Here is a 47,175-nt window from a genome sequence, read left to right as displayed (position 1 = left end):
AGCGGTCAAATGCTTGGATGGAAAGATGCAAAATCCTCGTCAAGAACTTTGAGAGAACTTTAGCGAATGCGACTGCCAAGGTTAATCTTTGTTTTATTCGGTTGATGGTTAAGAGGCTTGCTGCACCTTCTTAGATGTCAAATGGGTTCTATAGAGCTTCTCGGTGGAGTCCAATACAGACCTAACAAGAACAGCCCCTTTCCTACCTCTCCCTAACCCTTTCCTACGAGGCTTTATGATTTAGGGGGTGCACAGTTAGCTGTGCACCCTTAGCAAGGTATTTGTATCAACTTGAAAGTACACCCGTAGGGGCACGGCACTGCCGTGCCCCTACACCTCGTGATGTAATGTTGTACCGCATCTGAATGAGAACCGCTATATATCTGTAAACGAGATTTTAGTGTCTCAACCTAGCAAACAATTGTGATTAATTTACGTAGTGTATTCAGCGTTAATCCTCACGTAGTCATAACTCAAATCACAACCCCAAGCTTTACCTGAACCATGACCATTGCCAACGTTAACAGAGATTAATACTGTATCTTCTTGGAGATAAGCACCCGTCGCTGCTTTTTTCAAATAAGCACTCGCTGCTGCACGGTCAAATTGCAGAGGTTGCCCGTTTTCCAACATTAAGAAATTCCCTAGCTTAATTTGCAGGTTTTCTTGCTCAAAAGGCACACCTGCACGTCCGGCGGCGGCGGCGATGCGTCCCCAATTTGGATCTCGCCCAAAGATTGCAGATTTAACTAAGGATGAACCAGCGATGGTTTTGGCTATTTGTCGGGCAGAGATTTCATCATGGACCCCTGTTACTTCCACTTCAATTAGACAGGTTGCGCCTTCACCATCACGAGCGATCGCTTTGGCTAAATGCTGACAAACTGCTGTTAACATGGCCTCTAATTTCTCTGCTTCTGCTCCCCATCCTGTAATTGCTGGGGTACGAGATTGACCGTTTGCCAAGGCGATTAAGCTGTCATTGGTGCTAGTATCACCATCCACAGTAATGGAATTAAAGCTTCTATCTGCTGCCCTTGATAACATCTGCTGCCAAAGGTGAGGCGAAACCACGGCATCACAAGTAACAAATGCCAGCATGGTTGCCATGTTGGGGTGAATCATGCCGGAACCTTTGGCAATGCCGCCAATTCGTACCGGGCGTTCGCTTATAGTTGTCTCTAAGGCAATGGATTTTGTTACCAAGTCTGTAGTGATAATTGCCCCAGCGGCTGCATCTGAGCCTGTTTCTGATAGTGCTGCTACTACTTTGGGAATTCCACTTCGCAAAGCATCCATCTTAATTCTTTGGCCAATCACACCAGTGGAAGCCAGTAATACAGATTCAGATGGGATGTTTAGTGCTTGGCCTATTGCCATAGCAGATTCTAAAGTATCAAGATAGCCTTGAGTCCCTGTAGCAGCGTTTGCTTGTCCAGCGTTACAGAGGATGGCACGAGCACTTTGTTTAGCTTGCAAGCGTTGGCGACAATATTCTACGCAAGCAGCTTTTACTTGACTGGTGGTAAATACACCTGCTGCGATCGCTTCCACCTCTGAGAATATCAAAGCTAAATCTGGCAACCCTGAAGGTTTCAAACCTGCGGTAATTCCCGCCGCCTGATACCCCCTTGGTGCTGTGATGCCACCTGTGATTTTTTGCCAATCTGCCATTATTCTTCCTTACAAATATCAGTTTGGATAGGTCAATTTGTGCTTTGAAAAAGTTCTGTTAGCGCTAGCGGGGTGTTTAGCCCGTGTTGAGTTAGGAGTTGGGAATTAGGAGTTAGGAGCTATTATTCTCCCCTTGATTCCACTGCCCAGTCCCTAGTTTCTTTTATTGTGAGTTTATTTGCTGATGGCAATAATAATGCACCAGTTGGCGATTAGCATAATTGTTTTTACCTTTCTTATGAAGAAACATAAAAGCGAAAAAGGAAAGCCACTTGGGTCGCTCTCCAGATCATTACGGTGCATCTTTTTCTCACACCATATCATTTACGATGTAAGGGTTAATACTTATTGATTAAGATTATTTCTAAAAATCTGATGAAGCTCCCTCGTAAATACCACAGAAATCAAATAAAAAAGAGAGCCACTTAGGCAGCTCTCCAGATCATCAGGGTGCATCTACTTAGCACAGCATAGCATTTTAGGTATGCGGGTTGTCACCAGTTTTTATATGAAGATTTGGTGAAGAATAACCGGGAAAATACTTAGTTGGGAATTGGGCAGGGGAGAAGATGCCCCTCTGCCCCTCACCTAACAAAGTTGACTTCGCAGACTACTAGTACAACGTTGTGTAAATAAGCCAGCCATTTGAAATGTCTAAAACCCTTACCGAACAGTAATTACGAATTACGCAAAGCTGTATTAGGCGTTCAGTTTTTTCTCCACCAATTCGTTAGTCAGCTTAGGATCAGCACGTTTACCTGTCTTTTTCAGAACTTGTCCGACAAAGAAGCCTTTGAGGTTGGTATTACCGTTGCGATACTTTTCTAGTTCTTTGGGATTGGCGGCTATGACTTCATCAACGATGGGTTCCAGTACACTAGGATCGGTGATTAACTCTTGACCGGCAAAGGCTTTTTCAGGAGAAATACCACTGAGCAAATCTGGTAACTTTTCTTTAGCTTGAGCATTGCTAATTTTGCCAGTTTCAATCCGAGTGATGATCTCAGCTAAATTGGTGGGAGTCAAGCCGATTTCACTAATACTGAGTTTTTGCTTATTGAGGTGGGCTGCGATATCTTGAGTAATCCAGTTTGCAGCAGCTTTCGGATTTGCTCCAGCTGCGATCGCAGTTTCAAAATATTCCGCTATTGAACGATCTTCTGTCAACACTCGCGCATCGTAAGCCGAAAGCCCCAACTCACTTTCATAATGATGGCGTTTTTGGGCTGGTAATTCTGGTAGTTCACTGCGCCATTGCTCTAATTCGGCATCTGTTACCTCAATTGGTGCTAAATCTGGTTCGGGGAAGTAGCGGTAATCGCTAGAACCTTCTTTCACTCGCATACTACTTGTACGTTGAGCACCTTCTTCCCATAGACGAGTTTCTTGGATAATGCGATCACCTGCTTCGATGGCGGCGATTTGGCGCTCAATTTCGTAGTCAATCGCCCGTTGGATGGCGCTGAAGGAGTTCATGTTTTTAATTTCTACCTTGGTGCCAAATTCCTCTCGTCCCACAGGACGCACGGAAATATTGACATCGCAGCGCAGAGATCCTTCTTGCATATTGCCATCACTCACGCCGAGATACCGGACAATTCGGCGTAATTCTTCAGCATATTCAGCAGCTTCTAATCCAGAACGCAAATCAGGTTCCGAGACAATTTCTACTAATGGTATACCTGCGCGATTGTAGTCTACCAAAGAATAGGAAGAACCAGAAAGGCGCTCGCTACCTGCGTGTACCAATTTTCCAGCATCTTCCTCCATGTGCAGACGCGTAATACCAATGCGTTTGCGAGTGGGATTACCCTCAGCATCTACCAACTCAATTTCTAACCAACCATGTTCTGCGATCGGTAGATCATATTGAGAAATTTGGTAATTTTTGGGTAAATCTGGATAAAAATACTGTTTACGGTCAAATTTGCTATATCTAGCGATTTGACAATTTAGTGCCAAACCAGCCTTGACGGCGTATTCTAATACTTTTTGATTGAGTACAGGTAAAACCCCAGGTAAACCCATACAAACTGGGTCAATGTTAGTATTGGGGTCAGCACCAAATGCCGTAGAGCTATTAGAGAAAATCTTGGTATTGGTACTCAGCTGACAATGGGTTTCTAGACCAATAATCGCTTCATACTCAGTTTTTACGGTTGTAGCAGTGGTCATAATATCAATATTTGGGCATAATCCTTCTTAGGGTACTATTGTAGCGGTGTATTGAGTTGCCCTGAAGACGGTTATTTGGGTGAGTAATGCTTACCTTCATGAGCTTGAAAAGGGAGATGCAAACCTAAGGTGAAGAAAATCTAGATTATTGGTTCTGGGGTGCTGGTAAATCTACCTTAGCCCGCGAACTGGGAACCATTTTAGGCTTAGAAGTCATTCACTCGGATGCTTGGTACTGGAATCCTAACGGGGTTGAGTGTCAAATTCAGACTGACAGTGGAATCGTGACTTTATCTAAAGGGAAGTATCTTGTACTAACTGATGACCTCAAATTAGCAAGTTATCTTCCGAGCGTAGAAGCTGACATAATTAACTTTAATAATAAATTAAATAATTAAAAAATATTAGCACTCAAGGCTTGTTAGTGCTAATTTATGACTGAAAATTAATGCCTATGATATAGACCAAAACTAGACTTTTTCTAGATGCTTTAGCTACTTGTTAGACATTATGTTAGAACGAAAATAAAGCTTTCCTGCAAAGAATTTAAAACTAGGAGTACTAGGATGAAATACACTTTTGATATTGTAGGAGTATCTCCACTTTTGCAGTTTTTTAATCACCAACAGCAAAATGGGCAAAAACCACTCCACCAAGGCGTGGAATATTTGGGAATGCATACATGTAGATTAGATACGTTTCTAGAATCGGTGGAATCAGTTCCAGCAAAGTGGGGTTGGAATCTAGATCAAGTGGTAGATACCGTGATTCAGTTTTGGTTGAACAACTCAGACAGTATTCGTTATTGGAAATTCCGTTTAAGTGATGCTGGTAAGGATAATTTATTAGTCGCAAGATTGGCGGATATAAGCGCCTTACAAGCTGAATTTGAATCCCTACTAGATAAAGAGTGGTGAAGAGATAGGTAGAATTGAAAAAGAATTCAGGAGCGGAGCACGAGTTGCTCCGCAATGCCCGCAATATATCTTTACTGCTTGCACTATAGAAAAATTAAGAGTGTGTCTGCGCCCATTAATTCTACGCAGGTTATTATTCATTCTCAACTGAGATTTTAATACATTGGCATTTCTTTTAGCACTGATACAGATTTTACTTATGTGTATGCATACAAATCATGCAAACCCAATATTTGCCAAACTTTCTGCTTGAGCATTATTGTGTCCTGGAAACAATTGCAAATTAAGGCTTTGAGATTCATAGGCACCTGAAAATTACAACTTAGGGGGTCTAAAATAGAGCGTTAAGTGTTGACAATTTTTAAATAATCGAATAACAAGGTGGCAGCAGCATTAAAAAAAGTGTTGGTGCATTCCTACTTAGAAACTAATTAACGCCTTTCATTAAACTTCATACGGATAACATAATTATGCCAGATAATACGGATTACAAAGCTTCCAAATCAGACAATCAAGCTATTGCCTATAAAGAACGCCTCAATTCTTGGGCGATCGCTCGTCTACTTCCTAATACGCAACGGGAGATTGTTGCTCGCTTCCGCAGTCGTTCTGATGCCGATGGCTATATGCGGCACCTCCCCCAGGAAATACCAAATGCTTCCTACATGGTTGTTTTTGATTGTCAACGCCAAGAAGAAGCTGTGATTTAAAGTACAAGTATAGGCAATAGACCTATCTTGAAAATAGGGAACAGCTTACAGTGATAGGGAACAGGGAAAGAGATTTTCGTTTGGAATTGTGCTTGCATGGCGGGCGCTTTATGCTCACTCTGTTCATGACATTTTGCACTCTTGATGTGAAAAGGGAAGGGTTAAGGGGAAAAAGAAAATTCAATCCCTTTAACCCTTCTTAATCCCTTTTCTTTAGCTCATGGACGTAGCTTGCTTAGGGACTTCCAAATAAAAAAATATACCATCGCTATAGAGGCAGGGAGCAGGGAGCAGGGAGCAGGGGGAGGGATAGTCGTAGTGAAGTCCAGAAATTGGATAATTTAATTTCTGGAAGTCCCTTAAAATCGGGGTACAGGAAGCTCGCCTCTAAGTATTTATGCACTTGCGATCAAAAAATTAAAAATCCGATACCAAATAGCCCGTCCTTAGACATTGCTTACACTCCAGATTGCAATTCACGCTTCACTTAAAAATTCTGGATATTGCCAACGAGCATATTGACCTTTGTATTCTACCTTTTCAAATCTGAGTTTCCGAGCCACACTTGCCAATTCACCAAACAGTAAGCCTTTACGCGTCTATGTTGGTGAGCCAGTAACTTTAAGTTTGTTTGCGTTAGCTACACATTAGCGATCGCGTCTCGTAGACAAGCCTAGTACAGCACGGCAGAAATCCATCTACCAATCTCAATTAACAAGACTTGGGGCTTAACAAGGGGATTTTGCTTCTTGTAAAAGGTAGGCAAACTCCCGCCACAGTACCTATGCAGGAACCACTATATATGCATATATTTTACTTATAAATAAATTCCGTAATTGCCCCCTTGCTATTGCTATTTTAGATTACTTAAAAGTAAAAGTTAGTGCAATAAGCCCTGAAAGTGCTTGAGGGTTAATCAGTGATCAAACAGCACCGATATGACTGGTTCAACGCTGTGACATTTTTCCGCAAACGAAAATTACTAGCGCTGTTGCTGGGGATTTTCTTCACAATCTCTGTAGTCCTACTCTGGCAGAGACTTTTAATTCAAACTCCGGGGTTATTAACACAAGTAGTATTGATTGCAGGGTCATTGGTTATTGTCACGCTGTATTTTGCCTTGGAGATCAAAGCAAGTAACCAAGAGATAACAGCAATAAATCAGGAGTTAACTCACAGGATTTTTGAACAGAAGCAGGTAGAAATTGCCCTCCGCACCAGCGAAAATCGTTGGCGACAGTTGCTGGAAACTGTCAAAGTCATTCCTTGGGAATTAGACTTGAAGACTTGGCGATTTATTTACGTTGGGCCACAAGCGGTAGACTTGCTAAATTATCCGATCGCAGAGTGGTACGAAGAAAACTTTTGGGTCAATCATCTACATCCACATGACTTGGAAAAGTCTGTTCGTTTTTGCCAAGAAGCAACTGCTAGGTGCGAAAATCACGAATTGGAATACCGGATGTTAGCAGCCGATGGGCGGGTTGTTTGGCTGCGAGACGTTATTAGCGTAGTTAAGCAAGCAGGAACCCCTACTATGCTGAGAGGGTTTATGTTTGACATTACTGATTTGAAGCTGGTTGAAGAAACCTTGAGACTGAGAGAGAGGGCACTGGCTGCTAGCAGTAATGGAGTTATTATTGCCGATGCTAGACTCGCTTACAATCCAGTTATATACGTCAACCGCGCCTTTGAGAAAATAACAGGCTACAGTGCTACTGATGTGATTGGGCAAAACTGTCGATTTTTGCAACGCACAGATACCCAGCAACCAGCGCTCAATGACCTGCGTTCATCTATTCAAGCTGGAACAAGTTGCAAAGTTGTTCTCCGCAACTATCGCAAAGATGGTACCTTGTTCTGGAATGAATTGAGTATTTCTCCTATCCATGACGAAAATGGCAAGTTAAGCCACTTTATTGGAATTCAGACAGATATTAGCGATGTCTACAACGAGCTTTGCTTACGCAAACTTGCCGAAGCCAGTCTGCGTCGTCAAGCCCTCACCTTTGAAAACATGCATGATGGCGTAATTATCACAGATTTAAACGGAAATATTATTGACTGGAATCCTGCTGCCGAAAACATGTTTGGCTATAGCAAAGCAGAGATTTTAGCTAAGACTCTCACTATTTTGTATAAACCGGAAGCAGCCGCCACATTAAGCGCCAAAATTTTTGAAATAATCAACCAGGAAGGACGCTGGTCAGGGGAAATAAACTTTATTCGTAAAGACGGCAGTGAGGGAATTTGCGAAACAACTGTCGTCTGTTTACAGGATGAACAGGGGAAAACTGTTGCCATTGTTGGCATCAATCACGACATTACCGAAAATAAACGAGCCAAAGAAGCGCTACAACGGCAATTGCATCGAACCCTACTACTTGAACAAATTACTCAGGAAATTCGTCAAAGTCTTGATAGCAGAAAAATATTTGAGACGGCTGCTACCCAAATTGGAAAAGCATTTGGAGCTGAACGCTGTCTGATTCATTCTTACATTAGCGACCCCACACCCCGAATTCCCCTAGTAGCTGAGTATAATATACTCCCTGTTTACAGCTCCATGTTGAAATTGGAAGTTCCCATGACCAACAATCCTCATGCCGAGCAGATGATGGCGCAAGAAATAGCGATCGCTTCTTGTGATGTGTACGTTGATCCTTTACTCCAGGCGGCTGAACCTATCTGCCGACAAATTGGGCTGAAATCTATGCTGTCAATCCGCACCTCCTATCAAGGAGAACCCAATGGTGCGATCGGCTTACATCAGTGCAGCTATTTTCGCCAGTGGACACAAGACGAAATTGAATTACTAGAAGCAGTGGCGGCTCAACTGGGTATTGCTCTAGCGCAGGCTCACTTACTGGAACAAGAAACCCGCCAACGAGAAGAACTTACCTTGAAAAACTTTGCCCTGGAACGGGCAAAACGCCAGGCAGAAGCCGCAAATCGGGCAAAAAGTGAGTTTTTAGCGATGATGAGTCACGAAATCCGTACCCCAATGAATGCTGTTATTGGCATGACTGATCTCCTGCTGGATACTGACCTTACCCCTCAACAGCAAGACTTTGTGGAAACAGTTCGCAGTAGCGGAGATGCTTTGCTCACCATCATCAACGACATTCTAGATTTCTCCAAAATTGAGTCGGGCAAACTGGAATTAGAAGAACAGCCTTTTGATTTGAGGGCTTGTGTGGAACAGGCTATTTCTCTATTAGCCCCTAAAGCTGCTCAAAAGGATCTCGAATTAGCTTACCTGATCCAGCCGCAAGTTCCCACTCAGATCATCGGCGATATGACTCGTCTACGCCAAGTTTTGATGAATCTCCTCAACAATGCGATTAAGTTTACTGAAAATGGAGAAGTGGTACTTTCTGTTGAACTAGGGACTCTTGAAAAAGGCAGGATAGAGAGCGCAGCAGTAGCTCATCCTGGAGCGTCGGCAGGAGGCATGAGGTTCCACTCAGATGGGGATTCAACCTTACCAGCAAGTTACTCTACTTGGGAAGATGCCATCGTCCTACAGTCCTTCGGGCATCTTACGGCGGAAGTCTCCCCAACACTTGAAGAGGCTCCTTTGGATTGGGAAAATGAAGAAGTGGGAGATTTAAACCTCAACTCACTCTGGTCGCGGCAGGAGCCAGATCGCGCAGCATGTGCCTGTTCTCTTGATTTGGATAAAGAAAATTCTTTCCATTCCTCGATACCTATTAAGGAGCCACAATTTCTCTACGAAATTCAATTTGCCATCAAAGATACAGGTATTGGCATCGAACCAGAGAAAATAGAACGGTTATTTCAACCCTTCACTCAGGCTGATGTCTCCATGACTCGGCGATATGGCGGCACAGGATTGGGGCTGGCCATCAGCAAGCGACTCAGTAAGTTGATGGGCGGCACTCTTTGGGTGGAAAGCCAAGGGTTTGTCGGTGGCAATCCTAGCCCTAGATGGAACAGTGGAAAATTTTCCCAAGGTTCGACATTCTATTTCACGATTACTACCAAAGTGGCTGCTCAGTCAGAACAAGCTGAATTTAGTAATTCGCCAGTGCAGCTTGCCAAAAAACGCCTGTTGATTGTGGATGATCATCTAATTAACCGCAAAATTATCCGCTTGCAAGCAGAGTCTTGGAAAATGCAAACTTATGCTGCCAAATCTGGTAAAGAAGCTTTAGCTCAACTTGCTAAGGGAATGCAGTTTGATATTGCCATTTTAGATATGCAGATGCCGGAAATGGATGGCATAACCCTAGCTCGTCAAATCCACAAGCAATCTGGTTGTCAAAACCTACCTCTGGTGATTCTGACCCCTTTGGGTAGACTAGAAACTTCCTCTGACTGTAATGATGTCCAGTTTGCTGCCTCTTTGAGTAAACCCATTAAACAGTCTCAACTCTATGATGTTATTACCCGTGTTTTGGGAAATCAGCCAACCCAAGCCAATAATTCTCATTTTTCCTTGGTTGATCGGCATTTGGCCCATCGACTACCACTGCGAATTCTCCTGGCAGAAGACACGGTTGTAAATCAGAAAGTTGCCCTACTGATGCTACAGAAAATGGGTTATGGGGCGGATGTCGTAACCAATGGGGTAGAAGTGCTCAAGGCTTTGCAAAAACAGCCCTATGACCTAGTGTTGATGGATATCCATATGCCCGAAATGGATGGGTTAGAAGCAACTCGGAGAATCTGTCAAGAATGGGAATTGGGTTCCCGTCCCCATATCATTGCGATAACTGCCAATGCAATGCAAGGCGATCGCGAAATCTGTCTTGCTGCTGGTATGGATGACTACATTAGTAAACCGATTCATCTTCATGAGTTAGCTCAAGCCCTCAGCAAATGTCCACTCCAAAGAAATTCTAAATTCACTTCCATAGGAAAACAAGGTAGAGTGATGTGCTTAGAATTGCAACCTTCGCCAAATATCCTCCAGTTAGGGCAAAACCAGACATTAAAAAGCGCCAATATTGATCCCAAAATTCTCCAATCCTTGCGGGATATGGTCAGAGAGGATCATGTGGCATTCGCTGAACTGATTGAGTGTTATCTTACAGAGACACTGAGATTGCTGGAAGATATCAGCACAGCGATCGCAACTCAGGATACCAAGACTGTATGGAATACAGCCCACCGACTCAAGTCAAGCAGTGCTTCTGTTGGAGCGATCGCCTTGGCGCAGCTTTGCAAAGTGTTAGAAGCACAAGGACGCAGCAGTAAATTAGAAAACAGCGTAGAATTACTGTCAAAACTATATCAGGAGTATGAACAAGTTAAAACTGCCTTAGAAATAGAACTTGCGAAGGAAGCAACATGAATGCCACTGCTCAAGGAAGTCAATCTTTAGTTCTAATTGTTGATGATGAACCTTTTATCCGCATGATACTGCGGCATTTCTTGGAGCGGGAAGGCTATCAAATAGCGGAAGCTCAAAATGGCATAGAGGCTGTAACTGCTTTTAACAAACTACACCCTGATATAGTACTTCTTGATGCCCTAATGCCAGATATGGATGGGTTTGAGTGTTGCACTCAGTTACAACGTCTTGATTGTAGCAAGTACACTCCAGTTTTAATGGTTACAGGACTTGAAGATCAAGAATCAGTTGACCGTGCATTTGAAGTGGGGGCAATGGATTATGTTACCAAACCGATCCACTGGGCAGTTTTGCGACAACGGGTAAAACGCTTGATTGAGCAATCTCAGTTACAGCAAAAACTGGAAGCCGTTAATCTGGAATTGCAGCGGTTAGTTACTATCGATGGATTAACTCAAGTAGCTAACCGCCGACGGTTTGAAGAGTATTTTCACCAAGAATGGCAGCGCATGAAACGGGATCAACAGTCTCTTTCTCTGATCCTTTGCGATGTTGATTTCTTCAAATTATATAACGATACCTATGGTCATCGGGTAGGTGATCGCTGTCTGCAAGAAATTGCTAAAGCCATTAAAGATATTATTAAACGTCCCGGAGACTTAGTTGCCCGTTATGGTGGGGAAGAATTTGCTGTGATTTTACCTAACACAGACACCGAAGGCGCAACTCATGTTGCCGATAAAATTTGCCATGCTGTCCGCACATTAGCAATTCCTCATAAAAATTCCCAAGTTAGTCTTTATGTAACCCTGAGTGCCGGCTTTACGACAGAAATTCCTCAGCCAGATTCTGACATAGAAGAAATGATTGCCGCCGCAGATCGGGCGTTGTATCAAGCAAAGGCAGCAGGACGCGATCGCTTTGTGCAAAATATTCTACTACCCAAAAGTAAAAATTCCCGCTAGGGCTTCATCTGTGACAATCATTAGTATCAAAAGTCCATAGCTAATGACTAATGACTATTTTAAAAATCTACGCCTCGTTTAAGTTCTACACCTTGATTTGCATAGTGTTTGTGGCAGTAAACCTCTGAATGGACGCTAGCCAAGTCAAAGTACGCGGGTGGATTTTGGCAGCGACCAGTAATAATGATTTCGGTGTCGCGGGGTTTGCGGAGTAAAGCTTGGACAATGGGTTCAACGGGGAGTAATTCTAAGTCAACGGTGGGATTTAGTTCATCGAGAATAATGGTTTTATACAGACCAGAGGCGATCGCAACTTTCGCAATTTCCCAACCCCGTTCGGCTTCTACATAATCTAATTCTTGCCGAGAATTTCGCCAGACGATCGCATCTCCACCGCAGCGCTGATGATCCACCACTTCTGGATATGACTGCTGCAAAGCAGCGATCGCAGCATCTTCTGTGTAGCCACTACCACCTTTAAGCCACTGCATAATCAACACACGGGTAGACCCTGGATGATTGATTCCCCTACCAATTGCCTGTAAGGCTTTGCCCAAAGCACTAGTAGACTTACCTTTACCAGCACCAGTATAAATTTCAATCCCTTCAAGGAAGAGGGCTTTGGCTGTTGGGTGGTGATGAGGTTTCATTTCTGAGTGCAAATCTGCAATATCAAGCAACTTTTGCGGTGCAGCGCGTCCGGTGGCGATGATTTCTAACTCTTGGGGTTTGGATTTTAATGTCTTTACCACTTCATCCACTGGTAGCAAACCTAAATCCAGAACGGGGTTAATTTCATCCAAAACGACAACTGAATATAAACCACTAGCGATCGCACCTTTGGCTACATCCCAACCCCGCATCGCTTCATCTCGGTCAAAAGTGGTAATTTCTTCTGGCCCAAAAAATTCGGCTCTCCCGGTGCGAACCTGGTCAATTAAATGGGGAAACCCGCGCTGTAAAGCTGCGATCGCGCCATCTTCGTCATAATCACGTTCTGGCCCTTTTAAAAACCGCAGCAGTAAAACCCGGTTAGAATTGCTAGGCGTATTTATCCCCAAGCCAATAGAGCGCAAAACCACTCCCAAAGCCGCTTGAGATTTACCTTTACCCAGACCATCGTAGACGTGAATTTGACCAATGAGCCGTTCCTGACGCACTTGCGCCGTGCGAATACCAATACCGTTCCTTGTCATTTCTCGAAAAGCTATAACTATGGCAGTCTTTAATCTTACCTAACGTCTTGTACTCTTAGGTAGAGAAACTGCCCTACTAGTGCGTCCGTATGATGTATTAATAATATCAATAAGGAAATACTGGCAAACTAGCATAGTCAAGGACAAAAACAATCAGTTAAGCTACTCCCACGCCTAAAAGGGGATTTCACGTTGACTGTTGACTGTTAACTGTTAACCGTCAACGGCATCGGGGTGTCTATCATCCCATCTTTAGAATATTGGGTTTTCCCGATGCCTTTTTATAATTTCCCCCATCACCCTCACTATCCCAGTTATACTCTCTACAGTTAACCCTTACCCTTGACCATTTATGCCTGAAAATTGGATGCTTCCTAGGATTTTTCCTATTGGTGGAATTCTGTTTGACTTTTTATTTGTACTGATTGCCATCCCCATCGAAGCATATGTTTTGCACAAACGACTAAAATTTGACAAAAAAACTAGCACTTTTTATGCGATTTCTATCAATCTATTTTCTAGTGTAATTGGTTGGATCATATTTTTTGTAACAGAACCAATGTTGCCGATCCAGGTGAAATCAGAATTGATTAACTATATGCTTTTTAATAATTTTAAATCAGCAAATACACAAACTTTAATAATTTTAATCGCTTCTATAATTTTTTTTGCTACTTTTATAATGAAATTTTTTATTTTAAGGGTGTTACTACTATCATTGAGTGAACCAGTTGCTAAAAAAGAAGAGGAGACTCAAACATCTCAACGGCGGCGATGGCGTACTTTTAGCAGCGCTAAATTACAAAGTAGTAATTTAGTAATTACTACATTAATAGCGAATTCTCTGAGTTATAGTGCTATAACCATTATTTTATTGTTTCGCTCAAAGTAACAAAATCTTACTTAATTCAAAGGAAGACTAGTGATTAATTAATCATCGGGAGGGAATACAATGAATACGCTACTGAAAGATGTATTTGGAGTTTTTAAATTTGCGGAAGGGCTTTACGCGGGAATTAGAAAGGTATTAGTTCCACCCAAAGCTTATTCTTGGCAAACATTTATTTATCTGAGTGTTTTTTCTTGGGTAACTTCATATTTTGCTACAGGTTATATCAAAGATATAATCGCTTTTTTTGGTTGGTTATTTTTAATTGCCGGCACAGCTTGGTATACAACTGAAGATCCTCTGAGGGTTCCTGGTACTTTTATGCCAGTCGGGGCAGTGATCACTGGATTCTTAGTGAGTGTTTTTGCATTTGGAAGTCAAGAGGATGTAATTACGCCAAGAACAATCATTTTTTGGCCGACAATTTCAGCGCTAATTACGGCAATACCAGAATTTATTGAAGGAAGTGATACTGACGCTAAGGCTCGAATCCCTAAACCACAAGATCGCCAAAGAATCATAGTTTTAGTTGCTAGTAGTATGCTGCTAAGTTGCTGGATTCAGTTTTACTTTGTGATGGATAATTGGTTACGACAATATCCCAGTTTGCAGGCAGATAATTTTAAAAATAGTACCATTGTTGTCAGAACAGAAGAACAAGTAAAAATTCCACGAAACGGCGTTGTAATTTTAGAAAGACTTCAACCAATAGTAGTAGAACAAATAGCTGCAACACCTTGGTCAGAAGTAGAAAAATGGTTACTGGATGCAAGACAGCGGGTAGGAACTCTGGGTAGGGGAGTAATTCAAAAGAACCTGGGGAAATATGAAGAAAAGGAACTATGGCGCGTTGAACCGCGTGTAGCTAATACTAAGTCTGGATATATATTAGATTTATTAAGTATTTGGATAGGGCCAAGTTCTAATCCACGGGGCTATTACTTGAAAAAATCTTGTCGGATTGAACCAGTTGCAGCAACTAGCAATTCAGATAATAAGATTACAGTTGCAGAAATTGAATGCGATCGCGCCAGTAAACTTATTGCAGGATCACCGCCTCCGCAGCAGTAAGGGAGCAGGGTAAAAAACTAATTACCAATACTTCGACTACCCTCAGTACAAGTGACTAATGACAAATGACTAATAACAGAATTTTTGTATTGGCAAAGAATGTGTTTCAGGAAGTGGTACGCGATCGCATCTTATATATTATTGGTTTTTATGCGCTAATACTCGCCACTGCCTTCCGCGTCCTTCCTGAATTTGCAGCAACGGCTGAAGACAAAATGTTTTTAGACTTTGGGATGGCGGCGATGAATGCCATCGGGTTAATTGTAACGATATTTATTGGTACGGGACTAGTTAATAAAGAAATTGAAAAACGCACTATTTTGGTGTTAGTTGCTAAACCTGTAAGCCGCAGCGAAATTATTATCGGCAAATACTTGGGTTTATCCGCAGTACTAGCTGTACTTATCGCCACGATGACAGCAATTTATCTAGTCTTTCTGCAATTTGGTAATATCCCTCATCCAACGGCGAGCATTTTAATTGCGGCAATTTTCTTATTATTACAGTTGTCATTAATCACCGCTATGGCTATTACCTTCGGTGTTTTTACTGGTTCACTGTTAGCGACTGTTTTAACCTTTGCGGTATATCTAATCGGAAATATTACTCAAGATTTAGTACAACTTGGCCGTCTTAGCCGTAACCCTGGTATGGAACGTTTAACCCAAGGTTTGTTTCTCATTTTGCCAGATTTATCTCGATTAGATTTGAAAAATGATGCCGTTTATGGTCTGCAAGCACTACCTGACACAACTGCACTGATTACAAATGCTGGCTATGGCTTAGTTTATAGTGCCATGTTGTTAGCGATCGCTATTTTTATCTTCTCACAACGCGAATTTTAGTAATTAGACATGGGGAAGCCACCACGCTGCTTCATCAAAATTCAAAATCTAAAATTGAATGACTCCTGTTGTATGAATATTTCCTGACTTATGTCAGCATTTTTTGTTTTAAAAACCACTTAAAAAGCGTATTTTCAAGCGATTGGCGATTTTTTGGGAATTTATTGTTGATTATTTACTCAGCTGATATCCATTTGGGGTGTACTCTCAATATACGGTAACTACCACACTCGACCTTTGAGATACATTAAACCCAGAGGTGAATACCATGAAAAATTATGCTGATAAACAAGAATTTGTATTAAGTCAAATCACAAATAAATATTTTCAGCGCCGAGATTTCAGTGGATGTGACTTGAGTGGAATCGACTTAAAAGGAATTGATTTAAGTGGTGTTAACTTCATAGGCGCGGATTTGCGTGATGCAAATCTGTGTGGCTGTGTCCTCACTCGTGCTAATTTAAGTGGCGCAAATTTGATGCAAGCTAGCTTACATGATGCTAATTTGTATGAAGCATCTTTGTGTGAAGCTAATTTGATTAATGCTGATTTAAAAAGAGCAAATTTGTGCGGAACATTTTTATGGCGGGTGAAATTCATAGGTAGTAATCTTTGGGGTGCTTCTTTGTGTGATGTGGATTTGAGAGAAGCAGACCTAAGTAAAGCCAATTTAATTGAAGCATCGCTGATTGAAGCTAACTTAAGTTTTGCAAATCTCACAGGAGCAAAGTTATGTGGAGCAAAATTACTAGAAGCTAATTTGACTGAGGCCAACTTAACTGGTGCAGATTTGACATGGGCAAATTTAACCAAGGCAAACTTGAGTAAGGCAAACCTTTGGGAGACAAAGCTGATTTATGCGAAGTTTCGGGATACTATCATGCCTGATGGCACAATTGAGCAACCTCAGATAGTGATTTATTAGTCAGGAGCTATGCAATTGTTTTGGATTAAAGGAGAAATCTAAAATCTAAAATCCCAAATTGCCAGATTAATATCATCTGAACATGATATTAACTAGTTTGTTGAGCAAACGTGAGTTCGACCACCTTAATATAGCAATTCAATTTGATTTTTGAAAAAATTCTGTATACAAAACCCCTCAAAGTTTCTGGATATTCCAAAAATTTTGAGGGGTTGTATTTGATTTTGGTAACTTTTATTCTTTGTAGGCGAAGCTAACTATTAGTTGCCAATTTGAAAATATTTGCTGTCACTCCCAGGCTTTCTTCAAAAAGTGACTCGCGGCCCCAGCGTTGTACCTGCTGACTCAGCAATGCTTCCGCCTTTTGTTCCGAAAGTGAAGTCACCTGTTGAAACAGACCGGCAGATTGGGCACCACCGTGGGTTTCCATCCGCATACAACCACCAGTCTCCGAGCAAATAACTGTACCACAGTCTGCCTTCGGATTTGTTGAACTGAGGCGTAAGGCAATCAAGTCACCAACAATATCGCCCACATCAGCAACCGGAACTCCTGCTAACTCCGCTTCTACTTGTCGCTGGTCTTGAGCTATAAAACGGATGCGAGTGATGTCATAATCACCGCTTTCCTTTTGATAAGAGACTGGCTGCCATTCCAACCGACTTGCCAGCCAACCCAAAAACAGCAAAGCTTGAGCAGGGTTGCCTTTTTCGTAATCAATCGTAACCCGGTCAATCTCTTTGAGGGCGGCGCGACGCTTAGGTGAGTCGTAAGCTTCAGCTGTCAATTCCTGCCATGATGCGAGGCGACGCCAGTTCAAGTCAGCTAAAGGTACACCCGTTTCTACCAACTCTTGTAGGCGGAGTAAATCACTTTCTGGCTCGTTAAAGTTGCAAGAATCTACAATGACATTATTGCAGACTGCTGCTAGACGCTTGAATAAACTGTTGTTAGGGTCTGGCGTTGCCTTCCACCAGAGAAACTTCGGCAAGCCGCCAATCAACAATGCTGGAATCATGCCACCGATGCGTTCTAAGGCAGCAGCAGTACCACTGAGAGTGATGTATTCGCAGCAGATAAGTGTGCTTGACGATTGCTTTTGGATGGGGCAATAGGCAGAAACTTGAGCTTTAACCCCTTCATCTTCGCCAGCAATAGGAAATAACGCAATGATGCGGCAGGGATTGCGGAGAGCGATTTCATCGGCAATTCTGGGGCTGCCACTATTTAACCCACCAGCAGGATGTTCTCCTACAGAACCACTTCGCTGACCTTTAGCGAATTCTTCTCGTAATACAGTGAGAGTTTCAAGTGTTGGTGTTCCGGTTTCTGGTAGATTATGTTTCTTTTGTACTTCTCGCAATGCTGCTGCCATTTGTGGCCCTAAAATCCCATCAATTGGGCCATTGTAAAATCCCAAAGCAGCCAACAAATACTGAGTTTCTTCTGGTTCGTAGACCACTAAAGTAAATGTTGTTGCCCTAGTAGCACTCGGAAGCCCACCGTCCTCGCCAGTAATACCGTAACTTTGCCAAATTTGGTTCAGTTCCGCATCTATTTCGTTCAGCGAAATATCTTTCGGTGCCTGGAGTGAAAAAATTGTAGAAGCTTGGAGAGCCATAGTAGTTTTGAGTTGTCAGCTTTGTTTGTTGAATAATTTAGAAATTAGAAATTAGGAGTTAGGAGTTAGGAGAGACGCGACGAATCGCGTCTGTACAAGAGTTAAAAGTTAGGAGTTAAAGTTAAGAGTTTGGAGTTAAAAGAACTGAAATTCTTAACTCAAAAACTCATAATTTATAACTTATTACTCATAATTTATCACCGATAACTCATCACTCCTAACTCACCACTCCTAACTTTCTAGAGTCTGCGCCAGCGACGACCATCCTGGTTAATTAAGAATTCTGCTTCTGCTGGTTCCCAAGTACCGGCTTCATACTGAGGAATAGTAGTAGGATCAGCGGGTGCATCCCAAACGGAAAGAGCTGGTGTTACTACCTGCCAGGCTGCTTCTACTTCATCCGCCCGTGTAAACAATGTTTGATCGCCCATCATACAATCAAGGAATAAGCGATCGTAGGCATCAGATGTTGCTTGGATGCCAAAGGAACCATAACTAAAGTCCATGTCAACGGAACGAGTGCGGAATTCGGCCCCAGGCATTTTGACATCAAAACGCAAGGAAATACCTTCATTTGGCTGAATCCGCATCGTCAAAATATTGGCGTTGGTCTGTTGGGCGGCAGATTGGAACATCCGAGACGGAACTTCGCGGAAGTGAATCGAAATCTCACTCACTTTTTTCGGCATCCGCTTTCCGGTACGCAAGTAGAAAGGAACACCTTTCCAGCGCCAGTTATCCACCAAAAACTTCATCGCTACATAGGTCGGTGTGGTGGAGTTCGGGTCAACGCCTGGTTCTGTCCGATACCCTGGCACTGCTTGACCTTTCATCCAGCCAGCACTGTACTGACCACGGACTGCTGACCGCGACAAATTGTGAACATCAGCTAAACGAGTAGCTTGGAGTACCTTCACTTTTTCTGTGCGGATACTATCGGCATCCATTGCGTTGGGTGCTTCCATCGCCGTTAGGCAGTAAAGTTGCATGAGGTGATTTTGCAACATATCCCGTAGTGCGCCAGCGCTTTCATAGTAGCCAGCCCGGTCTTCCACTCCCACGGTTTCTGCCACGGTAATTTGCACGTGGTCAACAAATTGACGATTCCACAAGGGTTCAAAAATCGCATTGGCAAAGCGAAACACCAGCAAATTCTGGACTGTTTCTTTACCTAAGTAGTGGTCAATACGGTATACTTGATGTTCTTTGCAATATTTCTGTACTACTTGGTTAAGACTTTGGGCAGAGGCCAAGTCCCGACCAAAGGGTTTTTCAATTACTAGACGATGTTTGTAAGGATCTTCTAGCATCCCGCCGCTTCCTAGCTGCTTAATAGCTTCGGGAAAGAATGAAGGGGCTACTGAGAGGTAGAACATGCGATTGCCTCGCGTGCCCCGTTTTTCGTCTAATTCACTCAATAAGGTTTTCAGTTTTTGGTAGCTTTCGGGGTTGTCTATATCCCCAGGACTGTAGAACAGTCCTTGAGAGAAGTCTTGCCAAAGTTCCCCTAAATCGACATCAGGATGTGCCTCTTCCATGCCCTTCTGCATTTGTTCACGGAAGTATTCATGGCTCCACTCTCGACGCGCTACGCCGACAATAGTAGTTTCTGGCGGAATACGCCGTTCTCGCCGCAATTTGTAAAGTGCTGGCACTAGTTTGCGCCAGGTGAGATCACCAGAAGCGCCAAAGATAACTATAATCTGAGGTTCGGGCATCCCTTGTTGTTGCAGACCAACGCGCAAGGGATTTTCTAGCAGACTGACCATAGGAATTTTGGATTTTGGATTAGGGGTTTTGAGATTGGGGACTTGGGATTGGGCATCGGGCATGGGGGATTGGGCATGGGACACTGGGCATTGGTTATTCTCCTTGTCCCCTTGTCCCCTTGTCTCCCTCATCTCCCCACTCCCCAATACCCAGTCCCTACACTGGCGACAATACCTTGATCTTGTCTTCTAAAGAGTTCATCAAGGACTGGAAGGGCTGAATGAACTTGTCAATACCTTCAACTAACAGTTCATCCATTACGGCATTGAGATCGATGTTGATGTCCGGATCTTTGAGGTTTTCGATCAGCGTGTAAGCTTTATCTACATCTGTTTCTAAGCGATCGCCTACGTTACAATGATCGGCACAAGCTTTAATCGTCGCTGGTGGTACGGTGTTAACGGTATCAGGGCCTACCAACTCTTCGATATACATCACGTCGTTGTAGTTGGGGTCTTTGGTGCTGGTACTAGCCCAAAGTAACCGCTGTACTGTAGCTCCTTTTGCTGCCAAGGCTTGCCAACGATCGCTCTCAATAATTTTCTTGTATTCCTGGTACGCAATCTTAGCGTTAGCGATCGCTACTTTTCCTTTAACAGCTCTTAGCTTTGCTTCCACAGAAATATCATCAACGCCTTTCTTCAACTTAGCATCAATTTTGGCATCAATGTTGCTATCGATCCGGCTGAGGAAGAAGCTAGCGACTGAAGCAATTCTACTAATGTCTTTACCTTCAGCCAACCGTTTTTCTAAGCCACGAATATAAGCCCAAGCTGTGTTTACGTAGCTTTCTACAGAAAACAGCAACGTGATATTAACATTCATCCCTTCGGCTATTACCTGCTCCACTGCTGGCAAACCAGGTTCTGTGCCGGGAATTTTAATCATCAGATTTTCCCGACCAATCTCTTGGAAATATCGCCGGGCTTCGGTTATTGTTGCTTCAGTATCATGGGCGATAGTTGGTGGGACTTCGATACTCACATAACCATCTAGTCTATTCGAGGCTTCATAAACAGGGCGTAAAATATCACAAGCATTACGGATATCTGCAAAAACTAGCGATTCGTAAATTTTGTATGTCGGTAAATCAGCGCGAACTCCGGCTTCTATATCGGCATCATAAATGACGTTACCTGCGATCGCTTTCTCAAAGATAGCTGGGTTAGAGGTAATCCCAGAGATACCTTGATTTTCAACTAGGTCTTTAAGTTCGCCTGATTGAATAATGTCACGGCTCAAATTATCCATCCAGATACTTTGACCGTATTGGTTAATTTCTAGTAGATGATTGGTAGACATAGCTCTAATTTGTTTCACTCCTGTATAAGTGATGTTTCTAAGTAAAGTTGGCAAAACCCATCAAATGCTGATGGTTACTTTTGAATTGTGGCGTTGCCAATCACTTATCGCATCGGCCAGCTGAGATAATCTTTAATACATCTTTAAGAAGTGCTATTCTGCATTCCCAATCGTAAATCACCATGATTAACTTTTAATTAATGCCATAGGCTAGACGCATCCTTGATCCTTTTATTACCGTCTTCTAGTGCAGCATGGCAAAAATAACTATCCAGTTGAAAAAATTTAAAAAGCTTTATTTACAAGCTTTGTTTTTTCTAAGTCGTGCCTTTTTACACTAGTACAATTCGGCAGAAATAAACTTACCATTTCATTACAGCCAAAAAGCCGAAAATTAAAGCATGAGTGACTTTTGACTTTTGATTTTTGACTTCCGCCTTGCGGTGCTAGTGTCCGTTTTGAATAAAAGACTCTACCTTTGCTACATCCTCTTTGCTACCAATAATTAAGGGGGTGCGTTGATGCAGTTTTTTTGGTACCACATCTAAAATATCCATCAGTCCTGTAGTAGCACGACCGCCTGCTTGCTCAATCAAAAAGGCTAGAGGAGCGGTTTCATAAAGCAAGCGCAATTTACCATCTGGGTTTTGAATTGTGCCTGGGTAGAGAAACACGCCGCCTTGAACCAAAATTCTATGAATATCGCTCACCATTGCGCCGCTATAACGAGCGCTGTAGCCTTCTGTGCGATGAACGTAGCGGATGTATTCTCGAATTGATTCTTCCCACTGCCAGAAGTTCCCTTCGTTCACGCTGTAAACAGAGCCGTGGTTAGGAATCCGAATATTTTCTTCTGTGAGAATAAATTCTCCTAAGCTGGGATCAAGGACAAAGGAATGAACTCCCTTACCTATAGTATAAACCAGCATCGTGCAGGGCCCATACAGGATGTATCCGGCAGCGAGTTGCTTACGGCCGTTGGTGAGAAGGTCAGTTGCCTTACCATCGCTATCAGTCCCTTCTTGTTGGCGAATGGCGAAAATAGAACCCAAGCTGAGATTGTTATCAGTGTTAGATGAGCCATCAATTGGGTCATACAGTAGGGTATAGCGACCAATGGGGCAATTTTCCGGAATATAGTAGGGTTTTTCCATTTCCTCAGAAGCTAGGCGACAGACTAAGCCGCTTTGCTTAAAAACTGAGATAAATACATCATTGGCATAGACATCCATCTTTTTGACGGATTCTCCTTGCACATTAACTTCCCCAGTAAATCCGAGAACGCCTTCCATTAAACCAGCGCGACTCATGCGGCGAGCAACTAATTTGCCGGCCAGGGCAATGCGATTCATCAGCGCACTTAAATCTTGTGCATCTGGCGAAAAACTCTGAAGTTGCTGTAAGACGTGACGGGATAAGGTTGTACAATCACGATCTAGAGCTCTGTCTGTAACTTCATTGATAGACGAATCTAAAGAATCTGGCGCTTTAGCCATTTTTATATTCTCCGCAGCCACTAGCTGTTAATTGGGTTTTAGTCGTGTATGGCAACTTATGGTTGCTGCTTCTATCTTAGAAAGGTAATTTGATAACTTAGATGTGACTTTAGATAAACTAAAGAAATGAATTTTCAGTGACTCCTGCACTTAGAGCCTAAATACGTAGTAGTTTGTCTAAGAAATCACTTAATTTTAATCAGTAATTTACCTGGTTGCTATTTAGTTTTAGATATTAAGGGGTAAGTGGGGCTTTTGAAAGGATTTTTACCATCTGCGACAATCAAGTGATCGCACTGAAGCACCTAATCTTGAATAATTAGGAGGGACAAAATACCTATCCTACAAAAGTATGCAAAGAGCAACAGCTAGCATTAACCTCACACCTTGTTTAAATGTACTTTTGCAAACTTCAATCTGAGTAATTTATGATAATATACAAACTCTTGGGCGATTAGCACAGTGGTAGCGCACATCCTTCACACGGATGGGGTCACTGGTTCAAATCCAGTATCGCCCACTTATACATAGGAATTACGCAAAACGACACGCGCTCTGAGGCAATTCATGGGCGTTGCTGAATTAAGGGATGATTCATTGTAGGATGAGCATCTTACCCGCCCTGAAATACAAGGGATGCTCATATTGCCCATCCCGCATTTATGCAATGCCCTCATGAATTGCTCATAACTAGAAATCAGGGTTTTGACTACTGATTGCGTAGTTTTTAATACACTAAAGCTTTAACTAAATTAACTTTAATCTGATAATAAATAGTCCAGCATTTAAGTATTTAACTTTTTAAGCAAGTATATTTGCTGACTAGTTTATCAAAAAGCCTAATTGCTTGATCAAAATGCCTGTTTACTTTCTCAAAATACTTAAATGCTTTCTAAAAATGGCATTTGACTTACTCAAACCCCAGTTTGCTTTCTCATTTCAGTGTTTTCCGCAAGCAAAATGACATTTGACTTACTCAAACTCCAGTTTACTTTCTCATTTCAGTGTTTTCCGCAAGCAAAATGACATTTGACTTACTCAAACTCCAGTCAATCAAAGGAATTCTTACCCCAATAAGCATATTCCTTAGAGAATTCCAAGTAAAAAAATATTCCATTGGGATTGTTGACCGTTGACGGTTCACAGTTAACAGTCAACAGTCAACAGTCAACAACTTTAAGCGAAATAATCTATTTTTTGGAGTTCCCTTAAATATCTTGTGTGAGGTTGCACGATACTTAGGGCAAGCAGTAATCGGAGTTAAATCAATGAAACCGATACCCGTGAAATATCCTCAATAAGTGTGTTGTAAATAACAGCAAAGCACTATTAAACTCCTTCGCGTAGCATCTCGAAGAGAAGGCGAATCGGTTGTAGCTGACCAGATTTGGCAGGCTTATTAATCAAATTTCAGATAATTTACAAATCAATTATCTGGAATTTGCTTTTCCATGTATGAAGTCATAGTAGGTTTCCTAAGTCTCAAAATACTTGATGAGGTAACATGGCAGAGAACACAGTTAGAGTTTTCATTTCCTACTCTCACAAAGACGAAGCATTACGAGATAGTCTGGCAACTCATTTGAGTAACCTGCAATGGCAAGGCATTATCTCTAGCTGGTACGATCGCCAACTTACTGCTGGAACGGAGTGGAATGACAAGATTAAGAATGAGCTTGAGTCTGCTGATATTATTCTGCTACTGATCAGCCCAGACTTTATTGCCTCCAAATATTGCCGTGACATTGAAATTCCAATGGCGTTAAAGCAGCATGAGTTAAAACAGGCGTATGTCGTTCCAGTCATTCTGCGCCCATTTGACTGGTTTGATGCACCTTTTGGCAAGCTACAAGCGTTTCCTAAAGATGCCAAAGCCGTAACAACCTGGGTAAACCAGGATGAAGCTTTTGTCAGCGTTACACAAGGCATCCGAACAGCAGCCAAGCTCATGCTTGAATACCGCAAGCAACAAACGGAACAGAAACAGGTGATTCGATCACACTATCTCCAAAAAGTTGAGGAGGTTCTTTCAGACGGCATAATCTCTATCGTAGAACGGGACACTTTAGATGAACTTCGAGAAACATTAGGTTTAACGCCGGAAGAAGCAAATGAAATCGAAACTCGTGCGTATGAACCTTACAGCAGATATGAAGAGAATCTGAATAAATATAAGCAAACGCTCAGTAAGTTAATTGAGAAGGGTTATTACCCCTTCAATGAGGAGATTGAGAAGGACTTAGAAAATCGCCAAAGGGATTTAGGTTTAAAGCTTGAAGATGCGGCTCGAGTTGCAAAGCCAATTATTGAACAGGCTGAGTTAGATTATCAAGCTAAACAAAGATACCAAGGTGAATCTGAGGAATCACAAAAATTAGAACGTAAGCAGCATCTGGAGCAAAAAGAGTATGAAAACAAGCTTCAACGCTATAAACAAGAGTTTTCAAAAGCTATTCAAGCAGAATATCCATTAAGTTCGTATGTTTTGGATGGAATTCAAAGCTTTCGTCAACAATTAGGACTTAGAGAAGAGGATATTATGCGGATTGAGCGACCGATTAATGAAGTAGCTGAAGCAAAATATCAGGAAAAGATCAAGTATCAGCAAGAACTTGAAATTCAGCAAAAAAAATATCAATATGCATCAAGTTTTAATGAAGCAGAACAGCCTAGCTCCCCAGTTTCAATTATTCATAATATTCTTAAAGTATCCCAGGAAATTACACAAGAAGATTTAGGTGTTGAGACATTAGGTGGAATTATGACTGTGTTAATTCCAAAAGGTACAGTTCTTCCTACTAAAAAATCTGAAATCTTTAGTACGGCAGAAGATGGCCAATCTCGTGTTGATATAAAAGTTTTTATTGGAGAGAGTATATTAACACAGTACAATAAAAACCTTGGAAATCTTTGTTTAGAAGGTATTCCATTTGCAAAGAAAGGAGTACCCCAGATCGAATTAGAATTTGTTGTTAATAGTCAAGGTTCTATATATATATCAGCTAAAGATTTAGGTACTAATAACAAAATTGCGACCAAACTCAATCCTTCGCTTGATAATCTCAGTGGTTTTGCTAGACATGAATCAATTTCCAAAAGCCAAGTCAACGTACTCAATTCAGAACGAGGCGTTGATTATACCAACCTTTGCAATTTACTAGAAAAACAACTTTGGAAAGAAGCGGATCAAGAAACAACCCTTGCACTTCTTAAAGCCTCATTGCGAGAAGATAAAGGTTACTTTGATGAGCAATCAATCTCAAAGATTCCTTGCAGAGATTTAAATACTGTTGATCTTCTGTGGTTAAAATACAGTAAAGGACGGTTTGGTTTCACTGTCCAGAAGGCTTTATTTCAACATGTAGCTAAGGATAAAGGAAAATTTGGTCAAGCTATAGGTTGGCGTGGACAAAGTATGTGGGAATGGAAGATATACAAAGAATTGATTTTTAATTCTGAAGCGCCTTCTGGACAATTTCCTACACTGAAGAATCAAAATAGAGGGAATAAAGAGGATAATTATATGGATGCTGGTTTAGGAGGAGTAGGAATAGACTGCTTTCCAACTGTGTATGCAAGACTTTTAGAGTGCCAAATTTAGTTTTATTAATTGAGCCTATAGAAGTGAGTTTCGCTTGTGTAGATGCGGTTTTTAACCCCTAATTTAAAGTTAAATAGTAGGGTGCGTTACGCTACGCAATCACACACTCTACTATTTAACCTTTAACCAACTAATTTGCATCCTGTGTAGACATGTGTGTACACGGTAGCCTAAAAGGTGAAAATAGGTTAGAGGGAATCACTCCAGGTAATTACTAGCTTTCTGAAGTTTCCTGGGAGAACTTTTTATGGATAGTTCTAGTGGATTCCCCATCAGCAGCTACCGTTATGAGATAGTCCATTAAACCATCTGAAAAGGGAAGACGGAGGTGGAAAGTACCATCCGGTTTGATTTTGATGGCATGCCCACCAATGTTTACACTTGTATTTGGTTGGGTTGCTCCGTGAATAATCAACTCAGCATCTGCCACAAACCAAAAATCTTCGTGGGAACGATTGAAAACCCGAACATTAGGTGAACGGGCTATGAGTAACCAACGTAGTTTACCGCCGTAGGCATCGCCATCAGCGAGATAGCCAATTTCAACCATGTAGTCGCGATCGCTCACGGGAATAGCCACAAAGCGATCGCGTGCGACTTCTTCACATTCATACTGCTGTACAAGTTGGGGACTTTGATAACTCAAATCAATCCCAGTCACATCATAGAGCCGCACTACCAGTTGAGAGCCGCCTTGTTGTTGCAGTGCTTCGTTCTGAGCTTTGGAAATGTGCCAAGAAACATAAGCCCACTTGGGAGTGCGAGGTGTGAGCAAAATACTGCTCTCTTCTTCACTGATCTCTTCTTCTACATCTACCAAGTCAATAGCTGTTTGGCTTGTTAACGCTACATCTTCAACGGTGAAATCTGTCGGGATAATAGTTGTTTCGCTTGTTAAGGCTACATCTTCAATGGTGGGTTCTGAATGAACAGGACTGAAGACACGAACGATCGCTGAATGGGCGATGAACAACCAGCGTTCGCCATCAGCGAGATAGCCAATTTCAGCTATGTAATCGCGATCGCTGATGGGAATTTCCACGAAGCGATCGTGTGCTGTCTCGTCACATTCATACTGCTGTACAAGCTGAGGACTTTGATAACTCAAGTCTATCCCTGTTACATCATAGAGCCGGACTACCAATTGAGAGCCGCCCTGTTGGCGCAGCGCTGCTTTCTTGGTTTCGGAAATCTCCCAAGATACATCAGCCCATTGATGAGTGCGGGGTGTGAGGACGATACTGCTCTCTTCTTCAGTGATCTCTTCTTGGGCATCTACCAAGTTAATATCTGTTTCATCAGCAATCGCCAGATCATCAACTATGGGATCTGGATTAACAGGACTAAAGACACGAACAATTGCTGAACGGGTGATGAATAACCAGCGTAGTTTATCGCCGTAGGCATCGCCATCAGCGAGATAGCCAATTTCAGCTATGTAATCGCGCTCGCTGATGGGAATCTCCACAAAGCGATCGTGTGCTGTCTCGTCACATTCATACTGCTGTACAAGCTGGGGACTTTGATAACTCAGGTCTATCCCAGTTACATCATAGAGCCGCACTACCAATTGAGAGCCACCTTCTTGGCGCAGCGCTGCCTTTTTTAGTTCGGATATCTCCCAAGAGACATGAGCCAATGTAGAAGTATACGGTGTGAGCAAAATACTGCTCTCTTCTTCTGCATCTACCAAATCAATAGGTGTTTCGGTTACAATCGGCACATTGGTATCCGCAGTATCAATTTGGTTTTCGGCATCTGACCCAGAAATGGTAGTCCAGCCTGCAATCCCTACGCCTGCTGCTAGAGCAGTAGCAGCGGCAAAATCTGTGGAGTCAGCTTCAGCAATATCTTCCTCAACAGTAGGCTCTGCTTGAGATTCTTCCTCTGGCAAATCGGCAGTGGGTTCAGCTGCATCCGCTACCACATTAAATACATCTTCTGGCAATTCTGGCAAATCGAGCAGTGAGGATGTTTGTAACGCTGACGGTTCCACGTCGGCTGCCACTTCGTCATCCTCTAATAAGGGTAATTCATCTACTGAGGCTGTATCTTCAGTTGAGGTAATACTCTCTAGCCAGTTCAATTCTGCCTGAAGTTCCTCATCTATCTGATCTTCATCAACTTCTGTGTCCCAATATCCAAAATCAGATGTTACTTCTGGCACATCCGCTAATTCTGGGAGTGGGGCTGTCACCTCAGATGAAGGTAGTTCCACATCAGATGTCTCTTCTGGAATATTAGCTAGGTGAGGATATGAAGTATTTACTACAGCTGCTGGGGCTTCTATGTCCCATGCAATTTCATCAGAATCAGGAGTGCTTGTCTCCGTATAGTTACTTGGCGGGACTGTCTCATCAATGGCGTTTGTTTCTGTTTCTTTGTTGGTAAAGGCAGACCAGGTGGCCGCCCCAATGCCCGTTGTTAGAGCCGCACCATTAGTTAAAGCTGCGGCTCCCAAGTTGTTATTTTCTGAACCATTAGCTACACCGGATGTTGTACCTTCATAGGAGTTAGAGGTGCCATTAGTTGCCTCTTGTACTAAATTTGATGTCTCCTGAGTAGCATTCTCTGTCAGATCAGATTGTGTTTGAGTATAAATGTTGAAAGGAATGCGATCAGGGGTTTCTTGCTCTTGAAAGTGCGGCACTGGTTGTTCTTCAAGCATCGCTCCGTTCAGGGAGGAAGCTGTGCTGGTGTTGAGTACCGCCGTTTCATCATCTGTGTTGGGTGGATGAGGATTTGATTCTGGTAAGTTGTCTGTTTTCTCAGTGGGTAATGGGCGTTTTCCCAAAATCCACCATAAAAACGCTCCACCTACAGTAGTAAAAAACAAAGGTAGGAGCAACCAAAATGGTGTTTCTCTATTTACAATTGGACTGGTTTGTGCAGTAGCAGGAGCTACAAAAGGCTGTTCGCCAAATGCAGAAGTAGTGGCACTAGGGGAAGCTGTAGCAGCAGTTGTCGTCTGGGCATCAGGGGAAGGGGTGAGTGCAGGTTGTAATAAGCTAGCTGCGATCGCCTCTGCTTCAGCAGTTCTAGCTTGTTCTATAGCCTGCTGTCCTGGGGCTGCAAGGGTAAAGCCGAGAAAATCTACTGTGCTTAAACTCGGATTTTTTTTGTAAACGTAAACTAAAGGTTGCGAGAAGGGATATTTATCATCATCTGGCAAAGCTTGATGTAATTGCAGAACTCGCACACCTTTCAATTTCGACACCTGATTAGCTAACACATAGCTGATGCCGTCTTTGCCCAGTTGTTTGATGATTTCTACGGTATTATCCTCAGTTACTTGGGTAGCATTGGGCCCTGTAGCAAATTCAGCAGTCTTGAAGGCTGGATAAGTCCGAAAAGTATTGCGAGTCTCACTGGTGTTAGGGCGATCGATTACCCGAATCTTCTCTGAAGGGCCTCCTAGTTGTGACCAATTTGTAATTTGTCCCCGGAAAATTCGGGCGAATTGCCTACTAGTCAAGCTTTGCTTGAAAGGATTATCTTCACCAACCACGATCGCAATCTTTTCACGGTACAAGCGAACTTGCTCCAGTCCTTGGGCTTTTTCTGCTGGTGTCAATCCACGCCCCATTGCTACTATGTCGATTTTGCCATCTAGCAAATCTTTCAGTGCCGTATCTGTGCCGTTAGCAGCAACTTCAACCTTTGTGCCGGAAAACTGTTTTTCAAAATTTTCTTTCAGGCTTTGGTTGATTGCACCCAAGCTACTTGAACCATCAATCCGCACTATCGTCCCATTTTGCACTGTTTGCGGCAGTGTAAAAGAGGGAGAATCAGGTTTAGATTGTGCCAGCATCGGTGCTGATACCACCAAACTTCCTGCCATAGGGGTTGTAGCTAAGGCAACCCATAATACCAGCCTGATTATCGAAGTATCTTTTTTTCCTTGTTGCCACATATGCCCTTTATTAAAGTAAAAAATAGAAAGCCTACCAGTCCTAAATCACAATCTTGTTAGGGATTATGGAGGAGACGCGCTAATTATACATCTGAGTTATCTTTACTTCTAAGTTCCTTCAGCGCACTTATATTGATTTATACTTCGATGTAGATTGAATAGCATGATAATTTATACTCTAATTGCCAGAGTCTGTTTACTATAAAATGTTCTAATTTAGATTGCAACTTATACCAAGTTGGTAGCTTATGGCCACAATTATGAATTATTGAATTACTAAAACTGGTAAAGTGTAGCAAATTCAATATTATTTAACAATATTATTTTCAGTAGTACTGAGTACTGAGTACTTATTGTTCAACACTCATCAGAATCTACTACATTTTTGAGATAACAATGACAATCTGGCTTATCAATCAGTGACTCCACTAAAGCATTCAGGGCAGTTGCAGCTAAAGCGCCACCTCCCAAAGTCCCTGCAACTGTAATAAAAGGTATCTCTTGCTGCATCAGTTGTCGCTTGGCTGCGGGAGCATGACTAAAGCCAATGGGCATTCCAATTACTAATGCAGGCTGAATTTTTTGATTAGTGATTGCCTCACAAACTTCTACAAGCACTGAGGGAGCATAACCAATTACCAGTACACAACCTTTACTTACTTGCTGCAATTTTGATCGCCATTCTCGATGTTGCCAAAAGGCAAGTTCTGCTTCTGTGGCGGTGGTAATATGGGGATTATCAATCAAAGTTTCGATACGGCATCCCAAGTGAAATAGTCGGGTTTGATCCAAAGCCGCAGCAACCGTTTGGGTATCGACAACAATTTGACAGCTTGAAGATAAAGCTTCTCGACTAGCTGCGATCGCATCTCGACTCAACTTGATAAAGGATACTAAACTCACATCGCCACAAGCCAAAACCAACTGAGAAATTAAGTGTTGTTCAATTTCCGAACGGTGAGACAAATCAGGTAGTAAGCGTTGTAGCGATTCTGAAAATGCTTCCGAGTGCGTATGAATTTCGGCATCCAAACCACTCCAGAGGTTTTCCAATCCCCCTAATCCAGCTTGAGTTTCGACATCAAGTAACTTGAGTTGTGCCAAAACTTCCGCCTGCATAATTTGACAATGGCGATCGCGCCCCAATAATCCTTCTAATGCTGATGCAGTTTGTCGCAGTTGAGAAATTTGTTGCATCACCGCGCGATATTGCTGTTGAAGTTGTCCCATTAGGTTAATAGTTGTGTCGGCTTCTGGTTCCACTTCCAAAATATTGCGGATATGGTTTAGCTGAAACCCTTGCTGCTTAAGTGCTACAATTCGCTGCAACCTGAGAACATCTTTTTTGGTGTAGAGACGGTAATTGCTCTGCGATCGCACTGGTTGCGGTAGCAGTCCCAATTGATGGTAATGGCGCACCATTCGCGGAGTTAAACCGCCTCCTACCAAGTGCGTTAACTGTTTAATTGTCAGTTCGCTACTTTTGATTTCCACGAATTATGATCTTAAAAAGGTTGATTGTTGCCAAAGGAGCATTGAGGAAAGGCGATCGCTCCTAATCTTGACTTTAGCTTAGTTAAACTATAAGTTACTTTTATTTCGTGACTTCGCTGGGGAGTGATTTGAAGAACTGTTGCAAGGCATCTTCTGTCAAATAAGTTATGACTTTTTCTTTATATGTCAACAACGATGCATTTATGGCTTCCTGTTCGTTGACACACACTGCCACTGCTTCAAGTTTAGGCTGTGGTCTAATCAACTGATAACCAAAAGATGTAATACCTATAACTTCCCGTGCAGTCACCGATATCCTCTTTTTATTTTCATCCCAAAGGTTGCTCCATTTTAACGGAGATGCGAGGTGAAATTCAGCCAGTGCGTGAAGGCTTCCTAGCAACCATGCATCATTAGCAAGTAGTGACCAGTTTTCTGAACTCAAAATGCTACCACTTTGTTGATTAAAATCTTCGTGTAGAGTCAAGAGGTTCTTTTTCATATCCTCATCAATGCTAGGAAAGCTTTCATCTGAGGGAATTAAGACAAATTTACCATCTGCTCCTTGAGCTTTAAGTTGTAAACGTCCAACGATGGTAATACCTAAAAGTGATCCTGCCTTTGCTTTTTGATATATGGCATAAGCTACATCTATCTTTTGCGGTTGTAGAGATGAATCTGAGTAATAGGTTGAACTACAGGACTGGGCATCCTTTGTAAAATCTTCTTGGGAATTGTACATATTCAATTTGTGTTAGTACTTTTGCAACAATTCACTTTCAAAAAAGCGCTTATCTGATAAATATCAGCCTGATATTAGCATTAACTTTACGATTATTAAAAACAGAAACATCCCTAAGCATAGTTAGATTGCACATCAACTTTGATGAATTACTCGGCACGCCACCACTCAGACTTTTGATGCAGCCACCCTTCGGCAATAATTAATTGTTTTGATTTCGCTGCGACAAAACAGATTTTCTAGATCAACTTGAGCAACGCGGCGATCGCCAAAAGCCTAGACAATTCCAATGTTAATACTTAATTACATCAACAGTTATTTGTAATATTTATTGAAGTATTAAGTATGGCATTTTGAAGTGCGGAATGTGGGTTACGGCACTATACGCACTTTTGGAGTATTTTTCACAATAAAGCTTGACATTAACATCAATGTCAAGGTTTAGCGTGAGAGAGTCCCTGTTCATTCACCTCTCATGCTCTACCCCCAACGTTTGGGCCAATTTACCAGAGAACACGCAGATACCTTGGCAGCCCTCCTTTGTGGGTTACTGCTATTTCTCGGATGGTTCGCCTTACATCTTGGCGCTTTGGGATTGGCGTTGCTACTGCTACCTGCTGCTTATGTCATTGGTGGTTACGAAAGTGCGCGGGAAGGATTGACTACCCTTTTCAAAGAAAAAGAACTCGATGTAGATTTGTTGATGATTGTGGCGGCTATTGGTGCTGCTAGCCTCGGCTTATGGCGAAGAGAATATTATCTAATTATTGATGGGGCAATTTTGATTCTGATCTTTGCTATCAGTGGCGCACTAGAAGGCTATGCAATGGCGCGAACTGAGCGGAGTATCAGGAGTTTGATGAGTCTGACACCAGATACAGCAAGGGTTTTACTTCAGGGAAGGGAAGAGGAAATTCCTATCACTCAGCTAAAAGTGGGTGATGAAATTGTCGTCAAACCCGGAGAACTAATTCCTACTGATGGAATAATTTTATCTGGTTACAGCACTCTCAATCAAGCTGCGATTACAGGCGAGTCTTTACCTGTAGAGAAAACAGTCGGTGCAGAAGTATTTGCCGGCACACTCAACGGCTATGGTGCATTGCAGATTAAAGTACACAAACCAGCCCAAAGCAGTTTGATTGTGCGGGTGATTCGCTTGGTAGAACAGGCGCAAACAGAAGCACCACCTTCGCAAGAGTTTATTGATCGCTTTGAGAAGGGATATGCCAAAGTCATTGTAGTAGCCGGAATATTACTGGCAACTTTACCGCCATTTGTTTGGGGTTGGGATTGGGAAACAACGATTTATCGAGCGCTTACCTTCCTGGTGGTTGCTTCTCCTTGTGCGCTGATGGCTGCAATTATGCCCACATTACTTTCGGGAATCGCTAATGGTGCAAGACAGGGGATTTTGTTTAAAAATGGGGCGCAGTTGGAGAAGATTGGTAAAGTCAGAGCGATCGCATTTGATAAAACTGGTACTCTAACAACAGGACAGGTGCAGGTATACAAGGTAATTTCAGTTAGTGAATACACACATGCAGATGTATTAAAAGCCGCCGCTAGTGTGGAATCCTCTTCAGAACATCCCATAGGTAAGGCAATTGTGCAGGCGGCTGGTGATTTGGATTGGGTTGGTGCAGTTCAAGTGCAAGCTATACCTGGACAGGGAATTGTGGGAATCGCTCAAGAACAACAGGTAATTGTAGGGAATGCCGTTTTTGTGCAGAAATATGTGACAAATTTCCCTGAAGAATTACGAAAAATGGCTCAATCTTTAGAGCAAGAAGGTAAAACTGTGGTTTGGGTAGCACAGGGAAGCAGGGGAGCAGAGGTGATGGGTGTAATTGCGATCGCAGATGAAGTAAGATCGCAAGCAACGGCAACCATTACTCGGTTAAAGAAACTGGGAGTTGAACAGATTGTCATGTTAACCGGAGATAATGAGGAAACTGCTCACAGTGTTGCCAAAGCAGTAGGAATTGATCGGGTATATGCTCAACTTCTACCAGAAGATAAGCTTGATGTTATCCGCAGTCTACAGCAACAATATCAAACAGTTGCAATGGTAGGTGATGGGATCAATGATGCACCAGCCCTAGCGCAAGCATCTGTAGGTATAGCGATGGGAGTATCTGGTAGCGATGTGGCATTGGAAACCGCAGATATAGTACTGATGGCAGACAAGTTAGAAAAAATTGCCGTGGCGATACATTTAGGTAGGCGATCGCAATCCATAGTCAAACAGAATATATTCGTAGCGTTGGGTTTCATTATGTTGCTTTTGGTGGGCAACTTTCTAGGAAATATTAACCTACCCATCGGTGTGATTGGGCATGAAGGTTCTACAGTATTAGTTACCCTTAGTGGTCTAAGATTGCTGAAATAAACCACTCTTCTCTCTTTATCTCTGTGTCGCGCCAGTTGCTACAAGTCAGGGAACCGCAAGGGCGCACTGGCTTCTCTGCGCCTCTGCGGTTTATTAAAATTTGAAATTAGTATTCCCCATCTCCTCATACTACGATGTTTATAGGGGACAGGGAAGAAGGGCATAAAAGATAGGGGACAATTAATTACGAATTACGAATTAATCCTCAGCTTTTGTTGAATATGCAGGAGTTTTACCATCCAATGAAACTGTATCTGTTTGCAGTTCTTGATGCCGATTTGGTTTGATAAAGCGCTCTGTTGTCGTCTTAATAACGATATACAAAATCGGTACTACAAACAAACTCAAGAAAGTCGCAATTAACATTCCACCAAATACTGCTGTTCCCAAAGATTGCCGACTTCCCGCGCCAGCACCTGTAGCAACAGCTAACGGGAAAATCCCTAAAAGTGTAGAAAATCCAGTCATCAAAATTGGACGTAACCGTTCTTGTGAAGCTTCAATTACTGCTTTAGTAATTGAAAGCCCTTGCTCTCGTAATTGGTTAGCAAATTCCACAATCAAAATAGCATTTTTACTAGCTAAACCGATCAACATTACTAGACCAATTTGACAGTAAACATCATTAGCAAAACCCCGCATTGATTGAGCTATAAGCGCTCCAAATATAGCTAAGGGAACTGATAATAGAATGATAAAGGGGTCAATGTAGTTCTCGTACTGAGCGGCTAGTACTAAAAACACAAAGATTATTCCTAATCCAAAGATTAGGGGTGCTAAACTACCAGAATCTATTTCTTCTAATGCAGTTCCTGACCATTCATAGCCATAACCTGCTGGTAAAACTTCTTTAGCAACTTGTTCCATTGCTTTAATTGCATCTCCAGAACTATAACCAGGAGCAGCGGCACCATTAATTTCAATTGAGCGGAAGAGATTGTAGTGATTTATCGTTTGCGCTCCCACAGTCGGAGTAACTGTTACTAAGTTACTCAAAGGAATCATTTGATTCTTTTGAGAACGAACGTATAGTTTACCAATATCTTTTGGATTGGAACGAAACTGTTGATCTGCCTGGACATACACCCGGTAACTACGCTGCTGGAGATTGAAATCATTTACATATTGTGATCCCAAAGCAGTTTGTAAAGTACTGAAGATATCATCTATGGAAACTTGCAATGATTTGGCTTTATTGCGGTCAACTTCCACAAGTAATTGTGGTGTATCTGCGGCAAAAGTGCTAAATACAGCTTGTAATCCTGGTGTTTGATTAGCTTTACCCAGCAACTTACCCATCGACTGGACTAGATTTTCTAAACCACTGTTACCTCTGCGGTCTTGCAGTTGAAAGACGAAGCCGCCAAAGTTGCCTAAACCCTGAATTGGGGGCGGATTCACAGGAAAGACCCTGGCTTCTGGGATTGCCAATAACTTCCCTTGCAATTTGCCAATAATCGCCTGTACTGATTGATCAGGTCTTGAGCGTTCTGCCCAAGGTTTTAAAGTTGTAAAGATGATGCCGCTATTGGCGGTGCTACCACTAAAACCAAATCCTCCCACGGCGAAAGTCCCCAGCACTTCTGGAAGTGGCTGGATTTCTTTTTCTACCTGTGCCATAACATCGCTGGTATATTGCAGCGAAACGCCTTGAGGCCCTTGGATGATGGTGATGAAATATCCTTCATCTTCATCGGGTAGAAAGGCTGTTGGTACTGTAGTGTACAGCCAAGCAGTCATTCCTAAGGAAACGATAAACAACCCAATAATGACGCTTTTAAAGCGTGTGAGAAAATTTAGCGATCGCTTATAATTATGCTGTGCCCAGTCGAGAAAGCGATTAATGTGGCCAAAAATCCAACCCAGCCAGCCTGAAGGTCTTTGTCCTTGACGCAGCAACACCCCACACAAAGAAGGTGTCAGAGTTAAAGCCAAAAAGGTCGAAATCGCAATGGAAAAGGCAATAGTAAGAGCAAATTGCTGATAAAGTGCGCCTGTGGTTCCTGGAAAAAATGCCACTGGCACAAACACCGCCATCAATACTAGTGAAGTGGCAATAACCGCGCCAAACAGTTCCGCCATTGATTCACTAGCGGCTCGGCGAGGACTTATACCTTTATCCTTAATAAAGCGGCTAATTTGCTCTACTATAACGATCGCATCGTCTACCACCATCCCAGAGCCTAAAGTTAGACCAAACAAAGTCAAACTATTCATGGAAAAGTTAAAAACTTTGACGAAGGCAAATGTCCCAATTAAGGAAAGTGGAATTGTCAACGCTGGAATTAAGGTAGTTCGCCAGTCTTGCAAGAACACAAAAATTACAATTACAACCAGCACCACCGATTCAATCAGAGTCTTGATGACTTCTGCCATCGACTCTTCTACAAATGATGTTGTGTCAAAAGCTACCTGATATTTCAGCCCTGGGGGAAAACTTGGTGCTAATCGCGCTAGTTCGGCTTTGACTCCCTTAGCCACATCCAAGGCATTACTACCAGGAACTTGATAAATCCCTAAACCGACAGCATCGTTACCACTAAATCGCAGAAATGAACTGTAGTTTTCTGCACCCAGTTCTGCTCTACCCACATCTTTGAGCTTAACTAATGTGCCATCATCTTCAGTTTTGAGGACAATTTCTTCAAATTCTGATGGTTCTGCTAATCGGCTAGCAGCACGCACATCAAGTTGATACTTTTGTCCTTCAGGAGCCGGTTCTTGTCCAATTCTCCCTGCACCAACTTGCAAGTTTTGTTCAGATAAAGCATTCGCTACATCCTGAGTCGTTAGTCCTCGACTGGCAAGGCGACTCGGATCTAACCACAAGCGCATTGCGTAGCGGCGTTCACCAAAAATTTGAGCGTTGCTTACCCCTTTGACTCTTTTTAAAGCATCTGCTAAGTAAAGGTCGGCATAGTTGCTTAAGAATATATTGTCGTACTCTTTATTTTCAGCGAATAAACCAATTGCTAAGAGAATGTTGCTAGACTCCTTTGATACCCGCACTCCCGTGCGCTGCACAGAGTCTGGTAGTTGTGGTTGGGCAATAGAAACACGATTTTGCACATCCACAGCCGCAATATCTTTATCCCGCGATGAATCAAAGGTGGCTGTAATAGTACTAGTACCATCGTTACTGCTGCTGGAAGTAAGATATCTTAGTCCCTCAATCCCATTAATTTGCCTTTCTAAGATATTTGTCACCCCACTTTCTACGACTTCTGCACTTGCTCCGTTGTAGTTAGAAGTTACACTGATTTGAGTGGGACTGATTTCTGGGAACCTAGCGATCGGAAGTGTTGCAATACTGATTAATCCTATTAAAAGGATAAAGATCGCACAGACCGACGCAAAGATTGGCCGCTTAATAAAGAAGTCAACAAACATAGTTTAAAAAATTGGGGATTGGGTATTTGGCATTGGAAAGAGGACTTGGGGACAATGGGAAAGACTTCTCACTCAAGTCCCCTTGTCCCCAATTCTCCCCTGCTCCCGTCTTCAACTAAGGCTTTAGACTACCCACTTCTTGTGGTGCAGGAGAGATAGGAGCGCCATTAGTTAGGTTGAGAATACCGGAAACAACTATTTTGTCTCCAGTCTTTAGTCCGTCGATAACTTGATAATTATTCCCCTCAATAACTCCCAATTTCACAGGTTTTTGTTGAGCCACTAAAGATGGTGCTCCAGGTTTAGGCTTTTCTGCTGGCGCTTGAGCCACAAACACAAAAGTCTCCCCACCCAAACGAGATACTGCTGTAACTGGAATTAAGATTCCTGGACGTTCGTTCCAGATCACTTTGGTTTGCACTGTCTGGCGATTGATCAGTTGACTTCTAGAATTACCAAAGTTGGCTTTAACTAAAACTGTCTGCGAATCGGAACTGGCATTTGGAGAGATGAAACTCACCTTCCCCCTTGCTGTGGGTTGACCTTGGGCGTTCAGCATTTGCACTGGTAATCCCAAGCGCAGATTTTTGGCTTCTTCTAGCGGAACGGAAATATTCAGTTCTAAAGAGTCGTTTCTAGTTAATGTAGTGAGCTGGTCTGCTTTTTCTACATAATCTCCCACCTTTGTTGGAATATCACCAACAATGCCAGTGAAAGGAGCTAGGACTTTTGTGTATTGCAGTTGGACTTGAGCAGCTTGGACTTGGGCAGCTGCTTGACTTACTTGCGATCGCGCCTGGGCAATTTCTTCTGGGCGGGAACCATTTTCTAGTTGCCTTAAGTTTTGTTTCTGTTGTTCCAGAGCACCAGCTAGCTCATTGATACTAGAATTTCTGCTTTTGCGAACTTGGTCTAGGCGTTTCTGGGCTACGACAAGGGCAGCTTCAGCACTTTCCTGTTCTTTGACATATCCTTCTAAAGTATCTTGGGAAACTGCACCCTCTTTTCTCAATTGTGCGTATCGCTTGGCTCGTGACTGTGCTAGTTCCACATCAGATTTAGCTGACTGAATTTGAGCCTCAGCCTGAGCAATTTCTTCTGGTTGCGATCCCGATTGGGCATCTCTATAACGAGCTTGGGCTTGGGTTAACTGCGCTCTAGCTTGGGCAATTTCTTCTTGTCGCGTGCCCGCTTTGAGTTCAGCAAGACGTGCTTGAGCTTGTTCTAGTCCAGCTTTTGCTTGTGATAATTGAGCTTGGACATTATCACTTTCCAGGCTAAGAATGACTTGCCCTTGTTGAACACGGTTGCCCTCTTGGATGAAAATCTGCGTTACTCGTCCTTCAACCTGTGGCTTGATGATTACCGAACGTGGAGCCTCTAAGGAGCCAATAAACTCCGAACTTTCCTGCACAGTTTCAGTTTGGACGGTTGCTAGCTTGACGGAAGCTATAGGTTGACCAGCAGGTGCACCAGCACCCGCTGGTGGATTGCTAGCATTACTAGTTTGCCACCAGCGCCAACCAAAACCAACACCTGCAATTAATAGGACGATTCCCAACAGCAGGGGCCAACGCCGCTTTTGAGGTGGCTTAGGCGATCGCTCTAACAATGGTTGCGACTCTTGACTAGAATCATTAACAGTAGGCTGTTCTATTTCAACGGGCAGATGAGAATCAGGGAACTCAGAATGGGACATCTTCGGTTTCTTGTCTTGTGGATTTAGACTTGGGCAATCTACTCTTCGCTAAAAAAGCATTGTTTGGATCATTTTTTAGCCCTTTTTTCTTGATGTTGGTGACAAATATGTATTTGGGTATTTGGGCGATCGCTCACGTTGTCTAGCACCTAAAACAAACAAATAGTCTTCAGCACATTATGGTTATTTTGTAAATTATTTAACTGCTATCAGTTTTTTAAAGTGTAATTTATAAAACTTTTTTAGTCAGTAGAAACCCATGATTTTAGCTCAGAGAGAAAACACGGTTTATCTTGCTGTCGCAAACACCTCAGTTGCTGCATTTATCAAGCGTGCACGAGTTTGTGCCGTCCTTGATGCTAAGTTTTCTACAAGTGTTTGCAAGCGCTTGCTTGCATTATAACCACATAAAAGATGAGATTAGTACAAGTTACAGATGAGTTTATCGCTCTTAAATCGTAGTGAATACTGATCTTAGGGAAGAGAAGGTTATGGAGCGATGCCAATGGCGGGCTACCTATGCTGTTAATTCAGCTTTATTAAGCAAGGTTGAAAGTTTCATAGAGTTATCCTCACTAAGAATGATGTGCAATCAATCAGTGTTCTCTAGAATCCTATTTTTGAGCAGTCTCAACTTCCTACACTTAGGTCACCCGATCGGTTGATTTGTAACTCACCCATTTGGGTGATTTAATTTTTTCTAATTATGGCTTTGTCTTCCTAGTCGCTTAATGTTCGCTAATTAAGAGAGCATCCTATTTTTATCAAAAAATCCCCAGTCTCCAGGCCTTTTCAACCATCCACAACTGATTTTTTGGAATTTAATTTCGACAAAGTACCTACAGTTGATTTTCGGTTAGCAACAATATGAGAAAGCAGCCCTTCATACCGATTAAGTGCTTGCTCTAAGGAATAGTTTTCTTCGGCAAACTGTCTTCCTGCGTTACCTAGCCTCGCCCCTAGAGTAGGATTAGCATATAAATCATGCACCGCAGTAGCCATTGCTGAGGGTGATTCTGGCTCAACAATTATCCCACCACCACTGAGTTTGATTGCTTTAGCAGCAGTACCAGTGGCGGGAACTGAACCCACAATCGGGCGACCACTCGCCAACAGCAGTGGTATTTTTGAAGGCATATTGAACGAAATCACATTGCGCTTTTGCACAATCAATCCTACATCAGATGCTGCTAGCATTTCGGGTAGTTTTTCTCGTGGCTGCAACGGTAGCAGCAAAACATTATCTGCTCCATTTAAAAGACAATATTCTTGCAACCTTTGCAATGCTATTGATTCGCCAACGATAACAAAGACAATCTCCCTAATATGGCGCAAGTAAACTGCTGCTTCTATTACTGTTTCTAAACCTTGCGTTAGAGCAATATTGCCCGAATAAAGTACTACAAATTTCCCATCCAGTTGATGGCTAGATATCCAGGAATTGTTTTGTTTCGGTAAAGGGCGGATGAAATTTACATTCACCCAATTGGGAATACAAACGATTTTATTAACAGGTACTCCCTTATTCACTAAATTCTCACGAAACCCATCGGCGATTACACTAATAGTATGTGCAGTCCGATATGCAAATTTCTCTAGGGCTGCAAGAGTTCGGATCATCCATTTGTTCTTCAAAAGCCCGATACGCACGGCAGCTTCTGGTAAAATATCTTGCACATTTAGAACTATTGGGCAGTTGTATAACCAACCAAATATTGTTGCTGGTAATGTACCTAAAAGAGGCGGAACTGTTAAGATAATCACATCGGGACGTTCACCTTTAAAGGCTTGGGGTAAGCTCGTGAAAACAAAGCTTAACTCCAGTAACAGCCGATCTAGGAGGTTAGGTTTAGACTTAATTCGGAGGTAACTTCGTTGAATGGTTACACCATTTCTTTGTTCAGTAAGGTACCACTTACCCCGATACTCATCATAAATTTCGCGCTGAGGATAGTTGGGCATTCCCGTAATCACCCGCACTTCATGACCTCGCTTTACTAGTCCTTCTGCCAATTCAGTCATTAACGGAGCAATTCCAATCGGCTCTGGATGATAGTTGTAGGAATAAATCAGAATGTGCATGAGCTATTTGTGAATTTTTTGAAGACAGCCTGAGATCATCGGATTTATTCCTTAATAGTCAGTAGGGGCTGCTACTTTTATTACTTGTTTTAATTTGTAAATTTGTTTCATTAACATTGCGTTAAACATTGTTTATGAATATTTGAGTGATTTTTAAAAGAGAGTTTTTCTATTATATTAAATCACCTAACAATCAAAATATCACATTGTGTAAATAGCTTGGGTTTCTAGTGGTTGTTTTAAAAGTTCCAGAAGACATAATTTTCTGGTTCTGACTTGGATTAACTACAACGAAAACATAAGGTTTCAGTTATGTACTGAAATGCTTTGCTGTGCTCACCAGGAGAGTAAAAGACCCTTTTAAAACATCCTCTTATAGACATAGGTTTTAGTTTCTGGCAATCATGACAATATTTGCCCTGGTTGTTTCTGAACTAATGCCTAAATTTACACTTGGGGGATTGTAGCATTATATTTAAGCTCGTGCATATAACCCGCATTCCGCCCTTTAAACTGGCACATCGTATAGTGTTGATGGCGAACCAATGAGGTTGAATGATAGCCCCACCAGTTAACTGAACTAGTAGGGCTAGAATAGACATTTAGTAAATTTGGTAAGCTCTGACTAGAAAGCCCTAATTTATAGCAATCGGCTTGCTTTGTCTTCAAAGTTGAACCTACACCCAACGTAGCAAAGGCTACGCCTACGCAAGACTGGTTGCTGTGGTAGCAGCGATTTTGGCGAAAATATTTTTCATTGTCATAACTCCAAAATTTATTGCCATGATGCAAATATAAATACATCAGGCAGTAGGAAGTTTACGATATCAATCTGTATAAGTAAATACTACGTAAAAGTATAGTGGCAAATGTAATAAATCAATTCAGAGAAAAACTTGTTTTTTAAATTTTTAGAGAAAATGCCAAGTCTATCTAACAAATCTAAGCTCAACTTTATCCATTTTGATGTATGTAGCAAGGTTTATTAGCTAAAAATCACGAGCGATCGCCTGATAATAACTGATAAAGTTGAGCTACGCAAAGTTGAAAACAGTGACCTATGCCTGCGTTTCTATTAGAAGTTGGTACAGAAGAATTACCTGCAAGCTTTCTCAGTGATGCCTTAATACAGTGGCGAGAGCGCATTCCTCAAAGTTTGGAAGCAAACAGCATCAATGGCGAAAGTGTTCAGGTGTATGGTACTCCTCGGCGTTTGGCGGTAGTGATTAAAGGTCTACCATCCCAGCAAGCAGACCGAGAAGAAGAAATTAAAGGCCCCCCTGCCCAAGCCGCCTTTAAAGATGGTCAGCCTACTCCTGCTGCTATCGGCTTTGCCAAAAAGCAAGGTGTGGAATTGGATGCGCTGTTCCTTCGCCCCACTGACAAAGGGGAATTTGTCTTTGTACAAAAAAGAATTCCCGGCCGTCCTGTGGCGGGAATTTTGACAGAACTTGTTCAAGAGTGGATTTGGGGTTTAGAAGGTAAGCGGTTGATGCGTTGGGGTGATGGAGATGCGAGGTTTTCCCGACCAATTCGCTGGCTGGTAGCTTTGTTAGATGAGACAGTGCTACCTCTAGAATTAGTAAATGGTTCTAAAACGATTCAGAGCGATCGCATTTCTCAAGGTCATCGCGTCTTGCATCCTGAACCTGTGACAATTGCTCAAGCTACTGATTATGTTACCGCTCTCAAGCCTGCCTATGTCACTGTTGACCCAGAAGAACGGGCAAATATTATCAAAGAGCAAGTAAAGGCAGTAGCAGAGAATTTAGGCGGGTATACAGTAATTTACCCTGATTTATTAGAGGAAGTAACCAACCTTGTAGAATATCCTTCTACAGTTGTTGGTAAATTCGAACCAGAATTTTTAGAATTACCAACTGAGGTAATTACTGAAGTCATGGTTACTCATCAGCGTTATTTCCCTGTATTCAAACCAGATAGTTCTGAGCAAGAATTATTACCTAATTTCATCACCATTTCTAACGCTGATCCCAAAAAATCAGATATTGTTGCCGTCGGTAATGAAAGGGTAATTCGTGCCAGATTAGCTGATGGGAGATTTTTCTACGAAGCTGATTTAACTAAACCAATAGATAGCTTTTTACCACAGTTAGAAAAAGTCACTTTCCAAGAAGAATTGGGTTCGGTGCGTACCAAGGTAGATAGAGTAGTTAAGATTGCCGAGCGAATAACCACCCAATTAGAATTAGCGGAAGATCAAAGCCAAAAAGTCCAACGTGCCGCTTTATTATGTAAAGCAGATTTGGTCAGCCAAATGGTGTATGAATTCCCGGAATTGCAAGGCATCATGGGAGAAAAATATGCCTTAGCCAGTGGTGAAGATGCCGAAGTCGCAAAGGCAATTTACCAACATTATTTGCCTACAGGAGCCAGTGATAATTTCCCCGAAACCCTTACAGGTCAAATTGTCGGTTTAGCAGATAGATTAGATACCTTGGTGAGTATCTTTGGTTTAGGTTTAATTCCCTCTGGCTCGTCTGATCCCTTCGCCTTGCGTCGTGCTGCTAATGCTGTAGTTAAAATTACTTGGTTTTATAATCTGCCGATCAATTTAGATGATTTATTGGCACAAATAGCCACAGATTTTGCAGCGAAATATCGGAAAGATCAGGCATCTCTAACCGCAGCATTACAAGAGTTCTTCTTACAACGCATCCGCACTTTACTACAAGAAGAAAAACAGATTGATTACGACTTGGTAAATGCAGTTTTGGGAGAAAATGACCCAGAATACACAGAACGGACGTTAAAGGATTTATTGGATGTCCGCGATCGTGCCTTATACTTACAACAAATCCGCAACGACAGTACCTTAGATAACATCTACGAAACCGTTAACCGTTCCACACGATTAGCCGCCCAAGGTGATTTGGATACAAAACAGCTAGAACCGACATCCGTAGTCCGTCCAGAATTATTCCAAAAGCCCTCTGAGACAGCTTTGTATAATGCCTTAATCGAATCAGTACCACAAACTCAAGCAGCACAGCAGACACGAAATTATCAACTGTTAGTAGCAGCACTAGCCAAAATTGCCCCGACAGTTAGTAACTTCTTTGATGGCCCAGATAGCGTATTAGTTATGGACTCCAATCCAGAAGTTAAACGTAATCGATTACACTTACTTGGATTAGTTCGCAATCATGCCCGTGTTTTAGCTGACTTTGGTGCGATCGTCAAAAATCTGTAGCGTAGGTCAACAAAAAGTTGTGTAATTTTTGCCAATAAACGCTACTATAGGGAGTGCTTAACCAGGGACACTCTGCTGCAATCTATGTCCAGAGCTACTGTAATTGGATTGGGAAAGTCCGGTGTTGCTGCGGCGAGATTGTTGAAACGGGAAGGTTGGGAGGTGGAGCTAAGTGATAGCAATACCTCCGAAACCCTCCTACAACAACAACAAGAACTCGCTGCCGATCAAATAACCGTGAAACTAGGCCAATCCCTAGAATTGAATGGTGCTAATTTACCCCAATTAATAGTCGTTAGTCCTGGCGTGCCTTGGGATATTCCCGTATTAATCAAGGCACGCCAATTAGGTATTGAAACCATTGGGGAAATGGAACTCGCTTGGCGAAATTTGCGATCGCTACCTTGGGTAGGAATTACTGGCACTAACGGCAAAACTACTACCACAGCTTTAATTGCTGCCATTTTCCAAGCAGCGGGTTTAAATGCACCTGCCTGCGGTAACATTGGCTACGCCACTTGTGATGTTGCCCTGTCTTGGAAGGGGAGAGGGGCAGGGAGCAGGGAGCAGGGAGCAGGGGGAGCAGGGGAGGTATTTGATAATTCTTCACTCCTAACTCCTAACTCTTCACTTGATTGGGTGATTGCGGAAGTTAGCAGCTATCAAGTAGAATCTTCCAATTCTCTTGCACCCCGTATCGGTGTTTGGACGACTTTCACACCGGATCATCTTAGTCGCCATAAGACTTTAGAGAACTATTACAACATCAAAGCCAAGCTATTGCATCAGTCTGAGTTGCAAGTGTTCAATGGCGATGATCCTTACTTGAGGCAACAAGGTTTAAGTGCTTGGCCTGATGCTTATTGGACAAGTGTCAAAGGAAAAGATTTCCTGATTAGCGAAAAAGGCTTTTACATCGAGGACGACTGGGTTGTGGAAAAATTAAGTGCAACCTCTGCACCAGAACCGATTGTGAAAGTATCTACTTTGCGGATGGTGGGAGAACATAACCAGCAAAATCTCTTGATGGCAGTAGCAACGGCACGATTAGCGGGAATTAATCGTGATGCGATCGCACGTGCTATTGTTGAATTTCCTGGCGTTGCTCATCGTTTGGAGCATATCTGCACTTGGGAAGGTATTGATTTCATTAACGATAGCAAAGCCACCAACTACGATGCTGCCGAAGTTGGTTTAGCATCTGTAAAAAGTCCAGCGATTTTAATTGCTGGTGGGGAAGCCAAAGCAGGAGATGATACTGGCTGGCTAGCACAAATACAAACCAAAGCTGCTGCTGTGTTATTGATTGGCTCTGCTGCACCCGCATTCGCCCAACGTCTCCAAGAGGTGGGGTATTATTCCTACCACATCGTGGAAACTATGGAAAGGGCAGTCTCCAGATCGGCGGAAATAGCCAAGGAGTATCAAGCGCCTGTAGTGTTACTATCTCCGGCTTGTGCTAGTTTCGACCAGTACCCGAATTTTGAGGTGCGGGGCGATCATTTCCGTCAGTTGTGCCTTGCTTGGGCGGAAGCAGAGAAGCTTCAATACAACTCGATTCTTTCATCTTCTCTGCCTTAATTCATTTATTGTGTGACTTGCAGTTACACAGTGAATGAATTATGTAACCTAAAAGTGCGGTGCGATCGCATTATTCAGATAGACTTAAATATTATATAGGACTAGTATTTGATTTTTGAAAAGATACGTAGGGTGCGTTAGCGACAGCGTAACGCACCATTCTTAAGGCTTTGGTGCGTTACGCTGTCGCT

General features: G+C 42.5%; 26 protein-coding genes and 1 tRNA gene. 13 read left to right on the top strand and 14 right to left on the bottom strand.

The genetic code is table 11. The features are described from left to right. Positions 1-432: 432 nt before the first annotated feature. Together argJ and gatB are read right to left on the bottom strand one after the other, a co-directional pair. Positions 433-1,674 (bottom strand): bifunctional ornithine acetyltransferase/N-acetylglutamate synthase, encoded by a 1,242-nt coding sequence (gene argJ, locus H6G92_RS29875; protein ID WP_190899251.1) that lies wholly within the window; start codon positions 1,672-1,674, stop codon positions 433-435. Between the two features lie 699 nt (positions 1,675-2,373). Continuing rightward, positions 2,374-3,849: an Asp-tRNA(Asn)/Glu-tRNA(Gln) amidotransferase subunit GatB gene (gene gatB / locus H6G92_RS29870; RefSeq protein ID WP_190899248.1), complete on the bottom strand. Its 1,476-nt coding sequence runs from the start codon at positions 3,847-3,849 to the stop codon at positions 2,374-2,376. Between the two features lie 566 nt (positions 3,850-4,415). Between gatB and H6G92_RS29865 the strand changes: the two genes are divergently transcribed. From H6G92_RS29865 to H6G92_RS29845, 4 genes are all read left to right on the top strand, one after another. Beyond that, complete coding sequence (locus tag H6G92_RS29865; RefSeq protein WP_190899247.1) at positions 4,416-4,766, top strand: hypothetical protein; 351 nt, start codon at positions 4,416-4,418, stop codon at positions 4,764-4,766. Positions 4,767-5,236: 470 nt separating this feature from the next. Then, on the top strand, positions 5,237-5,476 hold the full coding sequence (locus tag H6G92_RS29860) for a hypothetical protein (protein ID WP_190899245.1): 240 nt from the start codon (positions 5,237-5,239) through the stop codon (positions 5,474-5,476). Positions 5,477-6,395: 919 nt separating this feature from the next. After that, the gene (locus tag H6G92_RS39785) at positions 6,396-10,796 is read left to right on the top strand and encodes a PAS domain S-box protein (RefSeq protein WP_313890009.1); all 4,401 of its coding nucleotides are present in this window, start codon (positions 6,396-6,398) and stop codon (positions 10,794-10,796) included. After that, positions 10,793-11,761 carry a response regulator gene (locus H6G92_RS29845; RefSeq protein WP_190899243.1) on the top strand — a complete coding sequence of 323 codons (969 nt, stop codon included), beginning with the start codon at positions 10,793-10,795 and terminating at the stop codon, positions 11,759-11,761. The genes H6G92_RS39785 and H6G92_RS29845 overlap by 4 nt, the downstream gene beginning before the upstream one ends. Positions 11,762-11,820: 59 nt before the next feature. Here H6G92_RS29845 and H6G92_RS29840 read toward each other — a convergent pair whose 3' ends face one another. Continuing rightward, on the bottom strand, positions 11,821-12,957 hold the full coding sequence (locus H6G92_RS29840; protein WP_069068662.1) for a cob(I)yrinic acid a,c-diamide adenosyltransferase: 1,137 nt from the start codon (positions 12,955-12,957) through the stop codon (positions 11,821-11,823). Positions 12,958-13,309: 352 nt separating this feature from the next. On the opposite strand from H6G92_RS29840, the gene fraC reads away from it, so the two are divergent. The 4 genes from fraC to H6G92_RS29820 all read left to right on the top strand — a co-directional run bounded on the left by fraC (position 13,310) and on the right by H6G92_RS29820 (position 16,687). Beyond that, the gene (gene fraC, locus H6G92_RS29835; protein ID WP_190899241.1) at positions 13,310-13,849 is read left to right on the top strand and encodes a filament integrity protein FraC; all 540 of its coding nucleotides are present in this window, start codon (positions 13,310-13,312) and stop codon (positions 13,847-13,849) included. Positions 13,850-13,909: 60 nt separating this feature from the next. Next, positions 13,910-14,917: a septal junction protein FraD gene (fraD, locus tag H6G92_RS29830; protein WP_190899238.1), complete on the top strand. Its 1,008-nt coding sequence runs from the start codon at positions 13,910-13,912 to the stop codon at positions 14,915-14,917. A 65-nt stretch (positions 14,918-14,982) separates the two neighbouring features. Then, positions 14,983-15,762 (top strand): ABC transporter permease, encoded by a 780-nt coding sequence (locus H6G92_RS29825; RefSeq protein ID WP_190899236.1) that lies wholly within the window; start codon positions 14,983-14,985, stop codon positions 15,760-15,762. A gap of 268 nt (positions 15,763-16,030) precedes the next feature. Continuing rightward, positions 16,031-16,687, top strand: a complete 657-nt coding sequence (locus H6G92_RS29820) for a pentapeptide repeat-containing protein (protein ID WP_190899235.1) — start codon at positions 16,031-16,033, stop codon at positions 16,685-16,687. A gap of 253 nt (positions 16,688-16,940) precedes the next feature. Here H6G92_RS29820 and opcA read toward each other — a convergent pair whose 3' ends face one another. From opcA to fbp, 4 genes are all read right to left on the bottom strand, one after another. Beyond that, a complete protein-coding gene (gene opcA / locus H6G92_RS29815) occupies positions 16,941-18,308 on the bottom strand; it encodes a glucose-6-phosphate dehydrogenase assembly protein OpcA (RefSeq protein ID WP_190899233.1) in 1,368 nt (455 codons plus the stop codon). A 239-nt stretch (positions 18,309-18,547) separates the two neighbouring features. Next, positions 18,548-20,077: a glucose-6-phosphate dehydrogenase gene (zwf, locus tag H6G92_RS29810; RefSeq protein WP_190899254.1), complete on the bottom strand. Its 1,530-nt coding sequence runs from the start codon at positions 20,075-20,077 to the stop codon at positions 18,548-18,550. 157 nt (positions 20,078-20,234) lie between these two features. Beyond that, the gene (gene tal / locus H6G92_RS29805; RefSeq protein WP_190899231.1) at positions 20,235-21,380 is read right to left on the bottom strand and encodes a transaldolase; all 1,146 of its coding nucleotides are present in this window, start codon (positions 21,378-21,380) and stop codon (positions 20,235-20,237) included. Positions 21,381-21,826: 446 nt separating this feature from the next. Then, the gene (gene fbp / locus H6G92_RS29800; protein ID WP_190899229.1) at positions 21,827-22,876 is read right to left on the bottom strand and encodes a class 1 fructose-bisphosphatase; all 1,050 of its coding nucleotides are present in this window, start codon (positions 22,874-22,876) and stop codon (positions 21,827-21,829) included. A gap of 448 nt (positions 22,877-23,324) precedes the next feature. On the opposite strand from fbp, the gene H6G92_RS29795 reads away from it, so the two are divergent. After that, a tRNA-Val gene (locus tag H6G92_RS29795) sits at positions 23,325-23,396 on the top strand. A 984-nt stretch (positions 23,397-24,380) separates the two neighbouring features. Beyond that, complete coding sequence (locus tag H6G92_RS29790; RefSeq protein WP_190899227.1) at positions 24,381-26,477, top strand: GUN4 domain-containing protein; 2,097 nt, start codon at positions 24,381-24,383, stop codon at positions 26,475-26,477. A gap of 214 nt (positions 26,478-26,691) precedes the next feature. On the opposite strand, the gene H6G92_RS29785 is transcribed toward H6G92_RS29790, so the two are convergent. The 3 genes from H6G92_RS29785 to H6G92_RS29775 form a co-directional block, all read right to left on the bottom strand. Then, positions 26,692-30,318, bottom strand: coding sequence for a DUF4912 domain-containing protein (locus H6G92_RS29785; protein ID WP_190899225.1), 3,627 nt, complete (start codon positions 30,316-30,318; stop codon positions 26,692-26,694). Positions 30,319-30,747: 429 nt separating this feature from the next. Continuing rightward, positions 30,748-31,878 (bottom strand): precorrin-8X methylmutase, encoded by a 1,131-nt coding sequence (locus tag H6G92_RS29780; protein ID WP_190899253.1) that lies wholly within the window; start codon positions 31,876-31,878, stop codon positions 30,748-30,750. 106 nt (positions 31,879-31,984) lie between these two features. Next, positions 31,985-32,626 carry a hypothetical protein gene (locus H6G92_RS29775; protein ID WP_190899223.1) on the bottom strand — a complete coding sequence of 214 codons (642 nt, stop codon included), beginning with the start codon at positions 32,624-32,626 and terminating at the stop codon, positions 31,985-31,987. Between the two features lie 475 nt (positions 32,627-33,101). Here H6G92_RS29775 and H6G92_RS29770 point away from each other — a divergent pair, with 475 nt between their 5' ends. Further along, positions 33,102-35,018: a heavy metal translocating P-type ATPase gene (locus H6G92_RS29770; protein ID WP_190899221.1), complete on the top strand. Its 1,917-nt coding sequence runs from the start codon at positions 33,102-33,104 to the stop codon at positions 35,016-35,018. 198 nt (positions 35,019-35,216) lie between these two features. Here the strand turns inward: H6G92_RS29770 and H6G92_RS29765 are convergent, their stop codons facing one another. From H6G92_RS29765 to H6G92_RS29750, 4 genes are all read right to left on the bottom strand, one after another. Continuing rightward, positions 35,217-38,408: an efflux RND transporter permease subunit gene (locus H6G92_RS29765; RefSeq protein WP_190899219.1), complete on the bottom strand. Its 3,192-nt coding sequence runs from the start codon at positions 38,406-38,408 to the stop codon at positions 35,217-35,219. A 115-nt stretch (positions 38,409-38,523) separates the two neighbouring features. Then, positions 38,524-40,107 carry an efflux RND transporter periplasmic adaptor subunit gene (locus H6G92_RS29760; RefSeq protein WP_190899217.1) on the bottom strand — a complete coding sequence of 528 codons (1,584 nt, stop codon included), beginning with the start codon at positions 40,105-40,107 and terminating at the stop codon, positions 38,524-38,526. A gap of 792 nt (positions 40,108-40,899) precedes the next feature. Next, positions 40,900-42,189, bottom strand: coding sequence for a glycosyltransferase family 4 protein (locus tag H6G92_RS29755; protein ID WP_190899215.1), 1,290 nt, complete (start codon positions 42,187-42,189; stop codon positions 40,900-40,902). A gap of 447 nt (positions 42,190-42,636) precedes the next feature. Further along, a complete protein-coding gene (locus H6G92_RS29750; protein ID WP_190899213.1) occupies positions 42,637-42,993 on the bottom strand; it encodes a hypothetical protein in 357 nt (118 codons plus the stop codon). Between the two features lie 256 nt (positions 42,994-43,249). On the opposite strand from H6G92_RS29750, the gene glyS reads away from it, so the two are divergent. Together glyS and murD are read left to right on the top strand one after the other, a co-directional pair. Then, the gene (glyS, locus tag H6G92_RS29745) at positions 43,250-45,403 is read left to right on the top strand and encodes a glycine--tRNA ligase subunit beta (RefSeq protein ID WP_190899211.1); all 2,154 of its coding nucleotides are present in this window, start codon (positions 43,250-43,252) and stop codon (positions 45,401-45,403) included. Between the two features lie 84 nt (positions 45,404-45,487). Next, positions 45,488-46,984: a UDP-N-acetylmuramoyl-L-alanine--D-glutamate ligase gene (gene murD, locus H6G92_RS29740; RefSeq protein ID WP_190899209.1), complete on the top strand. Its 1,497-nt coding sequence runs from the start codon at positions 45,488-45,490 to the stop codon at positions 46,982-46,984. Positions 46,985-47,175 lie beyond the last annotated feature (191 nt).

It is taken from the genome of Nostoc foliaceum FACHB-393 (assembly GCF_014698505.1).
GTDB classification, from domain to species: Bacteria; Cyanobacteriota; Cyanobacteriia; order Cyanobacteriales; family Nostocaceae; genus Nostoc; species Nostoc foliaceum_A.
This window is presented reverse-complemented; position numbering and strand designations above follow the sequence as displayed.

What these genes read in the sequence shown, in the direction of transcription:
- argJ (WP_190899251.1), bottom strand. Translation starts at nt 1,674, where the DNA reads ATGGCAGATTGGCAAAAAATCACAGGTGGCATCACAGCACCAAGGGGG.
- gatB (WP_190899248.1), bottom strand. Translation starts at nt 3,849, where the DNA reads ATGACCACTGCTACAACCGTAAAAACTGAGTATGAAGCGATTATTGGT.
- H6G92_RS29865 (WP_190899247.1), top strand. Translation starts at nt 4,416, where the DNA reads ATGAAATACACTTTTGATATTGTAGGAGTATCTCCACTTTTGCAGTTT.
- H6G92_RS29860 (WP_190899245.1), top strand. Translation starts at nt 5,237, where the DNA reads ATGCCAGATAATACGGATTACAAAGCTTCCAAATCAGACAATCAAGCT.
- H6G92_RS29845 (WP_190899243.1), top strand. Translation starts at nt 10,793, where the DNA reads ATGAATGCCACTGCTCAAGGAAGTCAATCTTTAGTTCTAATTGTTGAT.
- H6G92_RS29840 (WP_069068662.1), bottom strand. Translation starts at nt 12,957, where the DNA reads ATGACAAGGAACGGTATTGGTATTCGCACGGCGCAAGTGCGTCAGGAA.
- fraC (WP_190899241.1), top strand. Translation starts at nt 13,310, where the DNA reads ATGCCTGAAAATTGGATGCTTCCTAGGATTTTTCCTATTGGTGGAATT.
- fraD (WP_190899238.1), top strand. Translation starts at nt 13,910, where the DNA reads ATGAATACGCTACTGAAAGATGTATTTGGAGTTTTTAAATTTGCGGAA.
- H6G92_RS29825 (WP_190899236.1), top strand. Translation starts at nt 14,983, where the DNA reads ATGACTAATAACAGAATTTTTGTATTGGCAAAGAATGTGTTTCAGGAA.
- H6G92_RS29820 (WP_190899235.1), top strand. Translation starts at nt 16,031, where the DNA reads ATGAAAAATTATGCTGATAAACAAGAATTTGTATTAAGTCAAATCACA.
- opcA (WP_190899233.1), bottom strand. Translation starts at nt 18,308, where the DNA reads ATGGCTCTCCAAGCTTCTACAATTTTTTCACTCCAGGCACCGAAAGAT.
- zwf (WP_190899254.1), bottom strand. Translation starts at nt 20,077, where the DNA reads ATGGTCAGTCTGCTAGAAAATCCCTTGCGCGTTGGTCTGCAACAACAA.
- tal (WP_190899231.1), bottom strand. Translation starts at nt 21,380, where the DNA reads ATGTCTACCAATCATCTACTAGAAATTAACCAATACGGTCAAAGTATC.
- fbp (WP_190899229.1), bottom strand. Translation starts at nt 22,876, where the DNA reads ATGGCTAAAGCGCCAGATTCTTTAGATTCGTCTATCAATGAAGTTACA.
- H6G92_RS29790 (WP_190899227.1), top strand. Translation starts at nt 24,381, where the DNA reads ATGGCAGAGAACACAGTTAGAGTTTTCATTTCCTACTCTCACAAAGAC.
- H6G92_RS29785 (WP_190899225.1), bottom strand. Translation starts at nt 30,318, where the DNA reads ATGGCAGGAAGTTTGGTGGTATCAGCACCGATGCTGGCACAATCTAAA.
- H6G92_RS29775 (WP_190899223.1), bottom strand. Translation starts at nt 32,626, where the DNA reads ATGTACAATTCCCAAGAAGATTTTACAAAGGATGCCCAGTCCTGTAGT.
- H6G92_RS29770 (WP_190899221.1), top strand. Translation starts at nt 33,102, where the DNA reads ATGCTCTACCCCCAACGTTTGGGCCAATTTACCAGAGAACACGCAGAT.
- H6G92_RS29765 (WP_190899219.1), bottom strand. Translation starts at nt 38,408, where the DNA reads ATGTTTGTTGACTTCTTTATTAAGCGGCCAATCTTTGCGTCGGTCTGT.
- H6G92_RS29760 (WP_190899217.1), bottom strand. Translation starts at nt 40,107, where the DNA reads ATGTCCCATTCTGAGTTCCCTGATTCTCATCTGCCCGTTGAAATAGAA.
- H6G92_RS29755 (WP_190899215.1), bottom strand. Translation starts at nt 42,189, where the DNA reads ATGCACATTCTGATTTATTCCTACAACTATCATCCAGAGCCGATTGGA.
- H6G92_RS29750 (WP_190899213.1), bottom strand. Translation starts at nt 42,993, where the DNA reads ATGTATTTATATTTGCATCATGGCAATAAATTTTGGAGTTATGACAAT.
- glyS (WP_190899211.1), top strand. Translation starts at nt 43,250, where the DNA reads ATGCCTGCGTTTCTATTAGAAGTTGGTACAGAAGAATTACCTGCAAGC.
- murD (WP_190899209.1), top strand. Translation starts at nt 45,488, where the DNA reads ATGTCCAGAGCTACTGTAATTGGATTGGGAAAGTCCGGTGTTGCTGCG.